The 57671-nt window shown below is 52.2% G+C and carries 46 protein-coding genes (1 of these 46 running past the window's edge); 24 read left to right on the forward strand and 22 right to left on the reverse strand.

The annotated features are described in order from the left end of the window. The 5 genes from GU926_RS13825 to GU926_RS13845 all read right to left on the reverse strand — a co-directional run. A protein-coding gene (locus GU926_RS13825; RefSeq protein WP_160692870.1) for a T9SS type B sorting domain-containing protein crosses the window boundary here: on the reverse strand, nt 1-1166 show its 5' portion. Its footprint begins 1570 nt before the window's first position; the window shows 1166 of its 2736 coding nt (coding positions 1-1166); the start codon lies at nt 1164-1166; its stop codon lies beyond the left edge, outside the window. Between the two features lie 188 nt (nt 1167-1354). After that, nucleotides 1355-1981: a PepSY-associated TM helix domain-containing protein gene (locus tag GU926_RS13830; RefSeq protein WP_160692872.1), complete on the reverse strand. Its 627-nt coding sequence runs from the start codon at nt 1979-1981 to the stop codon at nt 1355-1357. A 66-nt stretch (nt 1982-2047) separates the two neighbouring features. After that, complete coding sequence (locus GU926_RS13835) at nt 2048-2788, reverse strand: hypothetical protein (protein WP_160692874.1); 741 nt, start codon at nt 2786-2788, stop codon at nt 2048-2050. 173 nt (nt 2789-2961) lie between these two features. After that, on the reverse strand, nt 2962-3825 hold the full coding sequence (locus GU926_RS13840; RefSeq protein WP_160692876.1) for an LOG family protein: 864 nt from the start codon (nt 3823-3825) through the stop codon (nt 2962-2964). Nucleotides 3826-4057: 232 nt separating this feature from the next. Then, nucleotides 4058-5311 (reverse strand): ABC transporter permease, encoded by a 1254-nt coding sequence (locus GU926_RS13845; protein ID WP_160692878.1) that lies wholly within the window; start codon nt 5309-5311, stop codon nt 4058-4060. A gap of 106 nt (nt 5312-5417) precedes the next feature. Here GU926_RS13845 and queA point away from each other — a divergent pair, with 106 nt between their 5' ends. From queA to GU926_RS13870, 5 genes are all read left to right on the forward strand, one after another. Beyond that, a complete protein-coding gene (gene queA / locus GU926_RS13850; protein WP_160692881.1) occupies nt 5418-6464 on the forward strand; it encodes a tRNA preQ1(34) S-adenosylmethionine ribosyltransferase-isomerase QueA in 1047 nt (348 codons plus the stop codon). A 331-nt stretch (nt 6465-6795) separates the two neighbouring features. Continuing rightward, nucleotides 6796-9381 (forward strand): PAS domain S-box protein, encoded by a 2586-nt coding sequence (locus GU926_RS13855; protein ID WP_160692883.1) that lies wholly within the window; start codon nt 6796-6798, stop codon nt 9379-9381. Beyond that, the gene (locus tag GU926_RS13860) at nt 9362-9817 is read left to right on the forward strand and encodes a response regulator (protein ID WP_160692885.1); all 456 of its coding nucleotides are present in this window, start codon (nt 9362-9364) and stop codon (nt 9815-9817) included. The genes GU926_RS13855 and GU926_RS13860 overlap by 20 nt, the downstream gene beginning before the upstream one ends. Before the next feature lie 127 nt (nt 9818-9944). Then, a complete protein-coding gene (locus tag GU926_RS13865; RefSeq protein ID WP_160692887.1) occupies nt 9945-10652 on the forward strand; it encodes a 2-C-methyl-D-erythritol 4-phosphate cytidylyltransferase in 708 nt (235 codons plus the stop codon). A 35-nt stretch (nt 10653-10687) separates the two neighbouring features. Next, on the forward strand, nt 10688-11182 hold the full coding sequence (locus tag GU926_RS13870) for a GyrI-like domain-containing protein (RefSeq protein ID WP_160692889.1): 495 nt from the start codon (nt 10688-10690) through the stop codon (nt 11180-11182). A gap of 183 nt (nt 11183-11365) precedes the next feature. Here the strand turns inward: GU926_RS13870 and GU926_RS13875 are convergent, their stop codons facing one another. The 4 genes from GU926_RS13875 to GU926_RS13890 all read right to left on the reverse strand — a co-directional run bounded on the left by GU926_RS13875 (nt 11366) and on the right by GU926_RS13890 (nt 14787). Beyond that, nucleotides 11366-12043, reverse strand: a complete 678-nt coding sequence (locus tag GU926_RS13875) for an ABC transporter ATP-binding protein (RefSeq protein WP_232058334.1) — start codon at nt 12041-12043, stop codon at nt 11366-11368. A 140-nt stretch (nt 12044-12183) separates the two neighbouring features. Continuing rightward, nucleotides 12184-12405, reverse strand: coding sequence for a DUF2795 domain-containing protein (locus GU926_RS13880; protein ID WP_022821757.1), 222 nt, complete (start codon nt 12403-12405; stop codon nt 12184-12186). A 150-nt stretch (nt 12406-12555) separates the two neighbouring features. Next, complete coding sequence (locus GU926_RS13885; protein ID WP_160692891.1) at nt 12556-13365, reverse strand: outer membrane beta-barrel protein; 810 nt, start codon at nt 13363-13365, stop codon at nt 12556-12558. A 105-nt stretch (nt 13366-13470) separates the two neighbouring features. After that, nucleotides 13471-14787 carry a DUF349 domain-containing protein gene (locus tag GU926_RS13890; RefSeq protein WP_160692893.1) on the reverse strand — a complete coding sequence of 439 codons (1317 nt, stop codon included), beginning with the start codon at nt 14785-14787 and terminating at the stop codon, nt 13471-13473. 256 nt (nt 14788-15043) lie between these two features. Here GU926_RS13890 and ettA point away from each other — a divergent pair, with 256 nt between their 5' ends. The 3 genes from ettA (at nt 15044) to GU926_RS13905 (ending at nt 18032) form a co-directional block, all read left to right on the forward strand. Continuing rightward, the gene (gene ettA / locus GU926_RS13895; RefSeq protein ID WP_160692895.1) at nt 15044-16711 is read left to right on the forward strand and encodes an energy-dependent translational throttle protein EttA; all 1668 of its coding nucleotides are present in this window, start codon (nt 15044-15046) and stop codon (nt 16709-16711) included. Between the two features lie 129 nt (nt 16712-16840). Then, the gene (locus GU926_RS13900; RefSeq protein WP_160692897.1) at nt 16841-17680 is read left to right on the forward strand and encodes a CPBP family intramembrane glutamic endopeptidase; all 840 of its coding nucleotides are present in this window, start codon (nt 16841-16843) and stop codon (nt 17678-17680) included. Between the two features lie 115 nt (nt 17681-17795). Beyond that, the gene (locus GU926_RS13905) at nt 17796-18032 is read left to right on the forward strand and encodes a DUF2188 domain-containing protein (RefSeq protein ID WP_160692899.1); all 237 of its coding nucleotides are present in this window, start codon (nt 17796-17798) and stop codon (nt 18030-18032) included. A 185-nt stretch (nt 18033-18217) separates the two neighbouring features. Here GU926_RS13905 and GU926_RS13910 read toward each other — a convergent pair whose 3' ends face one another. Continuing rightward, nucleotides 18218-18529 carry a hypothetical protein gene (locus GU926_RS13910; protein WP_160692901.1) on the reverse strand — a complete coding sequence of 104 codons (312 nt, stop codon included), beginning with the start codon at nt 18527-18529 and terminating at the stop codon, nt 18218-18220. 242 nt (nt 18530-18771) lie between these two features. On the opposite strand from GU926_RS13910, the gene GU926_RS13915 reads away from it, so the two are divergent. After that, complete coding sequence (locus GU926_RS13915; RefSeq protein ID WP_232058335.1) at nt 18772-19674, forward strand: alpha/beta hydrolase; 903 nt, start codon at nt 18772-18774, stop codon at nt 19672-19674. 114 nt (nt 19675-19788) lie between these two features. On the opposite strand, the gene GU926_RS13920 is transcribed toward GU926_RS13915, so the two are convergent. Then, nucleotides 19789-20490 (reverse strand): YceI family protein, encoded by a 702-nt coding sequence (locus GU926_RS13920; RefSeq protein ID WP_160692903.1) that lies wholly within the window; start codon nt 20488-20490, stop codon nt 19789-19791. Nucleotides 20491-20796: 306 nt separating this feature from the next. Here GU926_RS13920 and GU926_RS13925 point away from each other — a divergent pair, with 306 nt between their 5' ends. The 3 genes from GU926_RS13925 (at nt 20797) to GU926_RS13935 (ending at nt 28406) form a co-directional block, all read left to right on the forward strand. Continuing rightward, nucleotides 20797-23592 (forward strand): outer membrane beta-barrel protein, encoded by a 2796-nt coding sequence (locus GU926_RS13925; RefSeq protein ID WP_160692905.1) that lies wholly within the window; start codon nt 20797-20799, stop codon nt 23590-23592. A gap of 186 nt (nt 23593-23778) precedes the next feature. After that, the gene (locus tag GU926_RS13930) at nt 23779-25890 is read left to right on the forward strand and encodes a sensor histidine kinase (protein ID WP_232058336.1); all 2112 of its coding nucleotides are present in this window, start codon (nt 23779-23781) and stop codon (nt 25888-25890) included. 248 nt (nt 25891-26138) lie between these two features. Further along, nucleotides 26139-28406, forward strand: coding sequence for a TonB-dependent receptor (locus tag GU926_RS13935; protein WP_198001420.1), 2268 nt, complete (start codon nt 26139-26141; stop codon nt 28404-28406). Nucleotides 28407-29278: 872 nt separating this feature from the next. On the opposite strand, the gene GU926_RS13940 is transcribed toward GU926_RS13935, so the two are convergent. Next, a complete protein-coding gene (locus GU926_RS13940; protein WP_160692907.1) occupies nt 29279-32266 on the reverse strand; it encodes a M16 family metallopeptidase in 2988 nt (995 codons plus the stop codon). A 381-nt stretch (nt 32267-32647) separates the two neighbouring features. After that, entirely contained in the window at nt 32648-34216 is a 1569-nt protein-coding gene (locus tag GU926_RS13945) for a serine hydrolase (RefSeq protein ID WP_232058337.1), read from the reverse strand. Nucleotides 34217-34370: 154 nt separating this feature from the next. Between GU926_RS13945 and ruvX the strand changes: the two genes are divergently transcribed. Together ruvX and def are read left to right on the forward strand one after the other, a co-directional pair. After that, nucleotides 34371-34790 carry a Holliday junction resolvase RuvX gene (gene ruvX, locus GU926_RS13950; protein WP_160692909.1) on the forward strand — a complete coding sequence of 140 codons (420 nt, stop codon included), beginning with the start codon at nt 34371-34373 and terminating at the stop codon, nt 34788-34790. Continuing rightward, entirely contained in the window at nt 34787-35353 is a 567-nt protein-coding gene (gene def, locus GU926_RS13955) for a peptide deformylase (RefSeq protein WP_160692911.1), read from the forward strand. The genes ruvX and def overlap by 4 nt, the downstream gene beginning before the upstream one ends. A gap of 109 nt (nt 35354-35462) precedes the next feature. Here def and GU926_RS13960 read toward each other — a convergent pair whose 3' ends face one another. Both GU926_RS13960 and GU926_RS13965 read right to left on the reverse strand, forming a co-directional pair. Further along, on the reverse strand, nt 35463-36068 hold the full coding sequence (locus tag GU926_RS13960; RefSeq protein ID WP_160692913.1) for a hypothetical protein: 606 nt from the start codon (nt 36066-36068) through the stop codon (nt 35463-35465). 248 nt (nt 36069-36316) lie between these two features. Further along, nucleotides 36317-36712, reverse strand: coding sequence for a glyoxalase superfamily protein (locus tag GU926_RS13965; RefSeq protein ID WP_232058338.1), 396 nt, complete (start codon nt 36710-36712; stop codon nt 36317-36319). Nucleotides 36713-36765: 53 nt separating this feature from the next. Between GU926_RS13965 and GU926_RS13970 the strand changes: the two genes are divergently transcribed. From GU926_RS13970 to GU926_RS13995, 6 genes are all read left to right on the forward strand, one after another. Continuing rightward, the gene (locus GU926_RS13970; protein ID WP_160692915.1) at nt 36766-37716 is read left to right on the forward strand and encodes a zinc dependent phospholipase C family protein; all 951 of its coding nucleotides are present in this window, start codon (nt 36766-36768) and stop codon (nt 37714-37716) included. Between the two features lie 423 nt (nt 37717-38139). Further along, the gene (locus GU926_RS13975) at nt 38140-38817 is read left to right on the forward strand and encodes a hypothetical protein (protein WP_160692917.1); all 678 of its coding nucleotides are present in this window, start codon (nt 38140-38142) and stop codon (nt 38815-38817) included. A 143-nt stretch (nt 38818-38960) separates the two neighbouring features. Continuing rightward, nucleotides 38961-40598 carry a S41 family peptidase gene (locus GU926_RS13980; RefSeq protein WP_160692919.1) on the forward strand — a complete coding sequence of 546 codons (1638 nt, stop codon included), beginning with the start codon at nt 38961-38963 and terminating at the stop codon, nt 40596-40598. A gap of 171 nt (nt 40599-40769) precedes the next feature. Then, nucleotides 40770-41969 (forward strand): homogentisate 1,2-dioxygenase, encoded by a 1200-nt coding sequence (locus GU926_RS13985; RefSeq protein ID WP_160692921.1) that lies wholly within the window; start codon nt 40770-40772, stop codon nt 41967-41969. Nucleotides 41970-42080: 111 nt separating this feature from the next. After that, complete coding sequence (locus GU926_RS13990) at nt 42081-42386, forward strand: Imm27 family immunity protein (protein WP_160692923.1); 306 nt, start codon at nt 42081-42083, stop codon at nt 42384-42386. 404 nt (nt 42387-42790) lie between these two features. Beyond that, a complete protein-coding gene (locus GU926_RS13995; protein ID WP_160692925.1) occupies nt 42791-43171 on the forward strand; it encodes a co-chaperone GroES in 381 nt (126 codons plus the stop codon). A gap of 78 nt (nt 43172-43249) precedes the next feature. Here the strand turns inward: GU926_RS13995 and GU926_RS14000 are convergent, their stop codons facing one another. Further along, complete coding sequence (locus GU926_RS14000) at nt 43250-43576, reverse strand: DUF3566 domain-containing protein (protein ID WP_160692927.1); 327 nt, start codon at nt 43574-43576, stop codon at nt 43250-43252. 350 nt (nt 43577-43926) lie between these two features. Between GU926_RS14000 and GU926_RS14005 the strand changes: the two genes are divergently transcribed. Both GU926_RS14005 and hemN read left to right on the forward strand, forming a co-directional pair. Continuing rightward, complete coding sequence (locus tag GU926_RS14005; RefSeq protein WP_160692929.1) at nt 43927-44190, forward strand: hypothetical protein; 264 nt, start codon at nt 43927-43929, stop codon at nt 44188-44190. A gap of 187 nt (nt 44191-44377) precedes the next feature. Then, entirely contained in the window at nt 44378-45751 is a 1374-nt protein-coding gene (gene hemN, locus GU926_RS14010) for an oxygen-independent coproporphyrinogen III oxidase (protein WP_160692941.1), read from the forward strand. Between the two features lie 768 nt (nt 45752-46519). Here the strand turns inward: hemN and GU926_RS14015 are convergent. The 3 genes from GU926_RS14015 to GU926_RS14025 form a co-directional block, all read right to left on the reverse strand. Next, entirely contained in the window at nt 46520-47047 is a 528-nt protein-coding gene (locus GU926_RS14015) for a CopD family protein (RefSeq protein ID WP_160692943.1), read from the reverse strand. A 139-nt stretch (nt 47048-47186) separates the two neighbouring features. Beyond that, nucleotides 47187-47798 (reverse strand): hypothetical protein, encoded by a 612-nt coding sequence (locus tag GU926_RS14020; protein ID WP_160692945.1) that lies wholly within the window; start codon nt 47796-47798, stop codon nt 47187-47189. Nucleotides 47799-47801: 3 nt separating this feature from the next. Beyond that, the gene (locus GU926_RS14025) at nt 47802-48602 is read right to left on the reverse strand and encodes a metallophosphoesterase family protein (RefSeq protein WP_160692947.1); all 801 of its coding nucleotides are present in this window, start codon (nt 48600-48602) and stop codon (nt 47802-47804) included. A 259-nt stretch (nt 48603-48861) separates the two neighbouring features. Here GU926_RS14025 and GU926_RS14030 point away from each other — a divergent pair, with 259 nt between their 5' ends. Both GU926_RS14030 and GU926_RS14035 read left to right on the forward strand, forming a co-directional pair. Continuing rightward, complete coding sequence (locus GU926_RS14030) at nt 48862-49278, forward strand: hypothetical protein (protein ID WP_160692949.1); 417 nt, start codon at nt 48862-48864, stop codon at nt 49276-49278. A 65-nt stretch (nt 49279-49343) separates the two neighbouring features. Then, a complete protein-coding gene (locus GU926_RS14035) occupies nt 49344-52214 on the forward strand; it encodes a T9SS type A sorting domain-containing protein (RefSeq protein WP_160692951.1) in 2871 nt (956 codons plus the stop codon). 105 nt (nt 52215-52319) lie between these two features. On the opposite strand, the gene hemB is transcribed toward GU926_RS14035, so the two are convergent. The 3 genes from hemB to rocD all read right to left on the reverse strand — a co-directional run bounded on the left by hemB (nt 52320) and on the right by rocD (nt 56761). Beyond that, the gene (gene hemB / locus GU926_RS14040) at nt 52320-53300 is read right to left on the reverse strand and encodes a porphobilinogen synthase (protein ID WP_160692953.1); all 981 of its coding nucleotides are present in this window, start codon (nt 53298-53300) and stop codon (nt 52320-52322) included. Between the two features lie 279 nt (nt 53301-53579). Then, nucleotides 53580-55403, reverse strand: a complete 1824-nt coding sequence (locus GU926_RS14045; protein WP_160692963.1) for a rhomboid family intramembrane serine protease — start codon at nt 55401-55403, stop codon at nt 53580-53582. 116 nt (nt 55404-55519) lie between these two features. Further along, complete coding sequence (gene rocD, locus GU926_RS14050; protein WP_160692965.1) at nt 55520-56761, reverse strand: ornithine--oxo-acid transaminase; 1242 nt, start codon at nt 56759-56761, stop codon at nt 55520-55522. Nucleotides 56762-57671: the final 910 nt, after the last annotated feature.

Below are 57671 nucleotides of genomic sequence, written 5' to 3' on the forward strand. Positions count from 1 at the left end.
GCCATTTTCAGCTCGCCGTCATAGTAGAAAAAGCTTTGCATAAACACTGGCAGGCCGCACATGCTGAGCCGGCCTCCTAAGTACACGCCTCGGTCTACATACATGCAACCCGGGCCACGCACCTCAGGAGCATTGATTACGCCCAGGTGCTCACTGGTAGGGCGGGCCACATACACCTTTCCATCTGGGCCCTGTTGCAAGCTACCGCCCACGTAGCGGGTGGCCCCATCTTGGCCTATAGCTGAAATAAGCAATGTAGAGCCTGCAATGGCTGCTGCATTACCTGCCTTCAAGTCTACCTGGAAAAGCTGTTGGTTTCCAGTGGTGGTAAAGTAAAGAAGGGAGCCGCTGGGCGAGAACTCTGTTCCGTACCCTTGATGAATGCCTGTGACTTTGATGGCATTGGAGACCAGGCCGGTATTGGCGTCAAAATCATATACCTCTGCCCCCACGGCCTTTGAAGCGACTGCCAGTTTTGTGCCGTCTGGGGAAAACTTCATGCAGCCAATGGCTCCAGTGCCCGCAGGGTCAGCGGAATGAACGCCTCCTGCAGAACTGCTAATGCCAGGTCTGATCCCATAGGCATCTATTTTATACGCCAGAAACACGTCAGACCCAAACCGGTGTGCCAAGACCCAATACGCCTGTTCTGTAGGGTGCCGTATTGCAGTTAGCATCTCAGAAACCTGAGCTGTTAGATAAATGTTTTTACTGGTCACATCCCCTAAGCCACCTGCCAGTGACATGTCCACGATGCTGTATCTGAGTCCATTGGGCCGGGCGTTGTTGTCATTGGTGAATACGAAGTATTGTTGGGGCTTGCCAGGAGCGGGGATGACTACGGCGGCCTGCGCCGTAGAACTGTTACCCAGCAGGCCTGTGCCGTTGGGCATGGGCTGGTGGTTGCGGTTCCAGACGGTGAGGCCGTCTGTGTAAAACAAGAGGTTTCCTTGCTGGTCAGAGAAAGTGGCGCAACCTTCCGTGGTGTTCATGGCGCTGTTGAGCAGGGGAGAAGGGGTACCTGAACTGAAGTCCAGGCCGGCAGCATTGCCAAAATACCAGTTGTTGCTTTGCCTCTGGGCAGACGCCGTCTGTAGCAGACAACAGAGCAGGCAGAACGCGGCAAGCCCACTGGCCACCCGCCTCAAGAAAGTAAAAAAGTGCACAACAAAGGGTTTAGATAGAATTGGGGTGACAAATCTAAGAAAGCCGAGGGGCAATTGAAACACCCGTCAATGCTTTTTAGCGCACATTCTCAATCACTTATGGTTTTAGCCTGTTTTCCTGAAAATGAGCCAAAAACGCCTTTTCTGGATTATCCCCAGCTTTAGAACGAGGATAGGGTAGGAAGGGATTATTTTGCGCGCATCGGCCTGGCGGGCTTGGCACTTTTTGAAGAAGAAGGAACTGCCCCTTGCTTCATACGTTTTGGTCCGTACCAGAGCCAGAAGCCTGTTATGGTGAAGATAAGCAGGGCCAAGCCCATGATGGTGCTGTACATGACCTTTAACGTGCCGCTGTCCAGGCCAAAGATTCGGTCCAGAATGGTACCGTCATGCAGGTGCTCAACAAAATCGGCGCGGCGGGTCTCCAGGTGCAGAGCTTTGCCGGTGGCGGCGTCCAGCTGCACGCCCAGATAGTCTTCCACAAACAGGAATTTAACGGTGCCCTTGTCTGGTCGCATGTCAATACGGTCAAGGGTTAGGCTAGAAGCGTTTCTGCCCAGGGAGTCTTGCATGGTTTGAAAGGCGCTCTGGGTGAGGCTGTCCACGGGGAGCCAGTCTTGCAGGTTGGTTGAAGAGCCAGCGTGGGTTTTAGCCAGAAGGAGGCCGCCCGTGTGCTTCTTCCAGCCCAGCAGCAGGCCTGTGATGGAAATGACAAAGAAGAACACAAACAGTAAGGCTCCCGTGAGACGGTGCACTTTTCTAAAATCGCGCAAGACGCGCGCCTGTTTCTGTCTTTTGGTACTGTCTGTGGTCATGAGGCGTAAAACCGGCTTTATAGACTAACGCAAAAACAGCGGCTTTCATGCAAAGATGGCAAACATCTAAGAGATCCATTGGCCAGCTGTCTTTTTAATTACCCATTTATTCTTCACTTTCTCTACCGTTAACACATCGCCTGTGCCGCAATTGCCATCGCAGTGGAATTCATAATACAGCCAGGCTTTGGTCTGATCTTTATTATAAATCACTTTTGAGAACTGCATGCGGCCTACTTCGCAGTTGTTCTTATCCCGTCTGTAGTCTTTGATGTCTGCTACTTTGAACGTGCACGTTGAAAAGTCTTTGGCCGTGAAATCTGTCTGCTGAGTTTGCAGGGTATAGAGATAATGAGGTTTCCAATCCGGTGCTTCAAAACCGAAGTGACGCCTAAAAAACCGTTCTGTGCTGTCTTTCGCGTAATATCTAAGCATGTCCTCAAAGTGGTGCTTGCCATTCCAGGTGGTGTCAAGGTAAAGCGTACACCATTTTTCTGGCCGTTTAAAAATGGCACGCTGGCGTTGGCTGTATAAGGCATAGACCTTTCTGAGTTTTTCATAGGTCTTGGTTGAGTCTTCTGGTTCATATAAGTTATGTATCTCACTTACAGAGTCTACAAAACTTTCTCCCAAATACAGGTGGTAGAAATTGTTTTCCACCAGTTCAATCAACACATCATTGTATAATTGCAACGTAGGGTTGCTGGTCTGGTAGGTACACTCCTTCAAGATGAGTTTAGGCGGCTGAGGCTGTTGGCAGGAAAGTAAGAGCAGAAAGCTAAGGGAGAGGAGTAGAGCGTTTCTCATAGGAGTGAGGTAGGTGAGTGATTGGAAGATGCACGCTTGCCATCATTTCCATAAGTAAGCCGAGCTTATTTAATAACATCAGCCAATTGCACAAAACCAAAAGAGCCCGAAACTTTCGTTTTCGGGCTCTTTTCTGGAAAACAGGCCAAAAATGGCCCGTAATGATTTCTCTCCTAGAAGTTGGGAGACAACAGGTACTTGCTGTAGAAATCGTCAATCACCTTTACGGCGTCAGTGGCGTTGTCTACCAGGTGTACCAGGTCCATGTCTTCTGGGCTGATGTTGCTTTCCTGGTGCAACATGACGTCTCTGATCCAGTCAAACATGCCCTGCCAGTAGGCTTTGCCCACCAACACAATAGGGAAACGGCCAATTTTCTTGGTCTGGATGAGGGTGATGGCTTCAAACAACTCGTCCAACGTTCCAAAACCACCGGGCATGCCAATGAAGCCCTGAGCGTATTTCACAAACATCACCTTGCGCACAAAGAAGTAGTCAAAGTTGATGAGCTTGTCTGGGTCAATGTAAATGTTGTTGAACTGCTCAAACGGCAAGTGGATGTTCAAGCCCACAGATCGTCCGCCTTCTGAGTGCGCACCTTTGTTACCGGCTTCCATGATGCCCGGTCCACCGCCCGTGATCACGCCGTAACCATGGCGTACCAGCTTGGCGGCAATCTCCTCTGCCATGATGTAATAAGGGTTGTCTGCCTTGGTACGGGCACTGCCGAAGATAGACACGCAAGGTCCAATCTTGGCCATCTTCTCAAAGCCTTCCACAAACTCAGACATCACCTTGAAGATCTGCCAGGAGTCGGCTATTTTAATCTCGTTCCAGTTCTTGTCTGTGAACGCCTCTCTAATGCGCTTGTCATCCTCAGAGATCTGGGGCACCTCGCGCTTGGCTAGCTTTTTGGCCTCTTGCAGAGAGCTTGCTTTGTTGTCATTGGCATCTGGTTGAACAATGGTCTGGCCACTGCCCACGTTGCTTACCTCGTCTTGCAACTTGGTTTTGCTGGTTTTTCTCAACTTCGTCATAATAGCTTTCAATCGTTTTTGCCCTGTTTTCTGGAAAATACGCCAAAAACAGAGCGGGTACTACAATAGGATGTTGGCCTCTGGCCCCGCGGGGAGAAAGCCGGTAGCGTGCACAGATAGAGGCCGGTGCGCCTTTGGTTAGGGTTGCCTGAAACAAAAATGTGAGACGCAGACACCGGCAGGACCTTTTCCAAGATCCAGCAGAAGCGTTTCACACTAAGATCCAGGGACGTTATTTTGACCGGATGGCCACCACGGGGTCAAGGTGGGAAGCAATCACCGCCGGGATGATACCCGACAGGACCCCGATCACGACCGATACGCCCAACCCTAACAGGATGTTGCCGGGCGTAAGGATAATTTCCAGCGTTCCCATGGGAATGAAGGTGATCAGAGACACCAACAAGATGCCCACGCCACCGCCAATCAAACTCAGGAACACAGACTCAAACAGGAACTGGAACAAGATGAAGAAGTTCTTAGCCCCCAGAGATTTTTGAATGCCTATGATGTTGGTGCGCTCTTTCACAGACACGAACATGATGTTGGCAATACCAAAGCCGCCCACCAAGATGGAGAAGCCGCCAATCACCCAGCCTGCCAGACCAATGATGGAGAACAGGTTGCTGATCTCGTCCTGCATCATCTCTGAGCGGTTCACGGCAAAGCTATCATCTTGGTAAGGCTTTAAGCCCCGTATGGTGCGCATTTTGCCGCGCACCTCATACTCCAGGTTCTTGAGGCCAGGGTCGTCTACCCGGCCTTTGATCATGAGCGACGGCTGCACGCCTCTGGGGCCGCCGGCAAACATCTTCCCAAACGCACCAAACGGCACGTAGGAGTTCTTGTCATTGGTGGGCAGACCTTCAAACAGACCGGCACCCTGTTTCTCCATGATACCGATGACCGTAAACCGCTGGCCCGCTACTTTGATGGTTTTTCCTACCCCGTTGCCCTGCGGAAACAGGTTCTGGGCCACCTCATGGCCAATGATGATCACGTTGCGGGAGCCTTCTATCTCTTGTTGCGTGAAAAAACGGCCTATTTGTATGGGCACCTCGGCCACCTGGTTAAAGTTTAAAGACACGCCCTGCATCATAATGCCGGTCATGCTGTTGTTGAGGTACTTAAAGGTATTGCCGCCGCGCCGGGACACAATGGCCACGCCCTCGTCGTTCTCTAAGGTTTCATCTAAGTAGCGGTACTCGCGCACGGTGGCGGGTGGGCGCTTCATGTACTCCCACCAGGGCATGTCATCGCCTTTAAAAATCCAGGGCCACTTTTCAATGTAGATGATGCGCTCGCCTACAAAGCTCATGCTCTGCCTAATGCTTCGCTCTAAAGAGTCCACCACCGTAAAAACAGAGATGATGGCAAAAATGCCTATGGTCACGCCCAGCAATGAGAGTAACGTACGCAACAGATTGGACCTCAGGGCCTGCATCGCGAAGCGTAAACTTTCAAAAACCAGACGTAAATAGATCATTCTACTCCTTATAGTAACTTAGTTGGCTAAAAGTAAAATAAATTAAGACAATCTGCCTACCTTTGCCCTCTATTTTTGTAGATATTTTAATACCGTAATATTAAATATGAAGTTATCAGAGTTCAGATTTGAGTTGCCAGAAGATCTATTGGCCACTCACCCGGCCACCAATCGCGACGAGGCCCGCATGATGGTCCTGCACCGTGACAGTGGCAAGATTGAGCACAAAATCTTCAAAGACATTATTGGCTATTTTGACGAAGGCGACGTGATGGTGACCAACAACACCAAAGTGTTTCCGGCGCGCATGTACGGCAATAAGGAGAAGACCGGTGCCAAGATTGAGGTGTTCTTGCTACGTGAACTGGACAAGCGCATTCACCTGTGGGACGTACTGGTAGACCCGGCGCGCAAGATACGGGTAGGCAACAAACTCTATTTTGGGGAAAGCGACCTGGTAGCCGAAGTCATTGACAACACTACCTCTAGAGGCCGTACCATCAAGTTCTTGTTTGACGGCACGGATGAGGAGTTCTACAAGACCATTCATGACCTAGGCGAGACCCCCTTGCCTAAATACATCAAGCGCGAGCCAGAGCCAGAAGACCAAGAGCGTTACCAGACGGTGTACGCAGAGATCACCGGCGCCGTGGCCGCCCCAACCGCCGGTCTGCACTTCACCAAAGAGGTGTTGAAGCGCCTGGAGTTGAAAGGCGTGGACGTGGCGCCTATCACCTTGCACGTAGGTTTGGGTACTTTCCGTCCGGTAGACGTAGAAGACCTGACCAAGCACAAGATGGACTCTGAGCAGTTCTTCGTGACGGAGGAGACCGCCAACGTGGTCAACAAAGCCCTGGACGCCAAGAAACGCGTGTGTGCCATTGGTACCACGTCTATGCGCGCCATGGAGTCTTCGGTGTCTGCCAACAGCCGCCTGAAGCCCAATGAAGGCTGGACGGACAAGTTCATCTTCCCTCCGTATGACTTCAAAATCGCCAACAGCTTAATCACCAACTTCCACATGCCGGAGTCTACGCTGCTCATGATGGCAGCGGCCTTTGGCGGCTATGACCTGGTCATGGAAGCCTACAGAACCGCCATCAAGGAAGAGTATAAGTTCTTCAGCTACGGTGACGTGATGTTGATTCTGTAAATATTCCGTTTTTAGCCTCTTTTGGCGAAAACAACCCAAAAACGCCCTGGCCTTGGTCAGGGCGTTTTTGTTTTATTCTCAAGCGGTTAGCGGTTGTAAAAAATAAATCTGCTTCTTTGCAGGGGCTGGCAAGAGGCTGTACCTTTATAGGGTTATTTCTGAGGCGGCCTCACCGCAGATAGTGTAGGTTGGTTGGCAGAGGTGATGTTGGGCTGTGCCCGGCCTGTGACTATCCCCCTTGAACAGACCAGTAAGCCTTTTTCTGCCGCTCAACGGGCAAAGAAGGAACGCGGCCCTCTATTTTAGTGTAGAGGTAATATAGGTAAGGTATATGTTTGCAGATGACGCTCTTCTTTCCACTCCCTCCGGGACCAGGAAAAGCCAGAAACAGGACTTGGTGAAAGAGCTGGAGGCCGCCAAAAAGCGCCTTCAGCAGCTGCAGGAAGAATTGTATCTGGCCAAAGGCGAGTTGTACCTGTTCACTGAGCATGGCATTCTGCAGTCTCCGGGTACGGCGGCCCAACAAGAGCTGGACCTCAACGAGTACCAACGCATTGTCTCTCTGGAGCGCTTAGGCAAAGAAGTGCTGGAGATGAACGCCTCGCCCAAATACTCGCTCAAAGACACCATTACCTTCTACCTTTCTGGCATTGAGAAGATACACAGGGGTATGCTCATGTCCTTTATGCGGCTGGAAGGCGACAAGCTCTACAGTTTTGCCGCGCCCAGCCTGCCCCAGAGCTATTGTGACCTGCTCAACGGTTCTACCATTGGAGACAACGTGGGCTCCTGCGGCACGGCGGCTTTTGTCAAAGAGAAGATAATAGCCGTAGACATAGCCAATGACCGGCGTTGGGAAGACTACAAAGACTTGGCGCTGCCCTATGGCCTGAAAGCCAGCTGGTCTTTCCCCATTAAAGGCTCCACCCAGCAGGTATTGGGCACGCTGGCCGTGTACTACAAACAAATAAAGGCGCCTACCCCCGCCGAAGAAAGCTCCCTGGAGAGCATCAAGAACTTGCTGCAGCTCATTCTGGAGAACAAGCTAGCCGAAGAGGCGCTGCGCCACAGCAATGAGCGGTACCATTTTGCCACCTCGGCCACCCATGACGCCATCTATGACTGGGACGTGGTCACCAACAGCCTGTACTGGGGCGTAGGGTTTGAGAAAGTATTTGGCGTGGAGCGCACTCCGCAGACTTCTACCATTGCCTTTTGGACCAGCCTGCTGCACCCTTTAGACAGAGACCGCATTATCGCCTCGCTAGAAACCGCCTTGCAGGACAGCCAGTCAGATAAGTGGCAGATTGAATACCGGTCCCTGAGAAGCGATGGCACTACCGTGTTCATTGAAGAGCGCGGCTTCATCATACGGGACGATGCCGGTAAGGCCACCAGGATGGTAGGCGCGGTGCAGAACATCACAGAACGGAAAAAGGCCGAGCAGGAACTGCGCAAACTCTCCTTCATTGCCAAGGAAACCATCAACGGGGTGCTCATCATTCACCTGGACGGTGCCCTGCACTGGATCAATGACGCCTTTACCAGAATGATGGGCTGGACCCTGGACGAAGTAAAAGGCAAGACCCCCAGCAGCCTCATGAACGGCCCCGATACCGACTTGGCTACCATTGACCAGGTGCACGCCCACATGGACAGCCGTCAGCCATTTGAGTGCGAACTGATGCAGTACTCCAAAACCAAACAGCCGTATTGGTTTAGGTTGCAGATACAGCCCCTGGAGGACGCCAACGCAGAGGTAGACATGTTCTTTGTGCTGCTCACAGACATCACCCAGAAAAAGGCCGAGGAGCAACAGCTGCGCCTGCTGGAGTCTGTGATCACCAACGCCAAAGATTCCATTGCCGTGAGCAAGGTGCCTGCCGTGCCGGGCGGCCTGCTGGAGACCATTTTCGTGAACCCGGCCTTTACGCAGGTAACCGGCTACACAGCAGAAGACGTGTTGGGCAAGGAGCTCAAAATGCTGGGCGGTCCCATAGTGGATGCCGCCCAGGGAGAGGCTCTCTTCCAGCTGGAGCAGGCAATCCAGACGGGTACGCCCTGTGAGATTGAACTGATCAACTACAAAAAGAACGGAGAGAAGTACTGGGCGCACCTGGAGGCTATTCCTATCTACAACAAAACCGGTGAGCATGCCCATTGGCTGTTCGTGCACCAGGACATAACAGCTCGTAAGAACTATCAGGCAGAGCGCGAGGTCCTCATTGCCGAACTCACCCAGAACAACGCAGATTTAAAGCAATTCTCCTTCATCACGTCTCATAACCTGCGCGCGCCGCTCTCTAACTTGGTGGGCATCTCCAACCTGATAGACATGCAGGCCATCCCAGAGGGCAGAAACCGGGTGCTCATTGAGAAGTTCAAGGAATCTACCGTGCAGCTGAACCACATCATTGACGACCTGCTGGAGATTCTGGTCATCAAGAACAACGTGGTCCTCCAGAAAGAACCGCTTTCTCTATCAGAAGCCTACACCAGAGTGCAGAACTCCCTGGACCGGCTCCTGCAAGAAGTGCAGGGCCAGGTGCACCGGGACTTCACCGCCGGGGATGAGGTGCACTTTAACGCCGGCTACCTGCACAGCATCTTATTGAACCTGCTTTCCAACGCCATCAAGTACCGTTCTCCCCAGCGGCCGCTGCGCGTACAGGTGAAAACAGAGCGCACCCCAGATGCCCTGGTGCTCACTTTCACAGATAATGGCCTTGGAATAGATTTAAACCGCTACAGAGACCGTATCTTTGGCCTGTACCAGCGCTTCCATGACAACCCAGACAGCAAAGGGCTGGGGCTGTACATAGTACATTCACAAGTAAAGGCCATGGGAGGCAATATTCTGGTGACCAGTGAAGTTAATGAAGGAACAACCTTTGTGATTGAATTCAAGGCGCGGTAAGGAAATGGTGGAGAAGGTGTTATTGATTGACGATGACGAAATCACGCTCCTGCTCTGTGAGTTTATCATAGAGCAGAATGATTTTACCCGGCAGGTGCTAAAACTCACCAACGGCAAGCAAGGGCTTGATTTATTTGCCAACTATGCCGAGGACCTGGAACAAGGGCTGGCCATCAAAGCGCCTTCCCTGGTGTTCCTGGACCTGAACATGCCGGTCATGAACGGCTGGGATTTTCTGGAAGGCTTCTCGCAAGACTACCAAGCGCTGTTTCCAGAGACCCGCGTGGTGGTGCTTTCCTCTTCCATTGACCCCCAAGATTTTCTACGCGCCCGGCAGTATGATTTTGTGGCAGACTTCCTCAACAAGCCCCTCAATGATGATTCCATCCAGGGACTACGCATCAACAAAAAACTGCAGTCTGTATTTCAGGGATAGCAAGTAGATGCCTTGCCTGGGGACATGTCTTCTTGACCATGGTCGTTTTTGGGCTATTTCCTGGAAAACAGGCCAAAAACGGTTCGCCTTCTAGCTACCTTCTTAGGTTTAGCTATCTTGCAGCGTCATGCAAGAACAAGACTTTCCTACATATGCCGTAGTGGTGGCCGGCGGCTCTGGCAGCCGCATGCAGGCGCAGGTGCCCAAGCAGTTTCTGCCGGTGGGCGGCTTGCCCGTGCTCATGCACACGCTGCTTCGGTTTCAAGCCTATGACGCGCACATGCCAATTGTGCTGGTATTGCCCGCCGCTGAAATCCCTACCTGGCAAGAGCTCTGTTTGCAGCATGACTTCAAGGTAAAGCACAATGTGGTGGCCGGTGGCAAAACCCGGTTTCAGTCGGTGCAGAATGGGTTGGCCGCTCTGAGGTCATTTGAAGACGGAGTGGTGGCGGTGCATGACGGCGTTCGGCCGTTTGTGACCCAGGAAATCATACGCACCGCTTTTGAGACGGCCCATGACAAAGGAACCGCGGTAGTGACTGTGCCATTGAAAGACTCTATTAGAAGAGTGACGGGCGCCGCCTCCAAAGCCGTGAATAGAAACGCCTACCGGCTGGTGCAGACGCCGCAGTGCTTCAGGCTGCCGCTTCTGCGCCGGGCGTATGAACAGACGGAGAGCGCTCAGTTCACCGATGATGCCTCTGTGGTGGAGAAGTTTGGGCATAAGATTCATCTGGTGGAAGGGGCCTACCAGAACATAAAGCTCACCACCCCAGAAGATATGCTTTTGGCGGAGGCCTTTTTGGCGGCAGAGCAAGCAGGCCAGAAGCAATAAACACCCATCCTCCGTACACTTTCCCATTCTACCTTATGGAAACTCCTGGAATAGTAGATCTACCCGAGAAGGTGCTGGTAGGTTTGCGTATCAACACCACGTTGGCAGAGGACAGCGCGCCCGCCTTATGGGGACAGTTTATGCCGCGCCGCAAGCATATTGCAAACAGCATAGGGCAGGAGTTGTATTCAGTGGAGGTATACCCAGAAGGCTATTTTCTGGAGACTCCGCAACCATCTGCCGTTTTTGAGAAATGGGCGGCGGTAGAAGTAGCGGCCCACCAAGAAGTGACTGGCTTTGATACATTGATGGTGCCCGCCGGAAAGTATGCCGTGTTTGTACACAAGGGCCCTTCGCATGAGTTTTATAAAACGGCCCAGTACATTTTTGGGGTCTGGTTACCCACTTCAGGCTTCGTGCTGGATCACAGGCCGCATTTTGAAGTGATGGGGCCTAAGTACCTGGGACATCTGCATCCAGATTCTGAAGAAGAGATTTGGGTGCCTGTACGGGAAGCTCTTTCGCTTTAAGCCGGCAGTGCCAGATGACAAGGAGGGTTCGTTTTTGCCCTGTTTTCTGGGAAATAGCCTAAAAACGGCCCTTGCTATAAACAGACAGCAGCGGAGACGAGAAGTTTGATGCCAAAGCTACAACAAGCAGCGGCTCTACCGCTTGCAATCGAAGAGGTCACAGAAGTGACACCAGATGAAAGCTTATTGCACGGGTACTTCTTTGTGTTCCAGATAGTGTTGGTGGGCCAGTACGGTCTCGGGGCTTATCTTTTCCAGCTGCGGGTTGGGTTGGGAGAGGTTGAGTATGTACCCGTCTAGCGGCAGGAGGTTCAACAGATCATGGGTAATGCAGAGCACGGTCTTCTGTTGTTCCTGCACCCAGGAGGTCATCAAATCAAAGACACGTTTTTTGTGGTATACATCCAGTTGTTGAGTGGGTTCATCCAACAGCGCCAGGGGTGCGTCTTGCAACATCAACTGGGCCAGCCAGACCAACTGCTGCTCACCGCCAGAAAGGTCTGTGAAGGTTCTGTTGCCCAAGTGTGAAATATGCAGCTGCGCCAGCACGTCTTCTACGTATTGGTAGTCTGTGGCGCCATACGGCTCTAATAATCGCTTCTGCCTGAAAAGCCCCATCACTACCAATTCGCGCGCCAGGATAGGGAAGGCCACGTTGTTCTTCTGCGGAAGGTAGGAAAGCGTGCGGGCCATGGCGCCGGTGCGCGTGGGCAAGGGCTGGCCCTGTACCAATACTTGTCCCTTATAAGGAATCTGCCCGGTCAAGGCCTTTAACAAAGTTGACTTGCCACTGCCATTGTGCCCAATGATGGCAATGAACGTTGGGCTAGGCACCAAAAAAGAAAGGTTGCGGATTAGCACGCGCTCCGCGTACCCCGCAACCAATTCTCTTATCTCTAAAATGGCCAAATCAATTAGAAATTAGAAATTAAAAATTAGAAATAGGAGAGAAGCACAAAGGCTCATTTCTAATTTCTAATTCATAATTTCTAATTAAAATATTAGTATTCGTCCTCGTTGAACATGAAGTCCTCTTTGGTCGGGTAGTCCGGCCAAACCTCCTCAATGCTCTCGTATGGCTGACCATCGTCTTCCAAAGCCTGCAGGTTTTCTACCACTTCCATGGGCGCACCCGAACGGATAGAGTAGTCAATCAGTTCATCCTTGGTGGCCGGCCATGGTGCGTCTTCCAGGTAAGAGGCTAGTTCCAGTGTCCAATACATAGTAAAATCTCCTTAAAGTATAGCTGTTAATTGTTGCAAAAATAGAATTTAGATTGACAAATCAAACCCTTCTCAGCAAAGCTGTAGCGGGAATGGATATTTGCACAACGCGAGAGGCGCAAAAATGTTGAGATTTTACAGAATATTTTCCTACTCGTGGCGGGCGGGGCTGGTGCCGTCGCCGGTGTTGAACAGGAAATGCACGCCCACCTGTACGCCAATCACCAGGTTCTGGCGCAGGTTGTACCAGTCTGGGTCTCTTCTTTGCGCTTCGGGCAGCGTCTTGTCATTGATGTTTTCTTCTTTTCTGATGTTCACAAAATTATAATGCCCACGCAGGTTAACACTGAGGTAGGTGTTGGAATTAACGTCAAACTCTACGCCAGAGCCCGCGGCAATACCGGCGTCATATTGGTTGAAGGTGCCCACTCGGCTGTCTTTCTGGCGGTCCTCTTCGTCATAACTGGCCAGCAGGAACGTGCCGCCCGGCACGTTGAACTGGTCTCCTTTTTGGGAGTAGGTGCCGGCCCGGCTCAAGCGGTTGGTTTCAGTGCCTTTTTGCAGAAAGCTCACCTGCGGCCCGAAGTGAAAGTTAAAGCGCAGGCGGCCGGTGGTGGTGTATTTGAAGAGCAAGGGCACGTTCCAGTACACCAGCTCAATTTCCTTTTCGCCGGTCTTGTCACCGTTCACGTCTACAATGTCAAAGTTCTCGCCCTGCTTGGACCGGATGAGCTCTACCTGCAGGTTGTGGTTCTCATTGAACTTGTAGCCAGCGGTAATGCCAAAAGGTGCCCACTTGGTGGTGAATTTATGCTTGTAGTTGACGTCTTCGTACTGCTCATCATTGATGATCCAAGTGTTCTGGACCTGCGTGGTCACGCCCACGTAAGGACCCTTGGTGCTTTGGGCCTGAGACAGAAATGGTAAAACGAGGAAGGGGAGTAAAAGGTATTTTTTCATAGTGTAAGCCGTTTGGTTTTTAAGAGCCTGTTTAAAATTTGGATTCGCGGGCGAAACAAAACGTTAAAGATGCTCCAGGTTTAACTCAAACGGCTTACGATGAACTTAGGCTGTTTTGTTACTGCTAGAAGTAGTTCTTTTCTTCAGGAGCTCAATCAGCTCGTTTTTGGTGCGCAGTTTCCGGTTGAAATTCTTAATCTTTCCTTCCAGCATGTTTCGGAAGGTTTCATTGCTCTGGTTAGGGTGCAGGCGGTCCAGGTTGGTTTGCAACACCTCCAGCTCGGCTTTGTCTGACTTGATGAACTCACGCAGCGCGTTGATGCGGGCATGAACCTGGTCGTTTTCAGAATTCTTGCCTTCTGGTAAGGGACGCTTGCGCATGTAGTGCTCCAAGCTACTCATCTCAAAGATCTTGTCACACGCCACCAGGAAACTTTCCCAAACGGCGTCAGACTCGTCCTGTTTTACGGGGCCCACCTTCTTCCAGGCGGCCTGCAGTTCTTTGGCGCGCGAGACGGCTTCTGAGGTGGGTCGCTCCAGAAGTTCCTCGGCTTCGGCTACCAAAGATTTTTTCCGGGCCAGGTTGTCTTCCAGGTATTTGTCCTTGGACTCGGTCTTCTGGCTGTTGATATGCTTTTTAAGACGCTCAAAGAAATGGTTGTTGGCCGCCCTGAAGCTGTTCCAGAGGTCATTGGACATCTTGCGGGGCAGAGTGCCCCCAATCTCTTTCCACTGGTTCTGCAGGTCTTTGAGTTTCTTGCTGGTCTCTTCCCATTCCTCAGAGTTCTTCACGGCCTCAGACTGGGCAATCAACGCCTTGTACTTGTCTACCGTGCGGGAGAGCATGTCCTTCTTGTCCTGGAAGAACTCCTTTTTGCGGGTAAAGAAAGCCTCTACGGCGGTTCTAAAGCGCTCCTCCAGCTCGTCGGTCAGGTTTTTTTCTACAGGACCGGTCTTGATCCAGGTCTGGCGCATCTCCTTGAGCTTGTCTGAGGTCTCCTGCCAGTCAATGCTGTTGATGAGCTCCTCGGCTTGCTGAATGAGGGTTACCTTGGTAGAAAGGTTCTTGTCGCGGTTGCGGGCAATGGCAGTCTTAATCTCTTCTTCGGCCGCGGTGAGGCGGTGGTGCAGGGCCTCAAAGTCCCCAATGGCGTCATATTTCTCCACCTGTTCTTTCAGGTGCAGGACTTTCATCAGGAAGGAACCTTTGTTCTCAGAGGTCTCTATTTTCTCCAGCAGATGGTCCACCTTCTGTCTAAAGTTCTCAAAACGGTTGGCAAAGTAGAGCAGGGAATCTTCGGGCACCTCCTTTACTTCGCCTACCTGGCGGGCCGGGAAATTCATGAATGGCTTAAGCCATACCTGGGTTCCCTCCACGTAGCCGAACTTATGGGCTTCCTCAGACAAATCTTTGGTTTCCATCAACTGGATAATTTTCTAAAAATGGATAGTCTATTTTCCTACAAGTTTATGAATTGCCGTCAATTTTCATAACCCCGCACCGCCAAAATTGCGATATTTGCGAGCCTAGGCAACAACATTCCAAGCCGGACGTCTGCATACATACTGATTTCTGAGGATGAATGTTCCAGTGCGTTTTTAGGCTATTTTTGTGAAAACAGGTCAAAAACGATTTCTTAGCCGCTAAGCACCAGTATCTAACCATAGCAATAGGTTCATGAGCAACGAAACCATCATCTTCTCCATGGCGGGGGTAAGCAAGATTTACCCACCCCAGAAACAAGTTCTTAAAAACATTTACCTCTCTTTCTTCTACGGGGCCAAAATTGGCGTGCTGGGCCTCAACGGCTCTGGTAAGTCTTCCCTCTTAAAGGTGATTGCCGGCGTAGACAAAGCCTATCAAGGCGAAGTGGCGTTCTCGCCGGGCTATTCTGTGGGTTACCTGGAGCAGGAACCGCAGCTAGACCCCACCAAAACCGTGATGGAGATTGTGCAGGAAGGCGTAGCCGAAACGGTGGCCCTCTTAAAGGAGTTTGACGAAATCAACGAGGCTTTTGCCCAAGAAGACGCCGACTTTGACAAGCTCATTGCCCGCCAGGGCGAAGTGCAGGAACGCCTGGACCATTTAGGTGCCTGGGAACTGGACAGCAAACTGGAGCGCGCCATGGACGCCCTGCGCACACCGCCCTCTGAGGCTATCATTGGTAACCTGTCTGGTGGTGAGAAACGTCGCGTAGCCCTTTGCCGCCTGCTGTTGCAAGAGCCAGACGTGTTGCTCCTAGATGAACCTACCAACCACTTGGACGCCGAATCTGTTCTGTGGCTGGAGCAACACTTACAACAATACAAAGGCACCGTCATAGCCGTAACCCACGATAGATACTTCTTAGATAAAGTAGCCGGCTGGATTCTGGAATTGGACCGTGGCGAGGGTATTCCCTGGAAAGGAAACTACACCAGCTGGCTAGAGCAGAAGTCTGAGCGTTTGGCCAAGGAAGAGAAAACCGAAAGCAAGCGTCAGAAAACCTTACAGCGTGAATTAGAGTGGGCTCGCATGTCGCCTAAGGCGCGTCAGGCCAAGTCTAAAGCGCGTTTGGGCAATTATGAGAAAATGGCCTCTGAGGAAGCAAAAGAGAAAGAACAAAGACTGGAGCTCTTCATTCCAGACGGTCCGCGTTTGGGTAATGTTGTGATTGAAGCCGAAAACCTGAAAAAGGCCTACGGGGACAAGCTCCTCTTTGAAGACCTAACTTTCAATTTGCCACCAGCGGGTATTGTAGGCATCATCGGGCCGAATGGTGCGGGTAAATCTACCTTGTTTAGGTTAATCACGGGCCGTGAAACGCCAGACGCTGGTACCATCAACGTGGGCCCAACCGTAGAATTCGCCTACGTAGACCAGCAGCACGAAAGCCTGGACCCCAACAAGTCTGTGTTTGAGACCATCTCGGGTGGTACGGAGACTATGCTTTTGGCCGGACGTCAAGTGAACGCCCGCGCCTATGTGAGCAAGTTCAACTTTAGTGGCGGTGACCAGGAGAAGAAAGTAGGCGTGCTGTCTGGGGGTGAGCGTAACCGCGTGCACCTGGCCATGACCCTCAAGCAAGGTGCCAACTTGCTCCTTCTGGATGAACCTACCAACGACCTGGACGTGAACGCCATCCGCGCTTTGGAAGACGCGTTGGAGAACTTCGCGGGTTGCGCCGTAGTCATCTCTCACGACCGCTGGTTCTTGGATAGAATTGCCACCCACATCCTGGCCTTTGAGGGCGACTCCCAAGTAGTCTGGTTTGAAGGAAACTTCTCAGACTATGAAGAAGCGAAGAAGAAACGCCTGGGTGATGTGGAGCCGAAGCGCATCCGCTACAAGAAGCTGATGGACTAAGTCCGTTTTTCACTTATTTTCCAGAAAAGAGCCCGAAAACGAAAGTCTTCGGGCTCTTTTGGTTTCATATAGAATTTTGTCTCAGGACTATCTTTAGAAAAAGCTATATTCAATTCCTAACCAACCAATATGAACAAGCTTTTCCTCTTTTTAGAATCCACTCCCCAGAGTAAGGCCTGGGTCTTGCTGGGCGTCATCTTCAGCATGGCTTTCATTCCTTTGCTGGCCAATTTGGTCTTTGAGGTGGAGGCGTGGAAGGGGCTTTTAGAAAACCAAGGATACCTGCTGGGCTGGGGACTCATTGTGTACTTGCTATGGACAGCGTTGCTTCTTTTCTTTAAGCGGAAGGATAGCTTACAATGGAGTCATCTTTCCTTGCAGAAGGCAGAAATAAAGAAAGGACTTATTTGGGGGTGTGCTGCTTATCTGATAGTGCAAGCGGTCCTGTGGCTAAAGCTTGTTTCTTCGGGGCAAAGCCTGACCCTGACCACGCATTTTTCATCGTTTGAAGGGTTTTCAAAAGCCATAGGCATTTTTGTCTTCAACATCATCATAGGCGCTTTTCTAGAGGAGGTTTTGAACAGGGCCTACTTACTTCCGCAGTTCTATTTGCTTCTGAAAAAAGTGGTTAAGTTTAAACCAATAGCCCTACTGTTGGCCTTGGTGATTACCCAGTTGGCGTTTGCAGTTTCTCATTTGCCAAGAGACCTTTTTAGGTATGACGTCACTTCCTTGGATGCCTTACTAAGCACGCAAGGCAACTTGTTTTGGAGCGGCATTATTTACGCAGTGCTTTACCTCAGGACCCGGAATATTTTGTTTGTGAGCATTTTTCACGCATTGGCTAACTTCCAATTGGCGGTTTTAGCCTCAGATGTATCGATGCTTTTGTACAACAGCATCGCGTTTTACATGATGGCTCTTATTTGGAGAAAGCCTAAAGAGACGTTGGAACCTGCCTGGGTTTAGAAACTCTTGTAAGGGGTTAGGACTGGATCTGTCAATTCAGATTTTCAGCGCAATTGAGGTAACTTTCTACGGCCTCCCTCAGTAAAAATCCTCTGAACCAAACGTGTAGAAAGCCATGACAGAGAGAAAGATATATCACGTGAACAAAACCGAGGAAGGTTGGGAAGGCAAGTTGGAGGACGGACAGAGAGCCTCGGTGACGGGTACCAACAAGCAGGAGGTGGTGAAGAAGACCATTGAGATAGCCAAGAACCACAACACCAGCTCGGTCATCATCCATACCCAGGACGGCAAAATAGAAGAGGAACGCACCTTCCCTAGAGGCAGCGACCCAGAAAAGACTAAAGGATAATTTAATCGTCAATCCTTATCATATTTAAAACAGAGCAGATCCGTTTTTGCCCTGTTTTCACCAAAAGAGCCCCAAAACGCTAAGTTCTCGGGCTCTTTTGGTGGATGGGTAGCGGAAGATGCTTGCTAAGGCGGTGGCTTTGTGCAAAGAAGCAAGCCCTAGGCGTAGCTTGGCTGGTCAGAGGCTTAGGGGCACAGTTGCTTCAAGGTGGTGAGAAGCTGTTCGCCTTGCTGTACCTCGGCGGCGGTGCCGCACTGTTTGGCTTTGGCTATTAAATTGACCACGGCGTCTTTGTAGGGCGCGCAGGTGGCCGCAGATCCGTTGGCAGCAGCCCAGGCTTGAGCTGTGTCAGAGACTTTTAGGTAGGCTTGTCTTAGTTCTTCTGTACAGTTACCTGCCAGGTCTTCGTCATCATCCCCGCCGCCCGGGCAAGAGGTTAAAGTGACACTGAAGAAAACAGCTACTAAGAGCATAAAAATGGAATTGAATCTTTTCATTAGAAGGTCTTTGGTGCAGCATAAAATAAGCCATAACATTCAATAATCTGAATACTTAAATGTAGGTATTTTAATGACAGCCAATGCGTTGTGAGGCCTATGGTTGGCACTTGTAGTGTGGTATAATCTTAATAGAAGAATAAAGCCTTTGCAAGCAACTAGGTGCATGTGGCATCAGTGACAGAAGCTTTCAGCCAAAATCACTAGCTTGCCAGGCTGTTTAAATTTGCTGTTCCTGCCCCATGAAACACCTGTTTGCTCTCCTTTGCCTGTGTCTATCTGTTTGTGCCACATCGCTCCAAGCCCAAACCGCCGCACCCAAACTCATCACCTGGCAAGACTTGATGCAACTGCCCAAGCCTGCGCCGGGCCAGGAAATATCCTATGGCACAGATTCTTTGCAGTTTGGCGAGTTGCGGCTGCCTCAGGGCAAAGGTCCCTTCCCGGTGGTGGTGGTTATTCATGGCGGTTGCTGGCTTTCTCAATACAATTACCAGTACATGAACCACGCAAGCGCCGCCCTCACCAAAGCCGGCTATGCTACCTGGAACATTGAATTCAGGCGGGTAGGCAATCCGGGCGGCGGTTGGCCGGGTACGTTTCTGGACGTGGCGCAGGGCATAGACTTTGTGAAGCAATTGGCCAAACAATACCCGGTGAACGCCAAAGAAGTGGTGTTGATGGGACACTCGGCAGGCGGGCATCTGGCGTTGTGGGCGGCAACCAGACACTGTATCTCCAAGGAAAGCCCGCTCTACAAGCAGAAGCCCCTCAAGATAAAAGGAGTAGTCTCTTTGGCCGGAATAGCAGATTTAAAAACCTATGCCACCGCCCCCGGAAGCTGCAACAGCGCCGTTCCTCAGTTAATGGGCGGTAGGCTAGACCAGGTGCCCGACCTTTACGCGGTAGCTTCTCCGTTGGGCCGCATGCCCCTCAAGCTTCCGGTGCGCATGGTGCAGGGAGACAAAGATCCCATTGTGCCGGTTAGCCAGGCGAAGAGCATGGCCAGTTTCTCAAGCCAAAAGCAGTACCTGGTCCAAGAGGTGATAGTGCCCAATGCCGGCCATTTTGATTTGGTGGCACCCACGTCGCCGGTTTGGTCTACCGTAGAGCAGGCGGTGAAAGAGGTGTTGGCAAAAAAGTAATTGCCGTCAAAGAAGTCACACCCAGGCCAAGGCTGCCGTTTTTAGCCTGTTTTCATGAAAAGAGCCCGAAAACGCTAGGTCTTCGGGCTCTTTCAATTGTAAGGCAAACGAGGGTTATACGCCGTCTGCGGCGGCCTCATTGGGTTTCTTGGCCTTCAGGTCCAGTTCAATGTTCACGGTCTCAGAGATGAACTTGTCTCCCAGGGTCTTGTCATTGCCATAGTTCATCTGCCACTGGCGGCGATCAATGTCAAAGTTGGCCTTGGCTTTGATGCCGTTGTCGTCCAGGTCAATGCGCGCCGGGAACGTGATGTTCTTGGTCACGTCTTTGAGCGTGAGGTTGCCACTCACATTGAAGTTGGCGCCCTCTACCAGAGACGTGTCTTTGCTGTTGGGCTCATACGGGGCAACGTTGGTGATCTCAAAGGCGGCGGTGCCAAACTTGGCCGCATCAAAGAAGTCGCCGCTCAAGAGGTGGGGCCGCAGCTTGGTGTCAAACATTTCGCCTTCTTGCTCCAGGTCCAGGGAGTTGATGTTGATGAGGAACGTACCGCCCGTGAGCTGGTTGTTGGCCACCGTTACCTGCCCAGAGGCCAGGTGGAAGTAGCCCGGGTGGTTCTTTCCTACGCCGTTACCGGTAAACTTCACTCTAGAATCGGCGGTGTCTACCACAAAGGTCTGGCCGGTGGCGCTGGCGGCTTGTTTCTCATCTGTAATGTTGGCGGTGTCTCCCTTGGGAGCCTTGTCGCAGGAGGCAAGGCCCAGGCCGGCGGCCAGGAGCAGGCCAAGCGTGTACATACAAAAGGACTTTTTCATAGGTGTGTAGTTGAAGATGGATGGGTGGTTGCTGTAACCTACTGGTTGAATTGACTTGAACGGCGATTTACCTTCTTGGTTATGAGTAGGTTGGTGGTTCTTAAAAGGATTGGTTGCAATAGACTTTATAAGACGAGCATGTTCGTTTTTGGCCTGTTTTCTGGGAAATAGCCTAAAAACGGCCTTGGGTGAGGCGCTGTAGAGGGCAGGCTGTTAATGTTTTGTTAAACACGGCCCGAAAGGCGACAAGTGCCTTTGATTTTAGCTAACATTAACTTCCCAACCATTCACCTACTATACAAACACATGAAATCAATTTTACTGCTGGTTTTCTTTTCAGCTGTAGTTCTTCTGCCCGGGCGGGCTTTCTCACAGAATCAAAAAGGCGAGGTGAAAGGCAAACTGCTGGACGTGCAGCACAAAGAGCCGCTGGGCTATGCCACCATTGCCGTGTATACCGCCCAGGACACCTCCTTGGTCACGTTCAGGGTGAGTGATGAGAAGGGAGGCTTTAGAGTGCCCAGCCTGGCGGTGAACCAGCCCTTGCGCATTGTCATCTCCATGACTGGTTTCAAAACCTACCGGAAGGAGTTCACCCTCACGCCAGAGCAGCTCAACCTAGACCTGGGCGAGATAGGCATGACCATGACCGACAACGTGCTGGGCGAGGTGCTGATCTCGGCTGAGACGCCGCCCATCATTGTGCGCAAGGACACGCTGGAGTTCAACGCCAACTCGTTCAAAACCCTGCCCACGGCACTGCTGGAGGATTTGTTGAAGAAACTGCCGGGCGTGACCGTAGACCAGGCGGGTGATATTTCTGTGAACGGCAAGCGCGTGAACAAGATTCTGGTGGACGGGAAGGAGTTCTTCGGGAATGACCCCAAGGTGGCTTCCAGAAACCTGCCAGCCGACATGATTGAGAAGGTGCAGGTGGTCAATGACCCAGACGCCGTGCGCCGCGACCCAGACCTGCCCGTGAACGAGATTCCGCAGGTGATCAACTTAAAACTCAAGAAAGGCATCAAGCAGGGCGCCTTTGGCAAGGCCTACGCGGGCAAAGGCACGGGCAAGCTGTATGAGGCCGGCGGCATTCTCAACGTGTTCAGAGACACCACCCAGATCAGCTTGCTAGGCTATTCCAACAGCTTGAACCGGCCGGGCTTCGGGTTTGAGGACATCTCGCGCATAGGCGGTTTCAATAGAAGCGGCATGAACTCCATCATGGTGCGCAGTGACGGCGGCTTCGCGGTGAATGGCATCTCCTTTGGCGGCACCGAAGACGGTATTCAGCAGTCCAGCGGCGCGGGCGGCAACTTCAACACCATTCTGGCCAAAGACCTGAAACTGAACCTGCAGTACTTCTTCGGGGGCATTGACGCAGACCTGGACCAGATTGTGAACTCGCTGCAGACGCTACAGGAAGATACCACCAACAGCCGCCGCAGCAGAGACCAGTTCTCCCGGAGCCTCAATCACAGGATAGGCGGCCGTCTGGACTGGAAGATAGACTCCCTCACCACGTTCAGCATTACTCCCGGCATCACGTTTGCTACCACCAGAACCAACCAGCGCCAGTTTACCACCACCACCGGCAATTTCGGCGTGTTGGCCAATGAAAGCGACAATCGGCAGGTTATGGAGAGTGACAACACCACCTTGTCCGGTGAGACCTCCTATGAGCGCCTTTCCAGAAAGAAGAAAGGCCGGTCCTTCAACTTCTTCGGGAATTACAACTTCAACCTGGGTGATCAGCAGCAGTACTACACCATCACAGACCGCTTTTACAGACCTGAGGCCTCTGTAGACTACACAGACCAGCTGCGCGCCAATGAGGTGAACAACACGGCCGTCAACACTTCTTTCTCCTTTACAGAGCCTTTTAGTAAGACGCTGAGCGCCGTGGCCAGGTTCAACACCGAGTATTTTGAGAACCAGAACCTGGTGAACACCTATGACGGGAACAATGAGACCGGCGAGTACCCGTACCAGATCCTGGCCCTCTCAGACGAGGTGGAAAGAAGCGGCTGGCGAAACTACCTTACCACCAGTGTAAAATGGAAGTACAAAGACCTGGTCCTGCAACCGGGTGTGCGCTTTACCCTGCTCAACATTGAAAACACGTTTCTGAAGGCCCAGGACATTCCGCAGGACTACTTTTATGTGTTCCCATCATTGACGGCCTCCTGGAAAGGCTTTAACCTGAGCTACAACGTGAACGTGCGGGAACCCTCTGCCGCAGACCTGCAGCCCGTGGCAGATTATTCCAACACCTTGCTGGTGCAGGAAGGAAACCCCGCCTTAACGCCCACCATCTCCAACTCGGTGAACCTTAACTACCGCAAGTTTGACGCCAAGCGCTCCATCAACTACTGGATGTACATTTCTGGAAGCATCAGCCAGGACGCCGTGACCCGGGCCAGAACCATTGACCCAGAAACCAAGGTGCAAACGCTGCGTCCTGTCAACACAGACGGCAACTGGCAGTTTAACGCCAACGCAGACGTGAACAAGGACTACAAGTTTGACGGCAAGCGCCAATTCTCCCTGGGGGCCTCCATGTGGTTTAACTACACCAAGTCTCTGATTCTGGTCAACAGCGTGCGCAGCTACGGGCAGAACGTGTCCTGGAACCCTACGCTCAGGGCCACCATGAACCTCAATGACAAGCTGGAGTTCAATGAGACCTTCACCCTGGGCCTGCGCAACAGCACGTACACCTCTTCGGGTTTTAAGGACATCAGCTTTGTGACCAGAACCTCCAGAACCGGGGTAGTGGTGCGTTTGCCCAAGCGCGTAGTCTGGGAGGCCAATTTTGACTACAGCTACAACTCCAACGTGGCCCCCGGCCTGCGCAGAGACAACGGCCGCCTCAATGTGGGCGTCACGTTCCTGTTCCTGAAAAATGACCGCGCCCAGCTCAAGTTCTCTGTGTATGACCTGCTGGACCAGAACATTGGCGCCTACCGTTCCATCAGAGAAAACCTGGTAGAAGATTACCAGACGGTGGTGCTGCGCCGGTACGGCCTGGTCACGTTCACCTACAACATCAGAAACTTTGGCGGCAAGGTGGGCGGTACCAATACCTTCTTTAGGTTCTAAGGGTCGTTTTTAGCCTGTTTTTCTGGAAAGAGCCCCAAACCAAATGGGGCTCTTTCATTTTAAAATATCAATAGATAGCAAAAAGTATATATCTTAAGTGCGGGCTCTTACGTAGAGAACTAGTTCTTGAACTAGACTCTTGGCGGACACGTCCAGAGAATCTGCTATACTGCTCTATCCTTTTGTATGTCTACTCTTACTCCTTCCATAACGCAAGACTCCTCTAATATCTTTTTGGGAGGCGGGGAGATGGGGGCTCTCATGCGGTCCTATGACTGGGCGTCTCATCCTTTAGGGAGTCCTGATGCCTGGCCAGAGAGCTTAAAGAGCACCATCAGGTTACTCCTCAACTCCAGGTTTCCCATGTTTGTGTGGTGGAGCCAGGAGTTATATGCCTTTCATAATGACGCCTACCTGCCGGCCTTGGGAGAAAAGCACCCAGCAGCCTTAGGAACGCCTGCCAGAGTGCTGTGGGCCGAGGCTTGGGACCAACTAGGCCAGATTGCCGAACCCATCCTGACCGGCGGCGCGCCTTTCTATGCACAGGGGCTTTACATTCCCCTAAAACGCAAAGGCTTTATGGAAGACACCTACTGGACTTTCTCCTATAGCCCTGCTTTTGATGACGAAGGCCTTGTAAATGGGATTTTCTGTGCGTGTTATGAAGAAACCATGACCGTGCTGGGCCAAAGACGGCTCAAAACCCTGAAAGACATCTCTGAGGGCACCTCACAAATAGAAACCCTGGCAGACGCCTGCCAGACCATTTGCCACCTGCTTACCCAAAACGTAGGAGACGTGCCGTTCTGCCAGATTTACCTGCTGCATGAGCAGGAGTCTGAGGTGCAGTTGCTGGGGCAGGCAGGTGTCACAGAAACCATGGCGCCCTCGGTCATTTCCTTGCAAGAGGAGCTAGGTAAGCCCGGCTATTGGCCCTTGGCCCGAACGCAGCGCAGCCGGCAGAAAGAAGTAGTATTGCACCACGGCGGCAGCTTTGTGCCAGCGGGACAGGTTCCCGCCCATGAAAAAGCAGTGATGGTGCCCATCTTTCGGCCGGGACAAGAAGACATGCTGGGTTTTCTGGTGGCGGGCCTGAGCAACAAACTAGACTATGACCTGCCCTACCAGGACTTTCATGAGCTGGTGGCCGGCCAGATTGCCACCTCCATTGCCAGCGTGCAGGCGCAGCTGGAAACATCGCGCCGGCAGGCCTACCTGACGGAGTTGTTCCAGCAGGCACCCGTGGCCATCTGCATCATGTCTGGCCCAGAGCATATGATAGACATGGCCAATCCTGGTATCTGTGAGCTGTGGGGCAAGAAGTATGAAGACGTCATTGGCAAGCCGGTCCTGGAAGCCCTACCCGAAGTAAGAAACCAAGGCATCAAAGAACTGCTGGACGGCGTAGTGCAAACGGGCATTCCCTATGTCAACAATGAGTTGGCGATAGAACTTATGCGCAATGGTGCTCTGGAGACCGTGTACGTGAGTTTTGTCTACCATCCGCTGCGCGATACCCAAGGCAACATCATGGGCGTGATTGCCATTGCCCTGGGCATCAATGAGCAGGTAGAGGCCCGTCACCAGATGGAAGCCAAGAACCGCGAGCTGCTGGCCATCAACGCAGACCTGGACAATTTTGTGTACTCGGCCTCCCATGACCTGCGCGCGCCCATCTCCAACATTGAGGGACTCATTGACGCCCTCATTGAAGACCTGCCGCCCCAGGTACTGCAGCGCGAGGTGGTGAGCCGGGTAGTAAGCCTCATCCAAGGATCTGTGGAGCGCTTTAAACGCACCGTCTCTGACCTAACCGAAGTTGCCAAAATACAGCGCGAAGCCGGGGAGGACGTAGGTTCCATTAACCTGGCCGAAGTGGTGGAAAAGGTATGCCTTGACTTTGACTCTGCCATGGAAAGGGCCGGAGCCCGCGTAGAAACGGATTTCACCTCTAATGCCTCCATCCAGTTCTCCGCCAAAAACGTGCGCAGCGTGGTGTACAACCTCATCAGCAACGCCCTCAAATACAGGTCTCCGGAGCGGCCGCCCGTGTTGCGCATTGCCACTGACGTAACTCCCACCCACGTGATGCTCTCCGTGCAGGACAACGGCCTGGGCCTCAAGGTAAGTGACCACGGCAAGATTTTCTCCATGTTCAAGCGCCTGCATGACCACGTGGAAGGTACCGGCATTGGCCTCTACATTGTCAAGCGCATAGTAGAAAACGCTGGTGGCCACATTGAGGTAGAAAGCACCATAGGCCAGGGAACTACGTTCAAGGTCTATTTTAAAAGATAGGCGTCAGTCCGAACCCGGTCAGTCCGTTTTTGGCCTGTTTGCCAGAAAACAAGCCAAAAACGGACAAGGCGCTGCAGAAGACTACAACTCTTGAAACCACTCTTTTGGGGAGCTTGTGCGGCGGCTGCTTTCCTTCATGAAAAGAAAGGACGTAAGCCTCTAAACATCCAGGGCGAAAATCTCTCAACTGTTTTCTGGTTTTGAACTGGGCACCCACCCATTGACCTGCTTTAATCGCTCATACATCCATGCGACACTTCTTCCTTTTGCTGCTTCTTTCTTTTTGGTTTTGTTTTTCTGCCGGGGCGCAGCAGATGGTCACTGGGCAGGTGCAGGAGGCGCAAACCAGAAAGCCTTTGGTGGGCGTTGCCGTAACAGGAGTGGGCACTAGCGCCGGGACGGTGACAGACGCAGAAGGAAGGTTTTCTTTGGAGGTTCCAGTAGATGCCACAGCGGTGTCAGTGTCCTTGCTCGGTTATAAAACGGTGGTCGTGGCCTTGCCAACAGCATCGCAAGATTTGCTGATCTTGTTAAGTCCAGAAGTGACGCGGTTACGCGAGGTGGTGGTAACCGGCTATGAGACCCGGCGACCCTTGCAGGAAACCGCGGGTGCCATTGGCGTACTTTCCGGCAGGGAGCTGCAGCGGTTTTCAGAGACCACCTTGGTGCCCGCGCTCAATACGCTGCCCGGCGTGCGCATGGAAGAGAGAGCCACCGCCAGCTATCGACTCTCCATCAGGGGCAGCAGCCTGCGGGCGCCGTTTGGGGTACGCAACGTGAAAGTTTACCTCAATGAGATTCCGCTGGTAGAAGCCAACGGCACCATTCCCCTGAACCTACTTGATGCGGCCACTATTGGCAACGTAGAAGTGATCAAAGGACCTGCCGGAAGCGTGTATGGCGCAGGTACGGGTGGCACCGTGCTGCTGGAAACCACCAGATCCTCAGAAAGCAGCGTGATGGCGGGTGGTTTGGTAGGCTCTTACGGCTTGCGCCGAGGGTTTGCAGGCGCCAGCGTTGCCACCGAGAAATCAAACCTGCTGTTGCGCTATGATCGGCAGGCCCTGGACGGCTACCGCGAACAAAGCGCCATGGACCGGCAGACCGTTTTGCTCTCGGGCCAGTTTTATCCTACCCAGAAGCAGACGTTCTCCTTTCATGCCCTGTACTCAGACTTGTATTATGAGCTGCCCGGCGCGCTTACCCGTGAACAATATGAGGCCAATCCGCGGCAGGCCCGGCAGCTGAACAAAGACCAGAACGCGTCTATCAATTTAGATGGATTGAATCTGGGCCTGGTGCACAGCTACCAGTTCAATGACCGCTGGAGCAACAGCACCAGTTTATTTGGCGTGTTCAGCTTCCTGAACCATCCGTTCACCAACGACTATGAGCGCAACACCAACCAAAGTTTTGGCGGCAGAACCCGTACCACCTACCGTACCCAGTTGGCCCAATTGCCCACGCGTCTGGTGTTCGGTGCAGAAGGCCAGCGCAGCTTCGTCAATTCCCGGCACTACCAAAATGTGAAAGGCTCGGCCGGCACTTTGTCTTTTGACGATGAGGTGATGGCTACCCAGGGCTTTGTCTTCGGGCAGGCAGAACTGGAGTTGCCCTCGCAGTTTATCCTCACCTTGGGCGGAAGCCTGAACACCCTGCACTATGACCTCACGCGGGTAACCACCGGCACTACCGGCCTGGGTTCCAGCAACAGCAGAGGTTTTGATCCTCAGTTTTCGCCCAGAGTGGGCTTGGTGAAAGTCTTCTGGCCGCAGTTCTCTGCCCACGCCAGTATAAGTGCCGGTTTCTCCCCACCCACAGAGGCCGAGGTGCGCCCTTCAGACGGCAGTTTCAACACCGCCCTCCAACCCGAACAAGGCACCAACTATGAGCTTGGCGTGCGGGGAAGTCTATGGAAGGAACGACTGGTGTATGACATAGTGGGCTTCCGGCTAGACCTGAAAGAAACCATCCTCATTCAAAGCACCCCGCAAGACATAGACGTGTTTCAGAATGCAGGCGCCACCCGCCAGCAGGGCCTAGAAGTAGCGCTGGGCTATACCCTTCTGCAAGCGCCGCAGCAACCCGTCAGCCTCCTGAGGGTCTGGACCGCCTACACGTACAACCACTTCCGGTTCAGGAACTACCAACCCAACGAGGATGATTTTTCTGGCAACACCCTCACCGGCACCCCAGCCCATGTCCTCACGGCCGGACTAGACGCCGAAAGCCCCTTAGGCGTGTACCTGAACCTCACCACCATCTACACCAGCGACCTGCCTTTGAATGATGCCAACACCGTTTATGCCGATGCTTATCTGGTATTTGGCGGCAAAGTTGGTTTTAGGAGGACCTTGGGGCAGACCTGGCATATAGACCTATATGGTGGCGTAGAAAATGCCACCGATGAGTTGTACAGCCTGGGTAATGACTTAAACGGTTTCGGGAACCGCTATTTTCAAGCCGCCCCTGGTCGGAATTTTTACAGCGCCCTGCAACTGCGCAAGAGTTTTTAAGCAGGATTTACAGGATGAAAGTTAATTTTCAGGATTGAGGTAGTAGGTAGTTTTCTCTTCGTAATGAGCCGTTTTTGGCTTATTTTCTAGGAATTAGGCGAAAAACGGTGGCTTCAGTTAAAAATAGCTGAGGTAGGGGTGTGCTGCAACTAGTCATGTTGCGCATTTCTGCTACCACCCTAGGCCCTCCTAAAACAGGAGGGAAACGTTTCATCTGCAAGTATAAACACCCTCCTTCGCCTCCTCAAAGGGAGAAATCTCCGCTGACAAAGGCTAAAAGTTCAGTTCCAAAGATTGCTGTCTCAACCCATTGAAGCTAGGAACACACCATACTACCAACGGAAAGAATAAAGCAAACCGTGCTTTAGCACGAACGACTCTGCAGCGACAAGAACTGCACTTACCTGCAATCAATAAAGCCAGCCATCCAGCAGACGCAGAATTGGAACCAAAACCAGTCCTGGTCCTGAGCGCCTCTGGTGTTTGTGCGCCGCTGGAAGCGGCGGCAGGGACAAAGTCCCACAAACAACAGCAGTGCGAAGGGACAGGACGAGGCCCCGCGGCCGTGAGCGCTTACCGGAAGAAATGCAACAAGGAAGTGAGTGCGCACCGGAACAGGCGGTACTGCCAAGGGAACAGCCAACGGAAGAACACGACAAATGCCTACCAGCAAGTCACGGAAGTGAATCCGCTCCATAGTAACAAAACAGCATTGAAAGAAAGACCAACTTCAGGCCCCATTAACAAAACAGCATCAAAGGCACTCCGCCGCCAACCATAAAAAAAAGGCGTTTCCGAGGGCTTTATCCCTGGAAACGCCTTGAAAACGGTGGACAGGTAAACGAATGCCTACCCACCGCTTAAGAATCAGATTAGAAAGTTCTACCTACCGTATCTTTTGGTTTACGGCCTTTCTTAGGCTCTTCTTTCTTTACGTCTACTGGAGCAGCCGCCGCAGCTGGTGCCACTGGAGCACCGTCTGGGTCTAGCTCTACCACGTCATAGCCTAGTTTCTCCAACCCTGGCTTGATGGCGGCTTTGTCGCCTACCAGCATAATGCTCATGTTGTCAACGGGTAGGTACTTCTTGGCCAGCGCGTTGATCTCCTCCTTGGTGATGTTCTGAAGGATCTCGTTCTGCTTGGCCACATAGTCTGGCGTTAGGTTATAACGCAGCATGTTGTTCAAGAAGGCAGCCTTCTGGAAGGAAGTCTCATAGCGGCGGGCATCTGACTGTCCGATGGCGTTCTTCATGAAAGCCAATTCTGCATCCGTGATGCCTTCTTCTCTGAAGCGCTTGATTTCTTTCATGAACTCAACCACTGAGGCGTCTGAGGCATTGGAACGCACGCCCGCCGAAGCCGTGAACGGACCAGCTTCCTCAGTGCCTGAGAAGCCAGAACGGGCGCCGTAGGTGTAGCCTTTGTCTTCGCGCAGGTTCAGGTTAATGCGGCTGTTGAACGCCCCACCCAACACGTAGTTCATCAGGTTGGCTTTGTAGTATTCGCCGGTGGCATCATACGGCAAGGCCATGTACCCAATACGAATCTCAGACTGAGCGGCTTTCTCTTTGTCTACAATAAAGATCTTGGTCTTGTCAATGCCAGCCAATTTGGTGTCGGCGGGCATGTTCACTGGCTTAGGTTTCCAGGTGTTGAGGAAGGCCAGCTTAGACATGATCTGCTTCTGGTCCGTGTCGCCTACAATAACCAGGTTGGTGACAGAAGGAGAGAAGTAGTCATTGTAGAATTTCTTCACGTCTTCCAGAGAGATGTTCTCTACGGTCTTCACCGTTCCCACTACCGGAACCGCGCGGATGTTGCCTTCGCCGTACAGCATTTTGTTGTACACGTTGTCTGCCACGGTGGTAGGCTGGGTGCTCTGGTTTTTGATGGCCTCCAGACGCTGCTTTTTCAGGCGGTCAAATTCAGTGGCGTCAAATCTTGGACGGAACATGCGCTCTTCCAGCAAGGCCAGGGTGGCATCCAGGTTTTTCACCTGAGAAGACACTTGAACGGTCATGCTCTCAGCGCCGCTGCCAAAAGAGATGGAAGAACCAAGTTTCTCTAACTGCGTGCTGATTTCCTCAGACGTAAATTTCTGGGAAGACTCATTCAGCATAGAGGCCGTCATAGAAGCCAGACCTGCCTTAGACGGATCATGCGCTTCCAGTTTGTGGCCTCCCTGGAGCGTGAACAGCAAGGTCACGGTGGGTACCTCGTCAGACTTGGCGCCAATCACCTTGATGCCGTTAGACAATTGCTCTTTCCAGAACGGAGGAACGGTAATGACCGGGTTGGCTCCGGCGGCCGGGCGCTTGCTGCGGTCAAAGGCGTCTGTGGCCTTGGTGTATTTTAAGCCAGAATACTGGTCTGCCGGGGCTTTGTAGCCGGTGGCATCTACTTTAAAGTTGTCAGCTTTGGCAATCAGGTCAGACTTGCCTTTAGGCACTACGCTTAGCAAGACGGCTTTCTTGCCTTTAAGGTACTGGTTGTACACCCGCTGCACGTCTGCCTTGGTCACAGAATTAACCGCCTGCATCTCTTTGGTGAGGTAGTTAGGGTTGCCGGTAAAGGTTTGGTAAGCAGCCAGCATAGAGGTCTTGCCAGACACGCTGGAAAGGCTGTTCACCATGCCAGACTCATAAGAAGCCTTGTAGCGCTCAATGTCTTCATCGGTCACGCCGCGCTTCTCAAACTCAGCCATAGACTCACGCAGTTGTTTCTCTGCGTCTGCCAGGTTCTGGGTAGGCAGCACCCGCGCCGTTAGCGTGAATTCGCCGGCCAGTTCTGAGGTAGAATGATAAGCACCCGCTGAGTTGGCCTTCTGGGTTTTTACCATGTTCTGGTAAATGATAGACGTTCTGCCGCCGCCAATAATGCGGGATAATACGTCTAAGGCTGGCTCATCTGGGTGATTGGATGGAACCGTTGGGAAGGTGATGGTAAGAGAAGGGAAGCGTACATTGTCTTCATAAGACACGTAGCGGTCCTGGGCCAATACCGGCGCCGGCAGCTTCTGGTTTCTTACCTCAGGGCCTTTAGGAATAGAGCCGAAGTATTTTTCAGCTAGCTTCACTACTTGCTCTGGCGTCACGTCACCACCCACGGTAAGGGTAGCGTTGTTGGGACCGTACCAGCGCAGGAAGAAGTTCTTCAGGTCGTTTACGTTTACGCGGTTCAGGTCTTCAATGTACCCGATGGTGGTCCAGGAATACGGGTGACCGTATGGATACAAGGCGGCGCTGGTTTTCTCATAAGACAGGCCATACGGGGCGTTGTCTACGCGCTGGCCGCGCTCGTTTTTCACGGTCTCGCGCTGTACTTCAAACTTCTGCTGGGTTACGGCGTCTAGCAAGAAGCCCATGCGGTCTGCCTCTAACCAAATAGCTGTCTCCAGTTGGTTGCTCGGCATGGTTTCAAAGTAGTTGGTGCGGTCGCGGTTGGTGGTGCCGTTCAAGGTTCCGCCGGCTTCAGACACAATCTTGAAGTGCTCCTCATCTGCCACGTTGTCTGACCCCTGGAACATCATGTGCTCAAAGAAGTGCGCGAAACCAGACTTGCCCACCTCTTCACGGCCCGAGCCTACGTGGTAGGTCACGTCTACGTGTACAATTGGGTCTGAATGATCCTCATGCACCACCACGGTCAAGCCGTTGGGCAGTTGGTATTTCTCATACGGGATCTTCAGTTCGCCGGGCTTGCGGGTAACCTTTTCTATAAGGCGCGTGCTGCCTTGCTGGCCTTTGGCGCTTGCCGCCGTAGTGGCCGTTTTTTTAGCCGGAGTCGCTTTTTTCTGTGCCTGGGCCTGCATAGACATGGCAACGGCCAAGCAGATAACCAGTGTACTCTTTTTAGACATGTTGTTTTGTTTGTTGTATGGATGAAAGGGTGATTGTCTTGATAATATTAAGAAAATTTTTCCAAATCTCCGAAGATGGATACCTGGCCATAACTGAATGATAGTTAGGTGGTTGTCATATTTTAAGGTTTTCCGGAGAGGGGAGGATGCAGGATTAGTCGCGGGAGCAGCGGGAAAATTACATAAAGACCAGAGCAACTAAGAGGAATGGATTCGTGCCGTATGCATCTTGTTCCGCTTTAAAGGTGGATGCATGATGGGATTGGTTCTTAGAAGTTAGTTCACGTTTTTGGGCTGTTTTCTGGGAAATAGCCCAAAAACGAAGAAGCCCTGCCAGGTATTCTCTGGCAGGGCTTCTTCGACTAAACAAACAGGAAAAGATTACTTCACTCTGGTGAACTCCAGCTCAGAGAAGTGGAAGTCTGGGTTGTGGGCGTCCAGTCTTAGTTCTGTCAAAGTACCGTCTGGCCCGGGCAGGAAGCGCACGTTGGTAGGCGTCAACAACGCGAAGTTGTTTTTCCAGGCGAGGTTGAAAATGTCCTGTTTCCAGAAGGAAAGCTCCCCGCCCAGGGCCGGTGCGTTGGCGAAAGACAAGACCAGTTTGCCGTTCTGCAGGGCCACGGTGGCATTGCCGTACATGGGGCTGTAGAAGGTGCCGGTGTAGGCGCTCAGGTCGCGGGTGAGTTTGGCTTTGGTCGCTTTCTCTTTGGGCTGCCTGGCTTCTTCGGCTTTCTGGGTGGCGCGGTTTTTGGCGGCCATCTCCAGGTTAAACTGGCTCCAGTCGCGGCCGTTCTGTATGCCCAAAAACTGGTCAATGGTGTAGTTGGCAATGGGGGCCATGATACTGCTCATGCTGTTGGTGAGAATGACAATGCCCAGGTTTTCTTCGGGCACCAGCACGGTGCGGCTGTTCATGCCTTCATGCCCGCCGCCGTGCACCACAATCTTGCGGCCCTGGTAGTCATTGAGCATCCAACCCAAACCGGCACCAGAGAAATGCGTGCTGGGATTGAGGGTCTGCGCCTGGGCAGGAATGGGAGTAGAATTATGCAGCGTCCACATCATGTGAGAAGAAGCCTCAGAGAAAATACGCTTGCCGTTGTAGCTACCTCTATTGAGTTGCAGCTTAAGCCAGCGGACGTCTTGGTTCACGCTGGTGAAGATGCCGGCGGCCGGGTTCCAGTTGTCCCAGGCCGTAAGCACGGTAGGCACGGGCTTGCCGCCTTCTTTTGCTGGGTTGGCGTGCGGCGTGGTCACGTTGGCAACCCCTTTGAGCTGGTTGATGCTGGTGTAGGTCTGGTTCATGCCCAGCGGTTGCAAGATTCGCTCCTGGATGAACTGCTCCCAGGTTTTGCCAGACACCGCCTCAATCACCTGGCCGGCTATGATGAAGCCAATGTTGGAATAGCCGTAGCCGTCTCTGAAGCCGTAGGTGGGTTGTAAGTACTTGGCACGCTCCACAATTTCTTTGCGGCTGAAGGTGGTATTGTACCAAAGCAAGTCGCCGGAGTAGGTCTGGAAACCCATGCGGTGGCTTAACAAGTCTTTGATGTTGGCTTCCTTGGTCACGTATGGGTTATACAGCTGGAAGTAGGGCAGGTATTGAGTCACCTTGTCGTCCCACTTCAGCTTGCCTTCATCCACCAGAATGGCAATGGCGGCGGCGGTGTAGGCTTTGGTGTTGGAGGCAATCCCGAAGATGGTGTTCACATCCACGGCGCCGCCTTTCTGCATGTCTTTCACGCCGTAGCCTTTGGCAAACACCACAGAATCATTCTTGACAATGGCGATGGCCATGCCCGGCACGTTCCAGTCTTTGAGGGCCTTCTGGTAGTAAGCATCCAGCTTCTGGAGGTCTGCCTGCGCCTGCGCCCAGAACGGGGCAGTGATGAACAAGGCAGCCAGCAGCAGCTGTCTGCGGAAGAATCTTTGGGGTATGGAAAACATCATGGGTGCTGTGTATGATTTTACGGCAGGAAGTTACGTAAAAAGCGAGATGGTTTGAAACAAAGGGTCGCGCTGCCTTCAAAACAGTTTGGTGCAGAATTGCTACCTTTGTCGTTTTCGGGCTATTTTCTGGAAAACAAGGCAAAAACGACAAAGCATGGGGCGCATTCTGGCAATTGATTATGGAGTGAAGCGCGTGGGCCTGGCCGTGACAGATCCCCTGCAACTGATTGCCTCGGCGCTGGACACGGTGCACGCCCAGGACGTGCTGCCGTTTTTGCAGAGCTATGCGCAGAAGGAGGACGTGGATCTGTTTGTGGTGGGCATGCCCGTGCACCTGGACGGAAACGCCACCAACAACACCCAGCACGTGGTAGGGTTTGTGCGCAAGCTGGAAAAGTTGTTCCCCGGCAAACAAGTGGTCACCCATGATGAACGCTTTACCTCTAGAATGGCGTTTAGAACCATGGTAGACCTGGGCCTGGGCAAGAAAGCCCGCGCCAACAAAGAAACTGTGGACAAGATAAGCGCCACCATTATTTTACAGAGTTATTTAGAGAGCAGACAATACTTATGATCTATCCTATTGTTGCCTACGGCGACCCGGTTCTAAGAGCCAAAGCCAAAGACATAGCCACTGATTCTCCTGAACTGGCCAAGCTCATTGACGACATGTTTGAGACCATGTACCACGCCCACGGCGTTGGCCTGGCCGCCCCGCAGATTGGCAAGAGCGTGCGCCTGTTTGTGATTGACTCCACTCCGTTCATGGAAGATGAGGACAAGGCCAAAGGCGTGAAAAAAGCCTTCATCAACCCGGTCATTCTAGAGGAGTCTGGCGAGGAGTGGGGCTTTGACGAAGGCTGCCTAAGCATACCCGGCGTGCGCGAAGAAGTTTGGCGCCAGGAGTACGTCAAAATCCAGTACCAGGACCTGGACGGCAAGACCCATGTGGAGCAGTTTGATGACCTCACGGCCCGCGTCATCCAGCATGAGTACGACCACATTGAAGGCATCCTGTTCACCGACCACCTATCTGGTTTGAAGAAACGGTTGCTGAAAGGTAAGCTCACCAAAATCTCCAAAGGAGACGTAGACGCCGACTACCGCATGAAATTTGCCGGCATGAACAAACGGTAAGCGTTTTATAGATATTGAAAAGCCTCACTTGTGTAGAACAAGCGAGGCTTTTTCGTTTTTGGGCTGTTTTGGCGAAAAGAGGCAGAAAACGATCCATCTGCCATGGTTATTAATTGAAAATAAGCTTCTTATACATGAAGTCTTTCGAGCTCTTTTTCTCATACATATTTGGATAGTCAGGGCTTTTCATGCTAATAATTTTGATGATGGCTGTTCGGTCATTCTGCCACGTACAATCAAGGGGATACCACTCAAATTGGTCAAACTCATATATTTTCTTAATTAAAGAAGCATCAGGTTTGATTTCCCATATTTGGAAACCAATAGGCTCATCGCCCATTCCACCAGCGGCGTTTATGTTGATCAAATAAGTGCCATCCGGGGAGAGGCTAGGCCTGCCGCCAATTTGGGTTATCTTTCCAGATTTCTTGTTAATTAAAAGGCATTTATAATCCTCATATAAGTGATTCTCAATCAAATATTGGTTGATTTTTGGAAACTGGCCCAAGTACGTGTATCTCCGGAAGTCTGAGTTGTCAAAAATGTCAGCTAAGGTATCTTTCAGTACTACTTCCTTGGTTGATGCATTAGATAAGGACAGATGAAGTTGGTTGTTGTTTTTTCTGATTTTTAGCGTGTCCTGAATTAAATCAGAGCCGCGTTCTTTCTTAGCCTTGTTGAACTCAGTTTCCGAGGCATCCTCCACTTTAAACAAGTCAGTAGAAGCAATGGAGATGTTTATTGAATCCTGCTAAGCAGGCAGCTTCCGTTGTAGAGATGACGAAGTACTTAGCGTGTCTGATGCAGTACTCATCGTGTCTGAGGAAGTAGACTGAATTCTTGTTAGATTATCTTGGGCACTTTCCTGCGGCTCTTTGTTTTGACAGGAAATAAGTACAAATAAAAGAATAACGCTGTAGAGGCTTCTCATAAGTTTTGTAAGGGAATGTTTAGTAATAGATACTACCTCCCATGAAACGTCAGCCTGTTGCCAAACGGGTCTATCACTTCCATGCAAAGGGTATTGCCGCCATGGGTGGTGGCCTCTAAGGATGGTCGGTTGAATTTGTAGGGCTTGGCCAGCAGTTGGTTGTGGTACTCCTTCAGGTCTTTGAAAAGCGTAATGTAGGCCCGGGCGCCGGGGGTGCAGTCGCCGTGGTGCTCTGTGAGGTGCAGGTGCAGGTCTTGGAGAGAGAGTTGCAAATAGTGCGGTGCATTGTCGGGTTTGTCTTCCCAGTCAATTTTGAAACCCAGCCACGTCACATAGAATTCAAGGGCCTTGTCATAATCAAAAATCCGGAAGATGGGAATGATGGAAGCCATGGTGGAAATGGGTAAGGTGAGCAGAGTATGATCCAAGATAAGCAGCTTTTTCAGGAATAACCCAACGGTTGGTCTTCGTATATACCTGCATGCGAAGAATCCTGTTACTCTTCTCTTTTCTCCTGGCGTGCGCCGCGTCTGCGGGTGGCTGGGGCTTTTACGCACACCAGCGCATTAACCGGCAGGCCGTGTTCACGTTGCCGCCTGAGATGATTGGCTTCTACAAACAGCACGTGGCCTACATCACAGAACAAGCGGTAGCCCCAGACAAGCGCCGCTACGCCGTACCCGAGGAAGGGGCCCGCCACTTCATAGACCTGGATGTGTACGGTGACAGCGCCGCCTACAAGCTTCCCCGCCGCTGGGAGGACGCCGTCTCGCAATTCACGCTAGACACCCTGCAACGGCATGGCATTGTGCCCTGGCATATCAACTTCATGCAGTACCAACTCACCGAGGCCTTCAAACAGCATGACGTGCAACGCATTTTAAGAGTATCTGCAGAACTGGGCCATTACGTAGCCGATGCCTGCGTGCCCTTGCACACCACCAAGAACTACAACGGCCAGTTCACCAACCAGCGCGGCATTCACGGCCTCTGGGAAAGCCGCCTCCCCGAACTCTGGAGCCTAGACTATGATTTCTTTCTGGGACCACCACAACTCTTGAAAAACCCCAGTCGCACCGCCTGGGACATTGTGGCCCGCTCCAATACCGCCCTGGACTCAGTCTTCACCTTTGAACGGCAAGTGACCCAACATTTACCTGAGGACAAGAAATACAGCCTGGAGGAACGTGGCACCACCACCGTCAAAGTCTATTCAAGAGAGTTCAGCAAGGAATACCACCAAGCCCTGCAAGGCCAGGTAGAGCGGCAGATGCGGCTGGCCACGCACCTGGTGGCCAGCTTCTGGTACACCGCTTGGGTGAACGCCGGCCAACCCAACCTCAAGAACCTACAACCCCTCACCCCAGAACAACGCCAGCAACTAGAGGCAGACAAAGTCACCTTCCAAACCGGAGAGCATGACGACCGATGATCTGCAAAAGCTTTAGGAGCGGCAAGACAAAAGAATTGATCGATGTTTAACGCATATCTTTCCCCTTTGAAAGGGGTAGGGAGATGACAACGCAGGCCGGATAATTACAGCAGTAGAGATTTGCGCACTTTTTTTTCGGTACCCGCGAGGTTAGTCTGGAGACTAACCAGCACCCCTAGTCACGGGTCCAGAGACTCGCGCTAGATTATAATGCCCATCTCCGTCGGAGCGGGTTAGGTGAGGCTACGTTTTTAGCTTGTTTCCCAGAAAACAGACCAAAAACGGCAGGCAACTCAAACGGCAGAAATGGGTCTCTTGCAAAAGACCTGCGCAAGTTTGGGGCATCTATTTCCATAATCAGTAGAAAGTGCTTTACTTTAGAAAAGAATGCTGCCAGAGAAAAAGCAGCTTTACATCTTGAATATGACTTTAGGGAAAAAAAATGGCCACAGGCTGTATAGATGGGTATTGGTAGGAGGACTGGCACTGGCCAGTTGCACGCCGCAGACCAAAGAAGACGAGGCTGTAACCACCACCGCAGAAGCCCCGGCGGCGCAGCCCTCCAATGGCATAGATGATGCGCCCTTTGCCATCACCGTGCCCCAGGGCTTTGATGTGAAAAGCTTGAACCTTCCTGAAGACGATACCAAAAATCCTTTGAAGCAGGTGGAGCGTCTTTCCATGGCGCACGTGGTGCAAGACCCCTGGACCAAGCTAGACCGCCAGTACAGAGAATTGCTGTTAGTGCAGGAAGACGAGCCCTACCATTTCATTCTGCAGCAGCAGGCGGCCAACGTCATGTTGCGCAACCATCTGTTCGGGCATTATTACCAGGACCCAAACAACCCGCAGTTGCAAGAGGCCATTGGCTTTTACACCCGTCAGTTGCTGCAAGCCAAGTCTGAAGACGCAGAACTGGTGTACAAATGCCTGAGAGCCCTAAAGGATTCCTGGCCCAATGAGCAGATCAAGCAAGTGGCCATGGCTACGGCGGCCCGGGTGCAGGCCCGGCCCATTACGTCGGTGGCAGATACTACGGGGAGGGCCAAGTACAAGCTGACGTATGGCAAGGCGCTGACCAAGATGGCTGAGAAACTATAGGCCTGCCACCCGGCCAGACGCAACTTTCAAGCGGCGAATATTGTAGTATGAAGGAAGGGGCCGGCGATCTGTGCCTTTCTGCTGGAGGAGCAATTGTATTTGCGCCTGAACATTGCCATCCTTTACCTGTTTTACCAGATACCATGGGAGAGAAAATCAAGAATTCCACGTTTCAGATACGGTTACCGCTCTTTTTGGGCCTGGCGGTAGCGTTGGGGGTGTTGCTGGGGGCTACGGTCTTCAGGCCCAGCGCCAGTAATCCAGAGGGCACGGCCCGCGGCTACCTCAAGTTCAGGGAAATCCTCAGCTACATTGACCGCGAATACGTGGACACCGTCAACACCGAGGAACTGTCTGAGTACGCCATCTCTCAGATGCTGGAAAAGCTGGACCCGCACTCGTCCTACATTCCAGCCAAAGAACTGAGCCTGGCCAAATCTTATCTGGAAAGCGATTTTGACGGCATTGGCGTGGAGTTCAACATCTTCAGAGATACGTTGTATGTGATTGCGCCCATGAGCGGAGGCCCTTCGGAACAAGTAGGGATTCAGGCGGGGGACAAGATCATCAAGGTAGACAATGAGTCCATGACCGGCGGAAACCTCACCACAGAAAAGGTCTTCGCCAAACTGCGCGGTCCGCGCAACTCCAAGGTAAACCTGACCGTTCTGCGCCGCGGCGAAAAGAAGCCGATTGCCTTTACCGTAACGCGGCGCAAGATTCCGTCGGTGTCAGTAGACGTGGGGTACATGGTGGACGACCAAACCGGGTATATTAAGGTGAGCCGCTTCTCTAACGGCACGTATGAAGAGTTCAAGCAGCAGCTCACCAAGCTCAAGAAACAAGGCATGAAGCGCCTGGTGCTGGATTTAAGAGACAACCCCGGCGGCTATTTAGACCACGCCACCCGCATGGCCGATGAATTTATTTCTGGTAGTAAAAAGCTGGTGTACACAGACGGCAAAGGCTCTAAATATGATGCTGACTACTATGCCCGCGCCAAAGGCGATTTTGAAAACGGTGACCTGGTAGTGTTGGTGAACGAAGGCAGCGCGAGCGCTTCTGAGATTCTGGCCGGGGCCTTGCAAGACCATGACCGGGCATTGATTGTGGGCAGACGTTCCTTTGGGAAAGGCCTGGTGCAGGTACCCATTTCCTTGTCAGACGGCGGGGAACTGCGCCTGACCATCTCCAGGTACTATACGCCTAGCGGCCGTTCCATCCAGAAACCGTACAGCCCCGAAACCTCAGAAGAATATGACAATGAGCTGGAGGAGCGCTACAAGCACGGCGAGTTCTTCAGCCAGGATAGCATCAAGTTCAATGACTCGCTTAAGTACAAGACAGACAATGGCCGGGTAGTGTACGGCGGCGGCGGCATCATGCCAGACGTGTTTGTGCCCAGAGACACCATGGAGTACACCAACCTGCTGGTAGAGCTGTACCGCAAAAACGTGCTGCGCGAATATGCCTTGTCTTACTACAGAGACCACAAGAAGGAGCTGGAGAAAATGCCGTTCCCGCAGTTTAAAGCCTCTTTCAACGTGACAGACGCCATGGTGCAGGGCATGCTCAAAGATGCTGGGCTGGCCGGGGTGAAGGCAAACCAACAGGAGCTGAAGCGCTCTGACAGAATCATCAGAAACAACATCAAGGCCTTTGTGGCCAGGAGCATTTACCAGTCTGAAGGCTTCTACCCGGTGCTCAATGAGCTGGACAAAGATTTCCAGAAGGCCCTGAGTTCCTTTGGGCAGGCCAGGCAGATTAGTCTGGGCAAATAAGCCAGAAAGCGCAGCAGGATGTACATTCTGCTGCGCTTTTTTTGTTTCTTTACTGTTCAGGCGCCCTCGGTCGTTTTTTGCCTGTTTCCTGGAAATCAAGCCAAAAACGGAGCGCTTCAGAAGCCAGCTTCATTCACTCAATCCATCCATCACTCAATCACTCATTTAGTAATGGCATACTATCATAAATTAGGCACATTTCCACATAAACGGCACACGCAGTTCAGACAGCCAGACGGCAGCTTGTACCATGAGCAGTTGGTGGGCACGCTGGGCTTCAGCGGGGTTTCTTCGTTGCTGTACCACAAGAACCCGCCTACCAAGATCACGCGCATAGACGAGCCCATTCCCTACGCGCCCACCAAGTCCAACGTGCAGCTGGCACCCTACCACCTGCGTCCGTTCAAAGGCGAATCTACCGGCCAGGATTACCTGTCTGCGCGCAAGACCGTTTTGATGAACAATGACTGCGTGATTTCCATCTGCCTGCCCGTGGAGCGCGAGATGACGTATTTCTACAAGAATGCACTGGCAGATGAGATTGTGTTCATCCATGAAGGCTCGGGTGAGTTGCTCTCGCAGATGGGCCGCCTGGAGGTAAGAGCCGGTGACTATGTGGTCATTCCCAGAACCATCATCCACCAATGGAAATGGAACGAAGGCCCCGTGCGTCTGCTCATCACTGAGAGCTTTAGCCCGGTAGAGACGGTGCGCCGCTATAGAAACCATTTCGGGCAGTTGCTGGAACACTCACCGTACTGTGAGCGTGACATCAGAGCACCACATGAACTGGTGATGGATGACGCCCCCGGCGATTACCTGGTCCAGATTAAAAAAGAAGGCTTCCTGCACCAGTACCATTATGGGTTTTCGCCGCTGGATGTGGTGGGTTGGGACGGATATTTCTATCCGTACGCGCTGTCCATCCATGACTTTGAGCCCATTACCGGCCGCATTCACCAGCCACCTCCCGTGCACCAGACCTTTGAGACGCAGGGCTTTGTGGTCTGCTCCTTTGTGCCGCGTCTGTTTGACTACCACCCGCTGGCCATTCCGGCGCCCTACAACCACTCCAACGTAGACTCAGATGAGATTCTGTACTATGTAGAGGGCAACTTCATGAGCAGAAAAGGCGTGGACATCGGGTCGTTTACCATTCATCCCAGCGGCCTTCCGCACGGTCCGCACCCGGGCACGGTAGAAGCCAGCATCGGCAAGAAAGAAACCCATGAACTGGCCGTCATGATTGACACGTTCAAGCCTTTGTATTTGGCGGTAGATGCCTTGGAACTGCTGGATCAGAACTACCCCATGAGCTGGAACCCAGACGTAGCCCCACAGGCACCACGTCCCGCAGATATGATGGATTAGCGTTTTTGGCTTGTTTTCTGAGAAACATGCCAAAAACGGGTAAAGCCAGAGCAGCCTCTCTTGATGAAGGAGAGGCTGCTCTGGCTTTATATGGAAAGTATTCAAATATAAATGGCCTCTGTAGAGATGGAAATAAGAAGTGATGAGAATGCTTTAATTGGCAAATGGACAATGCATGGCACACAAGTTTCTTTAGACGAGGTTTCGCTCAGAATTAGCCAACTCATAGAAAAGCATCTGGTAAAGCTAGGAACTGACCCTAGCGGTTGGAATGTGCTTTTCAAAGATCCAAAGGATGGCAGGTTTTGGGAATTGAGTTATCCAGAAAGTCATTTGCAAGGTGGAGGTCCGCCGGCCTTACGGCATCTTCCTGAGGCAGATGTTAAAGCAAACTATAAGACCGTTATTGGAAAATGAGCAAAACTTTCAACAACGTTTTAGTTTTAGGAACCAGTTTGCTTATGTAATTAGGGTTCTAATTTGCAATAGCCTTAGCGGCCTTTTGGCTGTTTGGGAGCGGTGAAGCCCTTCCTAAAAAGGAATGTTGGCTAGTCGCTGCTTTCCATATTGTGCAGGTAGGTTTGATGATTTTCCTGTTTAGGAAGAAAATATTCATTACCAGCACGGCCTACTTTTTTAGTGCTTCTACAGTTATTAAGCATGCATTTTACTTGAGAATCTATCCGTTTTCGGTCTAATCCAGTTACGCTTTCCTCTTCGTTTTTAGCCTCTTTTTCCCAAAACAAGCCAAAAACGACACGCTTCCTCTATTCTTCACTGTGTTTTATCTTTGCGGCAAAAGTACCAACGCTTAAAGTATCATGCCCAAGAACACGCCTCAAAGCAAGCTGCGGAAGTTGATAGTGGTGGGAGACCGGTTGCTCATTCAACCCAAGTCTACCAGAGAACAAACCAAGAGCGGGTTGTTTCTGCCGCCCGGCGTTCAGGAGAAAGAGAAAGTGCAGGAAGGCTACGTGATGAAGGTGGGGCCCGGCTATCCCATTCCGGCAGACTACGGGCTGGAGGATGAGATGTGGAGCGCAGCGGAGAAGGAGGCCGTGCGCTACATTCCCTTGCAGGCCCATGAGGGAGACCTGGCCATTTACCTGCAGCGCGATGCCGTTGAAATCAACTACCACGGCGATAAATATTTCATTGTGCCCCAGAGCGCGGTGCTTTTACTAGAGCGCGAAGAAGACTAAATCCCTTACCCGCAAAAGAAAGCCTGTCCTGCCGAAGCGATTGTTCGGCAGGACAGGCTTTGTGCGTTGTAAATACGTTTATTGGTAAAGGTCTGGGTCTGTGGCGACAGACTCGGTTTGGATTTCTATGCCGCCCGTCCAGCCGGCCACCAGGTTGTAGACCGCGCACGCAATGGCCGTGAAGATAAACCCGAAGAACGCATACAAGAGAGGCGCCACAAAGAAGAAGGCCGTCCCGAAGGCTTGCCAAACTCCTGAGTCTACTCCCGTGTCTGGGGTGGGCAGGGCGGTCATGAACAAACCTAGGGGAATGAAAATTACAGCGAAAAGGAGCAAATAGATGATGGCTGCTATTTTAGCTGCTTGCCAGACGTTGATTCTGCGGAGGCGTACCGTTTTCAGCATTCGTTTTTTTGAGTAAGATACCACCTTTTCAGAAATGCCGCCCGGTTTTTTCTATCCTGCTTCCTCCTTGTCGTTTTTGCCCTGTTTTCCAGAAAATAGCTTAAAAACGGACGCGCCAGTGTTCGGTTTCAGGTCACCTTTGTTCAGTTTCGAACAGTGTTTATAATAATAAATTAATGTAAGTAATTGATAATCAATAATTTTTATAATTGGCACAGCGATTGTCTTCTGAACAGTAGCGTTAAAAGTGGATCACGTGCAACGGTTAAAGGAAACAGTTGTCTTTGCAGTGAACTTGTGGTAGCAGCGTGGGCGCCTTGGTTAAATTCTCATGTAAACGAATGTAGCGTATGCGGTTCTTTTTCCTCCCTTCGCTGGTAGCCTTGGTGCTCCTGAATCTCTGGTTTCCGGTACAGCCTGCCGTGTACCTGAGCCATTGTGCACAAGACCGTCATGCACTGCAGGCCCGGGCGCTGGCCATGAAACCGGCCTCCTTGCCGGAGGCAGATGCTGAAGAGGCTTACCCTGATGACCTGGACGGGCAGCAGGTAGCCCTGGAAGGACTAGAGGCGCTGACCCAGACCATGATTCAGAAATTGAAAATGATACGATAGAAGCCGCCCTTGCGTAGGCTTTCAAGATATTTGGTTGTTTGTGTAGAGTCGGCCCCTAATGGGGCCGTTTCTTATGTAGGGGCTTCCCAAAAGCTGACAAGAATCATGACCGGGCATGACCAGCGTAGTCTGCACCGGTCCGTCAGAAACCCGACTTTTGTAACATTCCACCTGATTCTCTTGGCTTATGGCTTCTGCTGCTTTGCTTCAAAAATACAACGTGCCCGTGCCGCGGTACACCAGCTATCCTACCGTGCCCTTCTGGGGAAACCAACTGCCGGCCAATGAAGACTGGCAGAAGGTGCTGCTGCAGACCTTTGCCGCCACTAACCAACAAGAAGGCATTAGCCTGTACCTGCATCTGCCTTTCTGCGAGAGCCTGTGCACGTACTGCGGATGCAACAAGCGCATCACCAAGAACCACGGCGTGGAGCCCATCTACCTGAAGGCCATTTTGCAGGAATGGGACCGTTACAAAGCGTTGCTTCCTCAGAAGCCCGTCATCAGAGAGATTCACCTGGGCGGTGGCACGCCTACGTTCTTCAGCCCAGAGCATTTAACTCATTTAATTGAAAGCCTGCTGATGGATTGCGAGGTGCACCCAGACCACGAGTTCAGTTTTGAGGGCCACCCCAATAACACCACGCTAGAACATTTAGAGGCTTTGTACAAAGTAGGCTTCCGGCGCGTGAGCTACGGCGTGCAGGACCTCTCTGAAAAAGTGCAGATAGCCATTCACCGGATTCAGCCGCTGGAGAACCTGGTGCGGGCCACTGAGCAGGCCCGGGCCGTGGGGTACACCTCCATCAACTATGATTTGATTTACGGGCTGCCGTTCCAGACCCTGGAGAGCATTGAGAACACCTTCCAGGAAGTGATAGCCCTCCAACCTGACCGCATTGCCTACTACAGTTACGCCCACGTTCCCTGGAAAGAAAAATCGCAGCGCGCTTATTCTGAAGAGGACCTGCCCAAAGACGCTGAGAAACTGGCTTTGTACCAACTGGGCACGCGGTTATTGTTAGAAGCCGGTTACCAGGATGTGGGGATGGACCATTTCGCGTTCCCAGAGGAGGCCCTGTGCGTGGCTCAGCAGGAAGAACGTCTGCATCGTAATTTCATGGGCTACACTACCAACCAGACTCAGCTCATGATTGGCTTGGGCGTGTCTTCCATCAGTGACCTGGGCAAAGGCTACATGCAGAACGTGAAGACCGTGGAAGAGTATTACGCCCTGTTGGCCATGGGCGAGTGGCCCCAGTTCAAGGGCTATCTTCTTACGGAGCAAGACGTTCAACTACGCCGTCATATCCTGAACATTGCCTGCCACGGCAAGACCTCGTGGTCTGGTACGGCCTCGCAGGCGCTGGTGGAACAGACCATTTTCCCGGCGTTGCAAGACCTGGCGCAGGATGGTCTCATAAACCTCACCTCTTCTGATTTGAAACTGACTGCCTTAGGACGGAATTTCCTGAGATCTGTGTGTGCCGCGTTTGATATGTATTTGCAGGCGCCTGTTGCCGGTGTAGAGCAGAAACCTATGTTTAGTCAGGCAGTGTAAGTAGTGAATGAATGAAGATGAAAGCGTTTTTGGTCTGTTTCCTAGAAAACAGACCAAAAACGCTTTTTTGTTTATAATGGATTAAATTGATAATTACCGCAGTCTCCCCCCTTGAAGATTACCAACACTGCAATTACAATTGCTAACGCGGATTCTCCCCTTGAGGGGAGCATAGAGGGGTGTTTACACTTGATGATATTCAAGAGGTGTCTGCCTCCCAACTCCTCCTTACTAACTTGTCTTTTCTTACTTTCTGCCTGGGATTGTCACTTTTCTCCTTGATGAGAAAAGTAACCAAAAGAATCAAGAAGCCTCAAACTCGCTGCCGCTCAGACAGTGATGCTTCATTTCTTTGCACCTGGCTGGCGAGATTCGTTTCATGGTCAGCTTACGCCGCTGCCACTTCACCGGCTGCTACTAGCTCGCTCCCATGCTCCGGGCGCACAGCCAAGGCTGCCCTGCGCAAGGTCGCTCGGTGAGCGGGAAGGTGGTGGAGGAGTTGCAAAGCCTTATCTCGCGTGCGCGGATGAATGAGGGACGTGAACATTGTTTAATGTAGAGACAAAGGCACCGCCTTGTCTCATACGCATGGCTGAAAAGCTCCCCTTCTGATTTAGGAGGGGTTGAGGGTGGTTATCCTTTCCGGACGTCTGCGCCAAATGCCTTTTTTGGCCTATTTCCCAGAAAACAAGCCAAAAACGGATAGTGGTATTGCCGCGTTCAGGACTCCCATAGGCCTACCCGAATGCAACTGATAGACCTGTGGGCTTACGCTTTTCTCAGCTTCTTGTAGGCCAGGATGGCTAGCATTAAGACCACTGAGAGGCCAATGAACCCTACTACGCCCCAAGTGGCGTTCAGGCCGCTTTTCATGACCACCAAGAAGACGATGGCTACCAGGAAGAGGGTGGCTACTTCGTTCCAGATTCTGAGTTGGGTGGAGGATTGTTGGATTTCACCGCGCTGGTGTTGTTGGAAGATGCGATGGCAGTAGAGGTGATAGGCCAACAGCCCGGCCACAAAGCCCAGCTTAGCCCAGAGCCAGCCGGGGATCTCGGGGTAGTAATGCAGCAGGCTCAGGCCCATGATGACGGTTAACACGGCAGACGGCCAGGTGATGCCGTACCACAGGCGCTTCTGCATCAAGGCAAACTGGGTTTGTAGAATGGATTTTTCGGGTTCTGGTTTCTGGGCCGTCTCTGCGTAGTACACAAACAGGCGCACAATGTAGAAGAGGCCGGCAAACCAGGTCACCACAAAAATGATATGAAGGGATTTGAGGTACAGAAAGCTCATAGAGACGCAGCGCTAAAAAGATAAGCAAGAAACGTTAGGCAAAAATGGCGGTTTGCCGCCAAGAAACCTACCACCCCTTTTTCATTTGGCAGAACCCCGTCCGTTTTTGGGCTTTTTTCCAGGAAACAGCCTAAAAACGCTACAGCATGTACCGCAGTCCGAAAGAAAGGTTGACAATGTCTCCCATGGAAATGCCTGAGTTACGGTATTTGTCTACCAACATCACGTCGCTGGTACCCAGTTCGGTGTAGAATTCTGTGTAATGAATGCGGTTCTTGCTAGTAAACTCTTTGCTGAGGGCCGTGCCCACAAAGGGAAGGATGCGGGCGGCGGTGGGCCAGATGTAGTAGCCTTCGGGGTAACGCTCTGGGAAGAAGCTCTCAAACTGCTGACCCACCGTGAGGCTGAGGCCCGCGCCGGCTCTTATAAAGCTTATTTTCACGTCTTTGAACAGCGGCTTGGGGTTGGACTGGTAATAGGTGCGCAGCGTGAACGTATGGTTGGTGTGCTTGATGTCATAACCCGGCGTGAATCCGTACATGGCCTCCATGTTGGTTCGGTCATGCTTGCCGAAATCATAGCCTACGCCCGCTGACAGAAACCCGATGAGGCCCGCGTGCTGCAGCACCAGATAGTCTGGCGCATACCATTTGTTTTTGGGTCGGTCTGCTTTTTCCTGGGCCTGGGCCAGGAAAGACAAGGCCGTGAAGAGAAGGACCAGCAGCTGCTTATGGAAAAAGGATGGTTTCATGGGCTAGAAGTGAATTCGCTCTAAGGTGACAATGTCACCCACCACGGTGACCAGCATGTAGCTGCGCTTGATGGCGGCGTCTACGGTCAGGTAGGGAATGCCGTCATTGTAGAGCTGCTCATAGCGGTAGTTGTGCGTGTGGCCGTGCATGGACATCTTCACGTTGTACTGGCGCATAAGGCTGGCGTATTTCTGTTCTTTGTTGGGGTTGGCCTCTGAGTTGTTGGGCGCCATGTGCGAGATGACGAATTTGTTGGGCGTGCCTTCGGCGTTCTTCAGTTCTTGCTCCAGCCAGGTCACATCGGGCACCTTGTCGTCAAACTCCAGGAAGTTGGTGTTCAGGAAGATGAATTTGTTGGGGCCAAACGTGAAGGAGTAGTCAAAGGGGCCGTACATGCGCTGGTAGAGTTTTTTGCCTTCGCCCAGGCAGTCATGGTTGCCCACTACGGTCATATACGGCACGTTGAGCTTAGACAAGGCCATGTGCATGCGCTCAAACTCGTCTGTGAAAGCATAGTTGGTCAGGTCGCCGGCGTGCAGCACAAAGGCAAGGTTGCGGCGATTCATGTCAGCGATCATGTCCTCGGTCTCCTCATAATAGCCCTGGGTATCTCCCGTAAACGCGAAGCGCAGGGGAGTGGCAGGGTCATACGTCGCCTCAATTTCTTTGATTCTTTGAAGATTCTTCTGGGTGAGGCCCTGGTAGTCTATGTTGCCCGCATATGGGTGGTAGTCTATGAGGTCACAAGAGGGGAGAAGCGCTAAGAGAAGCAGCCAGCCGCATAACCGGTAAAGGTGTGGCATACGCATAAGATGAAGCGGAAAAGTGTATAAGCAGTTTTGGATGAGGCCTGGCAGTAGAGACGGCCCCAGAGGTGGGTGTTTCTACTACGTAAAGACTGTGGGAACCTACGTAGAAGTCCAAAAAAAGGATGTGGTAAAATGCTTAAAACCTGTTCATTATCATTATATTTGTTTTCAGGTGCTTTCTATGTCTTTGCTGCAGAGAGTTTTATTTTCCTCTTTTTCGATACTCTTAACAGGAGCGAGCGCCTGCCAGCGAATGGAAAACACCCCAGAAACCAACAACACGTCCTCTACTTCCCCTGGTAAGCGTCTGAGGGCCTCGGCGGCCAGGCCCCAACTGCCTGAGCAGGACGCCCTGGCACCTGATCAGGTACACGTATGGGTGCGGGTGGTGGACGTGTTGCCCGTTTTGGATAAAACCGATACCGGCCCCTGTGGACAATCCCCCTGTTCAGCAGAGGTGTTGGTAGAGAAAGTGCTGGCGTACGGGGCTGCCTTTACGGCCAACCTGGCGCAAGGGCAGCAGGTGCGGGTGCATTTTCCCATGACGCTAGAGGCAGTTGCAGGTCGTCCGGCCATAAAGGTGGGTGACAGGTTAGACGCCCTGTTGTCACAGACGGCTGCACCTGAAGGAACAAACTACCGCATGCATGGGTTTGCCCTTCTGCCATGAGAAGTAGTTGCCCGGCATTTTACAACCAAGCTTAAACAAACAATTACTCTATCTATACTTATTGCATGAAAATTACGCAGCAGCAACGGCAGGTTGGCCTATCCAGCGCCTTGCTATTCTTCTTTGGAGCCCTTCTGTACATGGCCTCCTTCTTGCCAGGGCCGCTACACCCGAGCGCTTACTCTTCAAAAAAAGGAACCGGCAAGATTGGCGTTGACGCCAGGGCCGCAAGACTTCACAAACAGGGCTCCATTGGCACCCCAGAAAACCCCAATGCCCGTTCAGAATATGAGTTTGAGCGCCTCAAAGACCCAAAAACTGGCAGAATACCTGAGAACATAAGAGAGCGGGAGCTGGATTTTGCGTCCCATATTCCTACGGCAGAGCAGGTTCTTCGGCAGAAAAACCCTTATTCCCGCATGGCATCGGCTAACTGGAGCCGCCGCGGACCTTACAACGTGGGCGGCCGCACGAGAGCCTTTGCCTTTGACGTGACCAATGAGAACGTTCTCTTGGCAGGCGGCGTGTCTGGCGGTATGTGGCGAAGCACCAACGGCGGTAACTCCTGGGCAAAAGTGACCGAGGCTAATGAACTGCAAAGCGTGACCACCGTGGCGCAGGACAAAAGACCCGGCAAAACCAACATCTGGTACTATGGAACCGGTGAACTCTTGGGCAACTCCGCCAGCAAGGTGGGAGCCAGCTATTACGGCAACGGCATGTTCAAGTCTGTGGACAACGGCGTGACCTGGAATCCCTTAACCACCACCCAAGTGCCCAACAACACAGCTTTTTACAACGTGTTTGAGTTTGTGTACCGCGTGGCAACGGGTGTCTCCACCACCATGGATGAAGTGTATGCGGCCCTTCCGGGCGTAATCATGCGCTCCACCAACGGAGGTAGCACCTGGAACCCGGTCCTTGGTTTCGGAAAAGAGACCCAGGATTTTGCCAAAAGCTCTTACTTTACAGACATTACAGTGTCTCCTTCTGGGGTGAAGTACGCCGGCATGAGCCAGTATGCATCTGGCAACGGTAGTTCTCTCACCAAAGGCGCCTTCCGGTCTACGGACGGCGTTACCTGGACAGACATTACCCCAACCACTTGGCCTGCCACCTATGAGCGTATGGTCATGGATGTGTCTAAGTCCAATGAGAACATTGTCTACTTCTTTGTATATGTAGAAAATGCCTCTGGCGCTGAGACTCCTAACCTTTGGAAATATGAGTACCTGTCTGGCACCGGCGCCGGTGCGGGCGGAACCTGGACCAACCTGAGCGCCAACATTCCCATGCTGGGCGGCAAGTCTGGTGACTTGAGTCTGCAGGGCGGCTACAACATGGTGGTGAAGGTGAAGCCAGACAACCCCAACGTAGTGATTCTGGGAGGAACCAACCTTTACATTTCTACCAACGGCTATACTTCTACCTCGGCCACCAAGAAAATTGGCGGCTATACTGTTACCAACGCCAACTACTCTCTATACCCATCTCACCATCCAGATCAGCACGAGGTAGCTTTTTCACTTACTTCTCCTTCGCGCGTGTACTCTGCGCATGACGGTGGCATTAGCAAGACAACCAATGTGCTGGCTTCTGAAGTGGAGTGGGCTTCTTTGAACCGCGGTTACCTCACCACTCAGTTTTATACCGTAGCCATGGACCTGAACACCACCGACAACTTTATTGTGGGAGGCCTGCAGGACAACGGAAGCTGGTCAACAGAAACCACGGCAGAGACCAGTATCTGGGAAGAAGTACTGGGCGGCGACGGTGCTTTCACCGCTGTGACGGCGCACTCCTTGCTGGTCTCTGTGCAGAACGGTACCATCTACCGCTTCATTTTCGGCGAGGATGGTTTATACACCGGCCAGTACAGCCGTGTAGATCCGCCTAAGGCCACCGGTTACTTGTTCATCAACCCGTACAACATTGATCCGAACAACGAGCAGACCATGTACCTACCGGCCGGTGACACCCTATGGCGCAACAAGAACATTGATGCCCTGCCAAGAGGCGGCAGCCAGTCGGCCACGGGCTGGGAGGTGATTGCGGCTCTCAATACCAATGAGGTGATTTCTGCCGTGGGCGTGAGCAAAGTGCCTGCCAACATGGTGTACTTTGGCACCAGAGGCGGCAAGCTGTATAGAATACAAGATGGCTTGGCAACAACGCCTTCTAAAATTGACGTGACCGGCATCAACTTCCCATCTGGGAACATTGGTTGTATTGCCGTAGATCCCCGTGACGCCAACAAAGTAGTGGTAGCCTTTACCAACTACGGCATTATTAGTTTGTACGCCACAGAAAACGGCGGAGCTTCCTGGACCCCGGTGGCGGGTAACCTGGAGCAGAACCCTAACGGCTCGGGCAACGGTCCTTCTACCCGCTGGGTAAGCATCTTGCCAAGCAGAAACGGTAACCTGAAGTATTTTGTGGGCACCAGCACCGGATTGTACGCCACCTCGCAGCTGAATGGAGACAACACCACCTGGGTGCAGGAGGGCGCCAACTCTATTGGACAGGTGCCGGTAGACATGGTGATCAGCAGAACCACAGATGACCTGGTGGTAGTAGGGACCCACGGAAACGGTGTGTACAGCGCTCGCTATGACGGTCCTCTGGCCTCTGCAGATGAAGTGGAACTGGCTACGCAAGTAGGCTTGGGCAATAGCTATCCAAACCCATTCCGGAAGGGGTCTTTGACTACCATTCCGTTTACCCTGGAGAAAGCCGCCCAGGTGAATCTGACCGTCTTTGACTTAACCGGAAGAGCCGTGGCTACTCTGGTGAATGGCAAGCTGACCTCGGGTAGACATGTTGCCACCTGGAACGGTGCCGGCACCGGTAAGCAGAGCCTGCCTACGGGTACGTACTTGTATCAACTCACCGTTGATGGCAAGCGGGAAACCAAGCGCGTGGTCTTTGTTAAATAAGAGATAACATGATGCGCATAAAAAAAGCGGCCCTTGCAGAAGGGTCGCTTTTTTTATGGCTTCGTTTTTGGCTTGTTTTAGTGAAAACAGGCTAAAAACGGAGTTTTATTTCTTCAGGTACTGGGCAAACTCTTTTGCGAAGTAGGTAAGGATGATGTCTGCGCCGGCGCGTTTCATGCTCAGCAACGTCTCTAGCATAATCTTCTCACCGTCAATCCAGCCGTTTTGGGCGGCGGCTTTCACCATGGCGTACTCGCCGCTCACGTTGTAGGCCACAATAGGCAGGTTGGAGTTGTCACGCAGAAGTTTGATGACGTCCAGGTAAGACAAAGCCGGCTTTACCATCAGGTAATCGGCGCCCTCGGCGGTGTCCAGTTCTGCCTCAATCAGGGCCTCGCGGCTGTTGGCCGGGTTCATCTGGTAGGTTTTCTTGTCGCCGTGTTTAGGGGCTGACTCCAAGGCATCTCTGAACGGACCGTAGTAGGCGCTGGCGTACTTGGCGGTGTAGCTCATGATAGAGACGTTGTAGAAGGCGTGCTTGTCCAGGATGTTTCTGATGTGTGCCACGCGGCCATCCATCATATCTGAGGGGGCAATGATGTCGGCACCGGCCTGGGCCTGCGCTAAGGCCATCTGACCCAGCACTTCCAGAGAAGCGTCATTGATGATCTCGCCGTTGTCAACCACGCCGTCATGGCCATCTGAACTGTAGGGGTCCATGGCTACGTCGGTGGCCAGGATCACGCCCGGGAACTGGCGCTTGATCTCAGAAACGGCCTTCAGGTACAGGCCTTCAGGGTTTTTACTTTCCAATGCGAAGCGGTCTTTCTTGGCCTCAGGAATATTGGGAAACGGCGCGAAGGTTTTTATGCCGAGCTCCATGCACTGGCCAATTTCATCCAAAGTTCTGTCTAGCGTAAACCTGGAAATGCCCGGCATGGACGGAATGGCCACGGTCTGGTTCTGGCCCTCGGTGATGAAAAGGGGATAGATTAAATCATGCACGCTCACGTGGTTTTCCTGCACCAGGTCACGGATCACGTCTGACTTGCGGTTCCGGCGGGGCCGGCGGGTTAAATGGTTCATAGCAGCTTATACGGTTTTGGGCAAGTGGGCCTATACAAGAGGCGGACTCGCTGCTGATTTAACAAAAGAGCAGGCAAATTAGTGTGCAAGACGCATTAAAATCTGCACGCCAAAAGGGCTCTACGCCGCAAAGGTACGGCCCTGCCATCTGGCATGCCACTATTCTTTTGGTTATTGCACTGGGCAACAAGCCCGGTTCATTAAAAAGTTATGCGGTCGTTTTTGGGCTGTTTTCTCGGAACAGCCCAAAAACGACCGCGAAGTCACAAAACGGAAAGATTACGCAGACACTTGTTCCTGTTCTTCCACCAGATCCTCTTCCATCAGTTCCTCTCCTTCCGCTGGCAGTAGCGAGTCTTTGTAAAGGAAATAGTAACCATAGCCTAACACGAAGCCAGTGACCAAGCCGCCTATATGCGCCGCATTGTCAATGCCGCCCGTAAGGCCATACAGCAAGTTGAACCCAATGAACAGGCCAATGGAGGTAAGAAAAGATGTTTTGAAATCCTTAGGGAAGACTTTGGTGGTGAGCAGCGCCAGATAGAAACCGTACAGCCCGAAGATGGCGCCAGAGGCCCCCACGCTCACCTGCGCCTCATACCACCACATGCTGGCCAGACTAGCCGCCACCCCGCAGATGAGGTAGAGAAGTACGTATCTGTTTCTCCCCAGCAACGGTTCCAGAAACAGCCCAATAAACAGCAGCGCATACATGTTCATGAACAGGTGCATGATGCCGCCGTGTAAAAAGACGCTGGTCAGCAGGCGCCAGTAGTCTCCTTCCTGCACGGCCGGCCGGTAGTTGGCACCCCATGAAAGTAAATCCAGGGCCTCAAAACTGATAAAGCCCAGGCCCGCCGCTACCATGGCCACAAATACCAGTACATTAAGGTACATGAGAATAGGCGTCACCTGAAATCCTTCAAACGGCAGGAAACCAGTCAACTGCTTGCGTAAATACCGGGCAGACCAGCGTTTTTTTCTGCGGGGCTTGCGTTTTTTGGCCGTAGACAATGGCACTGCTGCCAATAATAATAGCCAAACAAGGCTGCTGATGCCCAGGGAATAAAACACCCAAGGCAGCGTCTGGCCGTTGCGCGCGGCAAACGGTTCTTGGTGGGCAATTAGCAGTGGGCCTAGCCCGGTGTGTTGGTATTGCGGGTTCTTTTGAATGCTGATTTGAAACGCTTCTAAATCGCGGTGAGTGGGCGTTAGGCGCTCCAAAAAAGCAAATTGGTCCAGGTTCTTTTGCTCTAAATCAGCTTTCGTCTCTTGCGTGAAGGCTTCAAATTCCCGTTCCTTTTCTTCGCGGGATAAGTTGTTGCTGATGGTTTTTGAATATTCCAACGCCAGATACCCTCGTGGGGTGGAGGCTATCAAGACTACGCCCTTCCGCCCGCGGTCACCATAGAGTCGTTCGGCGGCCGTGTCTTTTAAAACAGTGACAGAGGCAATCTCCTCCGGATCAAGTTTGCCGGCAAGAAGCTTTTCTGGACCGTCTGATGGTGTAGGGGATGCAATAATCTCGCCGTCCAACACATATAACGGGCCAGTAAGATTGCCTGATGTGGAAGTACTGTCCTCGTTACTTTTCAAGCTTACCCGAATAGGGCAGGTGATGTAATAAGTAAAAACCAGGTCGCGGTTGCGTTTGCCAGCCGTGGTGGTTTCCTGGAAAATCCCGATGTTCTTCTTGTCTATGTAGTAGTTTTTGAGTGCGTAATATTTGGTTGGAGGCAGCTTCCCGATTTGCGTAATAGAATCTAGCTGCGTGAGTTTGCCCGTGGCGGTCTCCAGATAGTTTTGGGCCACCAGCGTAGGCACGGCCATGCCAATGATGGCTAATAGGGTGTACAGCGTGGGCAGATCACCTGATTTTCTCTTCAGGTGCAGGAGTTGGATGCGCTTCCTAAACCAAAAGAGCACCAGCAGGGCCGCCAAGCCAAAAGGCAGTACAAACTCTGGGATGATGCTCTGCACCTGAAATAGCTCCAGTTTGATGAAGACCAGCCAGTTGAAGGCGGTGTAGAACATCAATAGGCCAATAGACAGCAGCAGGAACGGCAGGAAGATCTTCGTTCCCTTAACACGGAAAGCGGACATTGAGAAAGCCAAGGTGGTAGGGGTTAGTCTTCTCTAAAGATAGAATTTCCTGAATAAAAAGAAAAGCCGACCCTGGGCAGGATCGGCTTTTCTTTTTGTAGGTAAATGCTTGAAGCTTAAAACGCTGCCAGCGTCTGTTCAATGATGTCACAGCACTCGTGCAGCTGTTCCTCTGTGATGACCAGCGGAGGCGCAAACCGGATGATGTCGCCGTGGGTAGGCTTGGCCAGCAGGCCGTTCTCCATCAGTTTCACGCACACGTCCCAGGCCGTACGGCCGTCTGCGGTGGGTTTAATCACTACGGCATTCAACAACCCGCGTCCGCGCACCAGGGTTACCAGTTCTGGGTGGCGGTCTTTCAATTCATTCATGCGCTTCCGGAAGATGTCTCCCAGCTTGCGGGCGTTTTCTACCAGGTTCTCGTCTTTGATTACGTCCAGGGCGGCCATGGCCACGGCGCAGGCCAACGGATTTCCGCCAAAGGTAGAGCCGTGTTCGCCTGGCTGAATGCTCAGCATCACCTCGTCATTGGCCAAAGCCACCGAGATTGGCAGCACCCCGCCAGAAAGGGCCTTGCCCAGGATCAAGATGTCTGGTTTGGCGTCTTCATAGTCAGAGGCCAGCATTTTGCCGGTACGGCCAATTCCGGTCTGGATTTCGTCTACTATAAAGAGCACGTTGTATTTCTTGCACAGCGCTTTGGCCTTGGCCAGGTAGCCTTCAGAAGGAACCACCACGCCGGCCTCGCCTTGGATAGGCTCTACCATGAAACCGCACACGTGCAGGTTTTCCTGCAGCGCCAGTTCCAGGGCCTCTAGATTGTCATACGGCACTACTTTATAGCCCGGCATGTACGGCCCGAAGCCGGTAGTGCTGCTTGGGTCTGTGGAGAAGGAGATGATGCCCGTGGTGCGACCGTGGAAGTTATGTTCCACCACAATGATTTCTGCTTCATGCGCCGGAATGCCTTTTTGGGTGTAGCCCCATTTTCGGGCTAGTTTCAAGGCGGTTTCTACGGCCTCGGCACCCGAGTTCATGAGCAGGGCTTTGTCATAGCCGAACAGCTCAGACAGATATTTCTCACAAGGGCCCAGCTTGTCATTGTAAAAGGCGCGGGAGGTGAGGGTTAGTTGCTGGGCCTGCTGGGTGAGGGCGCCAATGATGCGTGGGTGGCAGTGGCCCTGGTTCATGGCACTGTAGGCGCTCAGAAAATCATAGTAGCGCTTGCCTTCCACATCCCACAGGAAAACTCCCTCGCCCCGATTCAAGACTACCGGCAGGGGATGGTAGTTGTGCGCACCGTACTTATCTTCCAGTTCAATGGCCTGTTGGCTAAAGGTAATTGACAATGTATCCATATGCTAAAGTGTTTACTGGGTGGAAGGAGGGCCAATGAAGCAAGGCAACCCCAATTCTATTCTGTACGAAGATTCTCTCTTCGTGATAAAAGTAAAGAAAAGTCTTTACTTCAACCCCTCAGAAGGAAATAGCATATAAGATTTTGTCTATTTAATAAGGGAATAAGAAAAGACTTTGGGTGGCGCTCCTCCTTGTCTTGCCCGTGGCGATTGGTGCAAACGCCTTATTGGACACATTCTTAATTGCTGATGGTCTGTAGTTCAAGCGGCGTTTTTAGCCTGTTTTGTGGAAATTAGGCCAAAAACGGTTTTTCATTGCTGGTTGCTAATTGTTGATTGATTTACCTGCTGAAGTAAACACCCCCCCCTTCGCCCCCCTCAAGGGGGGAATCTGCGATTGGCGAAGGCCTCTGCTACGGGCACCTGTTCCAATTGCGGCTTACAGAGGCTTCTACTAGACGCACCGATTCCAGTCTTTCCGTCGAGTCGCCTAAGCAGGTTGCCGCCTCCGGTTAGAACAACGGTAATGACGGAGAACCAGCAGTTCCTCTACCAAAACTGTATCCACGCAGAAGAGGCAAGCTGGTACAGCGCGAGGGGGGAAGACGGGGCCCCGCGGCCGCTTATCAGTAGAAATGAAACAAGACAGCATAAAGGCACCGGAGGAAGCGGCAATGCTCCAGGAATGGCCAACGGGAATGCTTACATATAAGAAGAATGGCACGATAGTGACGTCCGCGCCATAGTCGCAAAAGGAAAGAAGGCATCAGACTAAATCGGGAGGAGGTGAATACCAACAACGACAGGTAGCAACGCAAGCAAAGAAGTGGATAGAAGACATGGCGACAGCAATCAACAATCAATAATAACACCGCCGTTTTTAGCCTAATTCCCAGAAAACAACCCAAAA

Source organism: Nibribacter ruber, assembly GCF_009913235.1.
GTDB classification, from domain to species: domain Bacteria; phylum Bacteroidota; class Bacteroidia; order Cytophagales; family Hymenobacteraceae; genus Nibribacter; species Nibribacter ruber.

Excerpts from the sequence above, each read along its gene's own strand:
- GU926_RS13830 (WP_160692872.1), bottom strand. The coding sequence starts at position 1,981 with ATGACCACAGACAGTACCAAAAGACAGAAACAGGCGCGCGTCTTGCGC.
- GU926_RS13835 (WP_160692874.1), bottom strand. The coding sequence starts at position 2,788 with ATGAGAAACGCTCTACTCCTCTCCCTTAGCTTTCTGCTCTTACTTTCC.
- GU926_RS13840 (WP_160692876.1), bottom strand. The coding sequence starts at position 3,825 with ATGACGAAGTTGAGAAAAACCAGCAAAACCAAGTTGCAAGACGAGGTA.
- GU926_RS13845 (WP_160692878.1), bottom strand. The coding sequence starts at position 5,311 with ATGATCTATTTACGTCTGGTTTTTGAAAGTTTACGCTTCGCGATGCAG.
- queA (WP_160692881.1), top strand. The coding sequence starts at position 5,418 with ATGAAGTTATCAGAGTTCAGATTTGAGTTGCCAGAAGATCTATTGGCC.
- GU926_RS13855 (WP_160692883.1), top strand. The coding sequence starts at position 6,796 with ATGTTTGCAGATGACGCTCTTCTTTCCACTCCCTCCGGGACCAGGAAA.
- GU926_RS13865 (WP_160692887.1), top strand. The coding sequence starts at position 9,945 with ATGCAAGAACAAGACTTTCCTACATATGCCGTAGTGGTGGCCGGCGGC.
- GU926_RS13870 (WP_160692889.1), top strand. The coding sequence starts at position 10,688 with ATGGAAACTCCTGGAATAGTAGATCTACCCGAGAAGGTGCTGGTAGGT.
- GU926_RS13880 (WP_022821757.1), bottom strand. The coding sequence starts at position 12,405 with ATGTATTGGACACTGGAACTAGCCTCTTACCTGGAAGACGCACCATGG.
- GU926_RS13885 (WP_160692891.1), bottom strand. The coding sequence starts at position 13,365 with ATGAAAAAATACCTTTTACTCCCCTTCCTCGTTTTACCATTTCTGTCT.
- GU926_RS13890 (WP_160692893.1), bottom strand. The coding sequence starts at position 14,787 with ATGGAAACCAAAGATTTGTCTGAGGAAGCCCATAAGTTCGGCTACGTG.
- ettA (WP_160692895.1), top strand. The coding sequence starts at position 15,044 with ATGAGCAACGAAACCATCATCTTCTCCATGGCGGGGGTAAGCAAGATT.
- GU926_RS13900 (WP_160692897.1), top strand. The coding sequence starts at position 16,841 with ATGAACAAGCTTTTCCTCTTTTTAGAATCCACTCCCCAGAGTAAGGCC.
- GU926_RS13905 (WP_160692899.1), top strand. The coding sequence starts at position 17,796 with ATGACAGAGAGAAAGATATATCACGTGAACAAAACCGAGGAAGGTTGG.
- GU926_RS13910 (WP_160692901.1), bottom strand. The coding sequence starts at position 18,529 with ATGAAAAGATTCAATTCCATTTTTATGCTCTTAGTAGCTGTTTTCTTC.
- GU926_RS13915 (WP_232058335.1), top strand. The coding sequence starts at position 18,772 with ATGAAACACCTGTTTGCTCTCCTTTGCCTGTGTCTATCTGTTTGTGCC.
- GU926_RS13920 (WP_160692903.1), bottom strand. The coding sequence starts at position 20,490 with ATGAAAAAGTCCTTTTGTATGTACACGCTTGGCCTGCTCCTGGCCGCC.
- GU926_RS13925 (WP_160692905.1), top strand. The coding sequence starts at position 20,797 with ATGAAATCAATTTTACTGCTGGTTTTCTTTTCAGCTGTAGTTCTTCTG.
- GU926_RS13930 (WP_232058336.1), top strand. The coding sequence starts at position 23,779 with ATGTCTACTCTTACTCCTTCCATAACGCAAGACTCCTCTAATATCTTT.
- GU926_RS13935 (WP_198001420.1), top strand. The coding sequence starts at position 26,139 with ATGCGACACTTCTTCCTTTTGCTGCTTCTTTCTTTTTGGTTTTGTTTT.
- GU926_RS13940 (WP_160692907.1), bottom strand. The coding sequence starts at position 32,266 with ATGTCTAAAAAGAGTACACTGGTTATCTGCTTGGCCGTTGCCATGTCT.
- GU926_RS13945 (WP_232058337.1), bottom strand. The coding sequence starts at position 34,216 with ATGATGTTTTCCATACCCCAAAGATTCTTCCGCAGACAGCTGCTGCTG.
- ruvX (WP_160692909.1), top strand. The coding sequence starts at position 34,371 with ATGGGGCGCATTCTGGCAATTGATTATGGAGTGAAGCGCGTGGGCCTG.
- def (WP_160692911.1), top strand. The coding sequence starts at position 34,787 with ATGATCTATCCTATTGTTGCCTACGGCGACCCGGTTCTAAGAGCCAAA.
- GU926_RS13970 (WP_160692915.1), top strand. The coding sequence starts at position 36,766 with ATGCGAAGAATCCTGTTACTCTTCTCTTTTCTCCTGGCGTGCGCCGCG.
- GU926_RS13975 (WP_160692917.1), top strand. The coding sequence starts at position 38,140 with ATGACTTTAGGGAAAAAAAATGGCCACAGGCTGTATAGATGGGTATTG.
- GU926_RS13980 (WP_160692919.1), top strand. The coding sequence starts at position 38,961 with ATGGGAGAGAAAATCAAGAATTCCACGTTTCAGATACGGTTACCGCTC.
- GU926_RS13985 (WP_160692921.1), top strand. The coding sequence starts at position 40,770 with ATGGCATACTATCATAAATTAGGCACATTTCCACATAAACGGCACACG.
- GU926_RS13990 (WP_160692923.1), top strand. The coding sequence starts at position 42,081 with ATGGCCTCTGTAGAGATGGAAATAAGAAGTGATGAGAATGCTTTAATT.
- GU926_RS13995 (WP_160692925.1), top strand. The coding sequence starts at position 42,791 with ATGCCCAAGAACACGCCTCAAAGCAAGCTGCGGAAGTTGATAGTGGTG.
- GU926_RS14000 (WP_160692927.1), bottom strand. The coding sequence starts at position 43,576 with ATGCTGAAAACGGTACGCCTCCGCAGAATCAACGTCTGGCAAGCAGCT.
- GU926_RS14005 (WP_160692929.1), top strand. The coding sequence starts at position 43,927 with ATGCGGTTCTTTTTCCTCCCTTCGCTGGTAGCCTTGGTGCTCCTGAAT.
- hemN (WP_160692941.1), top strand. The coding sequence starts at position 44,378 with ATGGCTTCTGCTGCTTTGCTTCAAAAATACAACGTGCCCGTGCCGCGG.
- GU926_RS14015 (WP_160692943.1), bottom strand. The coding sequence starts at position 47,047 with ATGAGCTTTCTGTACCTCAAATCCCTTCATATCATTTTTGTGGTGACC.
- GU926_RS14020 (WP_160692945.1), bottom strand. The coding sequence starts at position 47,798 with ATGAAACCATCCTTTTTCCATAAGCAGCTGCTGGTCCTTCTCTTCACG.
- GU926_RS14025 (WP_160692947.1), bottom strand. The coding sequence starts at position 48,602 with ATGCCACACCTTTACCGGTTATGCGGCTGGCTGCTTCTCTTAGCGCTT.
- GU926_RS14030 (WP_160692949.1), top strand. The coding sequence starts at position 48,862 with ATGGAAAACACCCCAGAAACCAACAACACGTCCTCTACTTCCCCTGGT.
- GU926_RS14035 (WP_160692951.1), top strand. The coding sequence starts at position 49,344 with ATGAAAATTACGCAGCAGCAACGGCAGGTTGGCCTATCCAGCGCCTTG.
- hemB (WP_160692953.1), bottom strand. The coding sequence starts at position 53,300 with ATGAACCATTTAACCCGCCGGCCCCGCCGGAACCGCAAGTCAGACGTG.
- GU926_RS14045 (WP_160692963.1), bottom strand. The coding sequence starts at position 55,403 with ATGTCCGCTTTCCGTGTTAAGGGAACGAAGATCTTCCTGCCGTTCCTG.
- rocD (WP_160692965.1), bottom strand. The coding sequence starts at position 56,761 with ATGGATACATTGTCAATTACCTTTAGCCAACAGGCCATTGAACTGGAA.